Origin of the sequence: Amycolatopsis ponsaeliensis, from assembly GCF_030182635.1 — a bacterium.
GTDB lineage: Bacteria > Actinomycetota > Actinomycetes > Mycobacteriales > Pseudonocardiaceae > Amycolatopsis > Amycolatopsis ponsaeliensis.
On the sequence record NZ_JAPZLD010000028.1, the window covers coordinates 53,831 to 109,362 of the forward strand.

Here is a 55,532-nt window from a genome sequence, read left to right on the forward strand (position 1 = left end):
CCAGGAACGTGAGCGGGAAGATCGCCACGCTCGCGACGTTGTTGAACACCTCGGGCTTGCGCACGGCCAGGCCGAGCGTCCCCATCACCCACGACAGCGCGTAGGCGAAGGCCAGCAGCAGGAGCACGCCGCCCAGCACCTCGAACACGCCGGTGTGGACGCGCCAGCCGACCAGCAGGCCGACGATGCCCATGATGAGCAGGCTCGTCACGTTGAGGATGAGGTCGGCGGTGGTCCGCCCGATCAGCACCGCGGCGGGTGACATCGGCAGCGAGCGGAAGCGGTCGATGATGCCCTTCTGCAGGTCGTCGGTCAGCCCGTAGCCGGTGACGATGCTGCCCATCGCCACCGCGAGCGTGAAGATCCCCGGCAGCATGAACTCACGGTAGGAGATCCCGGGGATGTCGATCACGCTGCCGAACACGTACCCGAACAGCAGCACGAACATCACCGGCATGAACACGATCGACCCGAGCAGGTCCATCGACCGGAGGATCTTGATCGAGTTGCGCTTGGCGACGGTCACCCCGTCGGTGACGGCCATCTGCACCGCGTTCATCACACGGCCTCCTTCGCGGTTTCGGCGGTGTCGGCCACGTCGTGGCCGGTGAGAGTGAGAAAAACGTCGTCCAGGGTGGGGCGGCGGACGCCGACGTCGCGGACTTCGACGCCGTCGACCGCGAGCAGCGCCAGCGCTTCGGTAAGCGCTTTCGCGCCGTGGGTCACGGGCACGGTGAGCCGGAATCCTTCGGCCTGCGGCTCCCCGCTGGCGAGCCGGGCCAGCGCTCGCTGCGCGACGGCGACGTCGTCGTGCGTGCCGACGGTCAGCTCGATCCGCTCGCCGCCGACGAGGTCCTTGAGCTCGTCGGCGGTGCCGCGGGCGATCACGCGCCCGTGGTCGACGACGGCGATGCTGTCGGCCAGCCGGTCGGCTTCTTCGAGGTACTGGGTGGTCAGCAGCAGCGTGGTGCCGCCGGCGACCAGCTCGGTGATGACGTCCCAGAGCTCGGTGCGGGCCCGCGGGTCGAGCCCGGTCGTGGGCTCGTCGAGGAACAGCACCGGCGGGTTCGCGACCAGCGCGCCGGCCAGGTCGAGCCGCCGGCGCATGCCGCCGGAGTAGCCCTTGACCGGGCGGTCGGCGGCGTCGCCCAGGCTGAACCGGGCCAGCAGTTCGCGGCCGCGCGCCTTGGCCCGCTTGGTGCCCAGGTGGTAGAGCCTGCCGACCATCTCGAGGTTTTCGGCCCCGGTCAGCTCGAGGTCGACGGCGGCGTACTGCCCCGACGCGCCGATGTGCGAACGCAGCTCGTGCGCGTCCTTCACGACGTCGAACCCGGCGACCGTCGCGTGGCCCGCGTCCGGCTGCTGCAGGGTCGTGAGGATCTGGACGGTGGTGGTCTTCCCGGCGCCGTTCGGCCCGAGCACGCCGAGCACCGTGCCTTCCGGTACCGCCAACGACATCTCGTCGAGTGCGGTGACCTTCCCGTATTTCTTGACCAGTCCCTCGGCCACGATGGCGTCCGACATGGATTTCCCCTTTGTGTGTGGAGTTTCAGGCGCGGCGGATGACGATGTCGCCGGTGTAGGTGTGGGCCTTGACCTCGACGGTCTCGGTGTTGCCGGTGGGGCCGTCGGTGGCGCTGAGCGTGTTGCGCACGGAGCCGGTCAGGGAGTTGAGCTCGAGCCACGCGGCGCTGCCTTCGCGGATGCCGACCTCGATCTCGCCGACGGCGGTTTCGAGCACGACCCGGTCGCGCATGACCTCGCCGATCCGGATGTCGCCGGACGCGGTCTTGGCGTGCACGCCCGCGTGGGCGACGTCGACGAGGATGTCGCCGTTGGCGACGCTGACGCGCAGGTCACCGGTCACCTCGCCGACGCGGGTCTCGCCGTTGGAGTTCTTCAGCACGGCGGTGCCGTCGATCTCGCGGATCCGCAGCTCGCCGGAGCCGGTGCCGAACTCGGCGTGCCCGGTGGCGCGGGCGACGGTGACGTCGCCGGTGGCGGTGCTCGCCTCGACGGCCGCGGCTTCGTCGAGGTCGATGTCGCCGACGGAGGTCTTGAACCGGCTGTTCCCGATGCGGCCGCCGACGCGGAAGTCACCCATCGCGGCGGTGCCCTGGATGCGCGAGCCGGCCGGCAGCTCGACCGTGATGTGCAGGGCACCGGCCTTGCCCCAGAGCTTGGTGACGTACTTCGGGCCCTTGACCAGCAGCTCGCCGTGGGCGAACTCGACGCGGGTCCGGGCCGCGGCCTTGACGTCCTCGTTGTCGCCCGGGTCGGCTGGGGTGACCTCGACGGTGGTCTCCGCGCGCTCCCCGGCGACGATCCGGACGTCCGCGACGCTCACGTCGATCGTGGCCGTGATCGGCTCGGGAGTGGGGAAAACAGGCATGGCTGCGCCCTCCTGGGGTGCTCGGGTGGCGTCTCCGCAGGTCGGAGACGTGCAGGAAAAGAGAGGGGGAGTTACTGAACCCAGCCGGTGTACTTCTCGCCGAAGGCCGAGCGGCGCTGGGACGACTGGGACTTGCCGGGGCCGAGCGCGCTGTTCGCGGCCCGGACGAGCCAGGCGTTGATGGAGACCCGGTCCCGGCCGGCGGCTTCTTCGACGCGCTGCTTGAGCTGCTCGGGCAGGCGCAGGTTGATCCGCGCGACCGCGCCGTCGTCGGGCTCGGGCGGAGGCGGCGCTTCGGCGGGCGCCGGTTCGGGTGTGGTGGGCAAGGAAACGGCGAACTCGGCCTCACGGCGGCGAAGGCGTACTTCGACGGAGCCGGGCGCGAGGTCGCGGGTGATCTCGTCGGCCGCGGCCGAAAGCGCGTCGAGCAGGGTGAGCCGGATCGCCGATTCGAGCGGCGCGGTGAGCCGCTCGGCGAGGGCGACGGCTTCCTCGCCCGCCGCTTCGGCGGCGACCGCGAGCTCCCGGCGGAGTTCGTCCACGAAGGGCGTCAGGTCCATGGCACTACTGTGGCACCGCCGTGGCACCACGACAACCCTGAATTGGCACCCTTAAGGGTCGAAAGTGGTGCCACAGGTGACAAAGCCGCAGTTCAGGAGCGTTCGACGCGCTCCAGGAGCTCGTCCAGGAACCCGCAGGCCTCGGCGGCGGCCCGGTCGGGATCACGCTCGGCGATCGCCTCGGCCAGGCCTTCGTGGCCGATCTCCGGCACGTGGTCCACGCCCGGCGTGATGCTCGACGTCGCCGCGACGCTCGCCGTGATCACCTCGGTCAGCCCGCGGTGCAGCTCGGTGAGCAGGCCGTTGTGCCCGGCGCGCACCACCGCCGTGTGGAACTCGGCATCGGTGTGCGCGAAGTCCTCCCAGCGTCGCTCGCGCAGCTCCGTCTCGCGGCGGGCCAGCAGCGACCACAGCTCCGCGACCTCCTCCTCGGTGCGCGACAACGCGGCGAGCCGGGCGCCTTCGGCTTCGAGGGTGCGCCGGACCTGCAGGACCTCGCGCAGCTCCGAGCCGCAGAGCCGGCGGATCGCGCCGGACACCTCGCTGGTGGCGCGCACGTAGGTGCCGTCGCCCTGGCGGACTTCGAGCAGGCCCGTGTGCGCCAGCGCGCGTACGGCCTCGCGGATGGTGTTGCGTCCGACGCCAAGCTGTTCGCCGAGCTCGACCTCGGTGGGGATGCGTTCGCCGAGGGGCCATTCGCCCTGCGTGACCGCGGCCCGCAGCTGCTCGATGACCTGGTCGACCAGGCCGGTCCGCCGGGTGGTGGCCAGTGGCACAGGAATTATCCCTTCATCCAATCATCCTACGTATGCGATAGTAGCGGTCATGCGCGTCGAACACCGTGAATCCGCCCTGGAACCCGAGCTGGACGGCGCCGTGGAGATCCGGACGCCCGGCGTGGTCACCGCCGGCGCACTGCTCGCGGTCGCGGTGGTGCTCACCGCCCTCAACCTCCGCCCGGCCATCACCGGGGTCGGGCCCATGCTCGCCGAAATGCGCGCCGACCTGGGGACCTCCGTGGTCTGGGCGGGCGTGCTCACGACGTTGCCGACGCTCTGCTTCGCCGGCGCCGGGCTGGCCGCGCCGCTGCTGGCCCGCCGGGCCGGGGTCGGCGCCGCCATCGCGATCGCGCTCTCCGCGCTCGCGGCCGGGCTCGTGCTGCGCGTGCTCGACGGCCCGGCCGTGGTGCTCGGCGGGACGCTCGTCGCGACCGCCGGGATCGCCCTGATCAACGTGCTCATCCCGGTGGTCATCAAGGACTCCTTCCCGGCCCGCATCGGCGTCATGACCGGCGTCTACACCGCGGCCCTGCAGGGCGGCGGCGCCCTCGGGTCGGCGGTGACCCCGCAGCTCGGCGACGCGTTCGGCGGCTGGCGCCCGGCTCTGGGCGCCTGGGCCGTGGTGGCCGTCGTCGCGCTGCTGGCGTGGATTCTCGCAGCCCGCGGCACCGGCCGGGCACCGCGTCACGCCGACGCCGCCGACGCCGGCCGCTCGCTGCTGCGCAACCGGCTCGCCTGGATCGTCACGATCTTCTTCGGCCTGCAGGCCTTCTACGCCTACGCCGCGATGGGCTGGTTCCCGCAGGTGCTGATGGACGCCGGGGTGCCGCGCGACCAGGCCGGCCTGCTGTTCGGCCTGGTCTCGCTGATCGCCGTGCCGATCAGCCTGGTCGTCGCGCCGATGGCCGCCCGCCAGCGCGGCCAAGGCTTGTGGATCATCACCCTCGGCGTGTTCGGCTTCGCCGGGACGACCGGGCTGATGCTCGCGCCGTCGTGGTCGCCGCTGGTGTGGAGCCTGCTGGTCGGGCTCGGGATGAGCGTCTTCTCCCTCGCCCTGACGGTGATCGCGCTGCGGGCCCGGACCGGTGCCGACACCGCCCGGCTGTCCGGCATGGCGCAGGGCTTCGGCTACCTCTTCGCCGCGCTCGGGCCGTTCCTGTTCGGCCTGCTGCACGACGTCGCGGGTGGCTGGCAGGTTCCCCTGGCGATGCTCCTGGGCCTGCTGCTCGTCCAGATGGTGTTCGGCGCGCTCGCCGGCCGCCGGCGGTTCGTCTGATTCTTAACAGTTAACGGGCGTTCGTCCGGTCCGCGCCGCTTAAGATCACCGGATGGCCGTGCCGTCGCCGGACCTCGGGACGTTGCTGCGCGTGGGCCCGTTCGACGCGGCCCTGCGCGCGGCGATCCGTGTCCGCGGCCTGAGCCTCGATCGCCTGCGCGAACACCTGCACGCCCGCGGCGTCTCGGTCACGACGGCGACGCTGAGCTACTGGCAGTCCGGGCGCAGCCGGCCGCAGCGGCGGGACTCGGTGCGCGGCGTGCGACAGCTCGAAGTCGTCCTCGACGTGCCGCCGGGTTCGCTCGTCGCGCTGCTCGGCTCGGCGCGGCCGCGGCGGTCCACTGCCGCCGAGATCGGCCGGTTCTGGCCGGACGGCGGGCGCATCGACGCCGCGGTGTCCGATGTGGACACCCGATGGGACGAGCGGCTGACGCGGATCAGCCAGCACGACGTCGTCACGGTCGGGCCGGACCGGGAAGAGCTGGAATTCCATTCGCGGCAGGTGCTGCGGGCCGAAGCGGACGGCCCGGACCGGTGGGTGGTCATCCTGCACCTCGACGAGCACGACCGGCCGCTGCCCGAGGTGCGGTCGCTGCGGGGCTGCCGGGCCGGGCGCAGCGTGCACAAACCGGAAGACGGCCTCCTCGTCGTCGAACTGCTCTTCGGCCGGCCGCTCGTGCGCGGCGAAACGGTGATCACCGAGCACACGCTCGTGAACCGCGCGCCGCACCCGCTGGCCACGAACTACGAACGGAAGTTCCGGCTCCCGGTCCGCGAATACGTGGTCGAAATCCGGTTCGACCCGGCCGCCGTTCCCGCGGTGTGCCGCCGGTTCGCCGAGCACGACGGACGGCCGGGTGAATACACCGACGTCATCCCGGACTCCGGTGCGGTGCACGGCGTCGCGCTCAACTTCGGGCCCGGCCGGTACGGCTTCGAATGGGAATGGCCCGCCAGTTAACTGTTAAGGCCGTGCGGATCTTCAATTCGGTGTTTCCCGCGATCTACCGTTTGCGCATTCCACTCCCCGAGTCGAGGAGAAAAGCATGCGCAGGATCGTTTCCGTCGCGAGCGTGGCCGCGCTGGCCGCGCTCGGACTGGGCTTGGCGCCCGCCGAAGCGGCCACGCCGTCCCATCCCCAGGCCGAGGTCGACGGCGTGGCCGCGGCCTTCGGGCTGACCGCGGACCAGGCGCGAGCCCAGCTCACCGCCCAGGACGACGCGCACCGGCTGGCCGCGGCCCTGCCCGTCTCGGTGCGCGAACAGTCGGCTGGGCAGTGGTTCGACGCGGCCACGGGCAAGCTGACCGTCGCCGTCACCACGCAGGCCGCCGCCGGCCAGGCCCGCGCCGCCGGGGCCGCGGCTCAGGTGGTCGCTCGCGGTCAGGCCGACCTGGACCGCACCGACGCGGCCGTCCGCGCCCTGGTCGGGAAGGGCGTGCCCGGCGTCTACGGCTGGGGTGTCGACGTCCGCGGCAACGACGTCGGCGTGAACGTCGACCGGACGAAGAAGACCGCGGAAACCGACAGTTTCCTTTCCCGCGTCAGGGATCTCGGCGTCCGGATCACCGAGACGACGACGTCGCCGCGGCAGCAGTCGGGCACGATCCAGACCGGCAACCCGTGGTGGCCGGGCAGCGAGAGCAACTGTTCGGTCGGCTTCCCGGTGACGGATTCCGGTGGTGCCAAGCACTTCCTGACGGCGGGGCACTGCACGAACGACCGCGACCAGGCCGCGTACGGCGCTTCGGGTCAGCAGAACAAGCTCGGCACGTCGAACGTCGGCGGCACGCACAGCGTCAACGCCCGCGAAGGCGACATGGGCGTCGTCGCGGTGACGGAAGCGGGCTGGAACCTGTCGGCGTCGGTCAACACCTGGGGTCAGCCGGCGGTCACGCTGACCGGTGCGGCCGAGGCGATGGTCGGCGACCGCGTCTGCCACTCCGGCAACACTTCGCACTGGCAGTGCGGCGAGGTCAAGTACACGCACAAGTCCGTCGACTACGGCGGCGGCCTGGTCATCGACGACCTGACCTGGACGACGGCGTGCTCCCTCGGCGGCGACTCGGGCGGCGGCTGGCTGCTCGGCGACAAGGCCACCGGCCTGCACGACGGCGGCCCGTCGCAGTGCGTCGACAACCCGAGTGACGGCGACATGTCCCTGTTCCAGCCGGTCGTCGAGGCGCTGAACAAGTGGCAGCTCACCCTCGTCACGAGCGGCGGCACGGGGGACACGACGGCGCCGAGCGCGCCCGGCAACCCGCGTTCCACCGGCACGACGTCGAACAGCGTCTCGCTCGCGTGGGACGCCTCGACGGACAACGTCGGCGTCACCGGTTACGACGTCTACAACGGCTCCGCGCTCGCCACGAGCGTCGCGGGGACCAGCGCCACGGTCGGCGGCCTGAACCCGGACACGGCCTACACCTTCACGGTCAAGGCTCGTGATGCGGCCGGGAACGCGTCGCCGGCGAGCGCGGCGGTGTCCGCGCGCACCCAGGCGGGCGGCGGCGGCCGGACCTTGACCAACGACACCGACTACGCGATCCGTGACTACCAGCAGGTGTTCAGCCCGGTCACCTCGACGCTCACCGGCAGCGCGGCCGCCACGATCGGCATCTCGCTGACCATCCGGCACACGTGCGCCGAAGACCTCGGCGTCACGCTGCTCGACCCGAAGGGCAAGGCGTACGCGCTCAAGTACAGCGGCGGCAGCACCTGCACGCCGTGGAGCGGCGCGCGGACGTTCAGCGTCCCGGCCGTCGCCTCGCCCGCGTCCGGCAAGTGGCAGCTGCGCGTGACCGACTACGGGCCCGGCGACACCGGCACCCTCGACACCTGGTCGATCACCCTCTGAAAGTCATGAGGGGCACCTTCATGGACTTAAACGCCATGAAGGTGCCCCTCATGGAACGACTCAGTCCAGGGGCAGGTTGAGCAGGGCGTTCTCGATCAGCTCCGGCATCGCCGGGTGGATCCAGTACTGCCCGCGCGCCATCGAGTGCGCGTCGAGGCCGAAGCTCATCGCCTGGATCAGCGGCTGGATGACGCTCGACGCCTGCGGCCCGATGATGTGCGCGCCGAGCAGCTTGCCGGTCGCCGGGTCGGCCAGGAGCTTCGCGAAGCCCGTCGTGTCCTCCATCGCCCAGCCGTACGCGATCCCGGCGTAGTCCTGCTTCGAGGTCACGTAGGAGACGCCCTTGTCGCGCGCCTTCTGCTCGGTGAGCCCGACCGACGCGACCTGCGGGTGGGTGAACACGGCGTGCGGCACGAACCGGTGGTCGGCGGTGATCCGCTCGTCCGGGTGCAGCAGGTTGTGCTGCACCACGCGGGCTTCGTGGTTCGCGACGTGCTTCAGCTCGTGCGGCGAGGAAAGGTCGCCGAGCGCGTAGATGCCTTCGACCGCGGTCTCCTGGTAGTCGTCCACGACGACGTGCCCACTGTCCATTGTGGTCACTCCGGTGGCGGCGACGTCGAGGAGGTCGGAGTTCGGCTTCCGGCCGGTGGCGATCAGCAGCAGGTCGGCCTCGACCGTCTCGGCGCCCTGCGGGCCTTCGAGGTCGAGCGCGACGCCGTTGCCGGTCTTGCGCGCGCGGACGGTCTTGCGCTCCAGGCGGACGTCGAAGCGTTCCGAAGCCAGCTCGGTGAAGCGCGCGCTGACGTCCTCGTCCTCCGAGCGCAGCAGCCGCGCCGAGCGGTTGACGAGCGTGACCTGCACGCCGAAGGACGCGAAGACGTGCGCGAACTCGGCCGCGATGTACCCGCCGCCGAGGATGACGATCCGCTCGGGCAGCTCGTCGAGCCGCATCACCGTGTCGGAGGTGTGGTAGTCGACTGTGTCCAGACCGGCGATGTCCGGGATGACCGGGCGCCCGCCGGCGGCGAGCACGAACTTGTCGGCGGTCAGCACCTCGTCGGGGCGGCCGTCGGGGAAGCTGACGCGCAGTTCCTTGTGCCCGGTGAAGCGGCCGGTGCCCTCGTAGACATCGACGTTCGCGTTGTCCTCGTGGCTGCGGCGGTATTCCGCGCCGCCGGCGGCGATGGGGTCGATGCGGCCGAAGATGCGGTCGCGGATGTCGCGCCAGCGGACGCCCTTCAGCTCTTCGTCGACTCCGTACTTCGCGCTGTGCGAAGGCGTGTACGCGACGTCGGCGGCGTAGACGAACATCTTCGTCGGGATGCAGCCGACGTTCAGGCAGGTGCCACCGAAGGTGCCCTTCTCCACGATCGCCGTCTTCTTGCCGGCGAAACCGGGCCCGAGGATGGAGTTCCCCGATCCCGTCCCGACGATCACCAGGTCGTAGTGGGGCACTGCATCCTCCGCGGGGTCGGTTCCGGTCGATTCACCCTAGCCAACCGCCTGCGAAGAGCGGGTGTTCCCGCCTGTGCTCAACGTCGTATTACGTGCTCAGTGGCCGTTGCCGGTGAAGTGCATCCGGTCCTTCGGGCTGGTCCACGCGCCGCCCCAGCTCCAGCCGATCGCGGCGAACGCGCGCACGGTCGCGTCGCCCGCCAGGACCATGCCCGGCCGGCGGTTCGACCGGTCGAGGTAGGCCGAAGCCAGCTCGGGCAGCACGAGCTTGCCCTGGGTGTAGGGGTTGCAGAACGGGTTGACGTCCACCGCGAGCCCGTACGCGTGCGCCGACCAGGACGTCTGCCCGCGCGCCGGGCGGCAGACGAACGCGCTGGTGCTGTTGCCGTCGCCGGTCGGCGGCGCGGTCAGCTCGGCCGGGCCGGTCACTCGCATCTCTTCCAGGGGGAAGCCCGCGGCGAAGAGCTGCCCGAAGACCTGGGTGATCCCGGCGGCGCCCTTCGCGTTGACCAGCATTTCGCCGGTGTGCGCGCGGCCGTCGAAGCCCCGGAAGGACATCGTCAGGTAGCGCAGGTCGGCGGCCTTGACCGGGCAGGCGGGCTGCCAGGTGCTGCGGGCGAGGACGTCTGCGGGCACCGCGCTGACGGTCGCGTGGTACCGGCCGTCGGCCGGTGGCGGGAGGACGTCTTTTGTCGGAAGTGCCCGGTTCACCAGTTCGGGTGGCGTCGGCTCGATCTCTCCGAAGCCGCCGGGGCCGACGGGGAGGGGGTGGGCACCCACCTGCCAGGTGACGGTGGGCGCGCTCGACGTCGCCGGCGGCGCCGACGTCACCGGGGCGGGGGGTTTGGCCACCGCGGTCGGGGCGGGCGTCGCGGCCACCGGACGCGGGGCCGGCGGGACTTCCGACGTGCAGGCGCCCAGCGTGAGGGCCAGAGCCGTCCCGCACACCGCCGTCGCCGTCCGTCGCATTCCTCCAGCCTGACAGAAGCGTTCGGTGAGCGCGGAGTCCACCCGTTTCAGTGACACCGTTTCGGGCCCACTCCGATTAGGGTATTCAGCGCCGCTCGTTCACGCACCGGAGTCATCCGGGTGCCGAGCGCTTTGACTTTTGCTGTTCGAAGAGGGGAACGACCCATGTCCGTGAAGTCCCGCCGATCCCTGCTGCTCGCGAGCGGCGCGTTCCTCGCGGTCGCCGCGGTGGCCATCCCGGTCGTGGTCGGCACGGCGTCGGCGGACCCGGCGTCCGCCAACCAGCCGCGGATCGTGGGCGGCGACAAGGCGTCCCTTTCGGACCACCCGTACGCGGTGTACCTGACCGACTCGGGCGGAAACCAGTTCTGCGGCGCGGTGATCGTCAGCTCGACGGCGGTCGCGACGGCGGCGCACTGCGCCAAGGCGGTCGACAAGCAGAGCGTCCGCGTCGTGGCCGGCCGGGAGGACAAGCGCACCGACGAGGGTGACGTGCTGAGCGTCTCGAAGGTCTGGATCAGCAAGGGCTACAACGACCCGACCCAGGGCGACGACATCGCGGTCCTGACCGTCCGCGGCCAGCTCGACTACCGGCCCGCGAAGCTGCCCGGCACCGATGACGCGGCTTCGTACCGCGAAGGCACCAAGGCGACGGTGCTCGGCTGGGGCCGCGTCGCCGACGGCGGCGACCGGTCCGACTACCTGCGCAGCGCCCAGGTCCCGCTGGTGTCCGACAGCTCCTGCCGCTCCGACTACTCCGTGTACGACCAGAAGACCATGGTCTGCGCGGGGTACGCGGAAGGCGGTATCGACGCGTGCCAGGGCGACTCCGGCGGCCCGCTCGTCGTGGGCGACACGCTGATCGGGATCGTGTCCTTCGGCGACGGCTGCGGCAAGGCGGGCAAGCCGGGCGTCTACACGCGCGTTTCGGCGTACACGGACGACATCGAGGCCCAGGCCAAGCCGCGCATCTTCGGCTGAGCGTGATAGGCAGGGGGCATGCCGACCCTGCACGACGCGACCGGACCCGAGCTGACCGCCGCCCAGCTGCACGACATCCTCCGCCTGCGCGTGGACGTGTTCGTGGTGGAGCAGAAGGCGGCGTACCCCGAGCTCGACGGCCGTGACCTGCAGCCGGACACCCGCCACCTGTGGTTCTCGGACCCCGGTGGTGTGCTGTCCTACCTGCGGGTGCTCGCCGACCCGGGTGGCGTCCGCCGCATCGGCCGGGTGGCGACGGCGGCCTCGGCCCGCGGCCGCGGCTTGGCCGCGCGCTTGATGGACGCGGCCCTCACCACCCCCGGCGAGTACGTCCTGGACGCGCAAACGTACGTCCAGGGCTTCTACGCGCGCTACGGCTTCATCGCGGAAGGCACGGAATACACCGACGAAGACGGAATCCCGCACATCCGCATGCGCCGCCTCCCGCAGTAACGTGTCGACCCCCCAATCACGCGTGATGCCCCTCCAATCACGCGAGATGCCTCCCTGATCACACGAGAAACCCGCCCAATCACGCGAGTCCCGCCTTCAATCACGCGAGTCCCGCCCAGAATCACGCGAGACCGGCCCCCGATCACGCGAACCGACCGTCCGGGTGCGGCTCAGGCGGTCGCACCCCGGGGTGCCGTCGCCGTGATCACCTTCACCGCGCGATCCACATCGGACTCGGTGAGGTCGGCCCGCGCGGTCAGCCGCAGCCGCGAAATGCCGTCCGGCACCGACGGCGGCCGGAAGCACCCGACGCGGATGCCCTGCTCCGCGCACGCCGCCGCCCACGCGACGGCCGCCTCCGCGGACGGCGCCTGAACCGAGATCACGGCCGCGTCCGGCAGGCTCACCGTCAGCCCGGCCGCCTTCAACGACATCGCCAGGTTGCCCGCGTTCTCGAGCACCTTCTCCGCCAGCCCCGGCTCCTCCTTCAGCGCGTGCAGCGCGGCCAACGCGGCCGCGGCACTCGCGGGCGCCAGAGCGGTGTCGAAGATGAAGCTGCGCGCCGTGTCGATGAGGTGCTTGATCACGCGACGCGGCCCCAGCACCGCCCCGCCCTGGGCGCCGAGGGACTTCGACAGCGTCAACGTCGTGACGACGTCGGGTGCGCCCGCCAGCCCGGCCGCGTGGACCGCGCCGCGACCGCCGTCGCCGAGGATGCCGAAGCCGTGCGCGTCGTCGACCACCATCGCTGCACCATGCGAACGGCAGATCCCGGCCAGCTCGGCGAGCGGGGCGAGGTCGCCGTCGACCGAGAACACCGAATCCGTCACCACCAGCGCCCGCGGCTTGCGGCGGGTCGCCAGCGCGTTCTTGATCGCCGACGGCGTCGCGTGCGCGACCGCGGCGACGTCGGCCCGCGAGAGCCGGCAGCCCTCGATCAGCGACGCGTGGATGTACTTGTCGGTGACGATCGCGGACTCGGACCCCGACAGCGCCGTCACCGCGCCGAGGTTCGCGGTGAAGCCGGACGAGAACACCAGCGCCGCCTGCACGCCGCAGAACCGGGCGAGCTCCAGCTCCAGCTCGGTGTGCAGCTCGGTCGACCCGGTGACCAGCCGTGACCCGGTCGACCCGGCGCCCCAGCGCAACGCGGCGGCGGCGGAGGCCCCGGCGACGCGCTTGTCGCGGGCCAGCCCGAGGTAGTCGTTGCCGGCCAGGTCCAGCTCGTCCGCCTTGGCGGGACGCGGCCGCAGCTGCCGCACGAGCCCCGCGTTCGCCCGCTTCTCCGCCTCGGTGTCGAGCCAGTCGAAAACCTCGTCGGGCGGGAGTGTCGGCGGCGTAGTCACATCCCGCAGTCTCGCATCCGAGCCTGGCACAACCGGGAAGCGGGCCCGGAAACGCCGGAAGCCCCGGACCGAAGTCCGGGGCTTCCGAAAACGAGATCAGCTGTCGTAGCCGCGACGCGGGCCACGGCTCGGGCGGCCGTAGCCACCACCGTTGCCCGAGCGGGGCTGACGGCCACGGCCGCCGAAGCCGCCGGGACGACCCTCGCCGGAGCGCTGGCCGTAACCGCCGCGGTCGCCACCACGGTCGCCGCCGCCGTAGCTGCCGCTGCCGCCGCGCTCGCCGCTCTGGCTGCTGCTGCTGCCACCGCGGTAACCACCGCGGCTCGAGCCGCCGAAGCCGCGGTCGCCGCGGAAGCCACCGCCGCCGCCACGACGCGGGGTCTCGCGCCGACGCTCGATGACCGGCTCGCCGCTGGGCTCGCGGGCACCGGTGATGCGGGTCAGTGCTTCGTCACCCGGGCGGACCATCGTGGACTCGGCGCGGACGCCGGCCCGGTCGGTCATCCGCTTGACCATGCGGCGCTGGTCGTTGGTGACCACCGTGACGACGACCCCGGACGCCCCGGCGCGGGCCGTGCGGCCGGCGCGGTGCAGGTAGTCCTTGTGGTCGGCCGCCGGGTCGACGTGCAGCACCAGCGAGATGTCGTCGACGTGGATGCCGCGCGCGGCGACGTCCGTGGCGACCAGCACCGGGGTGTGGCCTTCCTTGAAGTCGGCGAGGACGCGGTTGCGCTGTCCCTGCGTCTTGCCGCCGTGCAGCGCCGCCGCGTTCACGCCCTGCTCGCGCAGCCGCTCGGCGAGGCGGTCGACGTGGTGCTTGGTGCGCACGAACATGATCGTGCGGCCCTCGCGGGCGCCGATCTGCGTGATGACGTCCTGCTTGTCCTGGTGCGACACCTGGAGCACGTGGTGGTCCATGGTCGTCACGCTCGCGGTCGACGGCGCGACCGAGTGCGTGACCGGGTCGCTCAGGTACTGCCGCACGAGGCGGTTGACGTCACCGTCGAGCGTCGCCGAGAACAGCAGGCGCTGCCCACCCGGCGGGGTGAGGTCCATGATCTCGCGGACCTGCGGCATGAAGCCCATGTCGGCCATCTGGTCGGCCTCGTCGAGCGCGATGAAGTTGCAGTCGCCCAGGTGCGCGGTGCCCTGCCGGACGTGGTCCGACAGCCGCCCCGGGGTGGCGATCAGCAGGTCGACGCCACGGGAAAGGGCGTCGGCCTGACGGGCGAAGGCCATGCCGCCGACGGCCGTGCGGCACCACAGGCCGAGCGACTTGGCCAGCGGGGTCAGCGAGTCGGCCACCTGCATGGCCAGCTCGCGGGTCGGGACGAGGATCAGCGCGCGGGGGCGCTTCGGGCGGGCCTTGCCGTCGGCGAGCCGGGCCAGCATGGCCAGGCCGAAGGCGAGGGTCTTGCCGGAACCGGTCTGGGCGCGGCCCAGCACGTCGCGGCCGGCCAGGGCGTCCGGGATGGTCGCGGACTGGATCGGGAAGGGGCTGGTGATGCCGGCCTCGGCCAGCGCGCGGAGCAGCGGCTCCGGCAGGCCCAGCTCGGCGAAGGTCCTGGTCGCCACGGTCTCGACAGCGTCATCACGCAGCGTGTCGCCACCGGCGGGGCGCTGACGCGGCCGACGGTCGGGACGGCCCGCGTGCGCGGACGTCGAGGAGGGACCAGAGTTGAACGTGACTGTCACAAATGCCTCTCGGACGTGGTTCGTCACAAGGAGGCCCGGGCTCCCTGCGCGCAGGCAGGGCAAGATGGTGTGCGTGGGCGTTCACAGGGACGGACCCGGCACACTGTGTCTTGCGCTATTCCGACACTGCGCGCCGCTTGGGGGGTTGCGGATCACCGCGAGCCATTCGGTGGCTCTGGAGGCGACGGACACCAACTCATCCACGCCGCCGGTTGCGGTCTGAATCGATAGTACCTGAGGGGGGCCTGGTCCTCCGCATGGAGGTAACCGGTTGTGGGCGGCGTCGCAGACGTGTTCCGTGCCACATCCGCGACGCCGCCGCGCGCTCACCCGATCCCGGCGGCGGAAACGAGTTCCGCCAGCAGCTCATCGGTGTTCGTGACGTGCTCCCCGAGGCCGCGGCCGTGGAACCAGCCGGCGAGGTTGCGCACGTCCCGCGCGAGGAACTCGACGCCGCCGGGGTTGGCGACGACGTCGACCACCTGCGGCAGGTCGATCACCACGAGCCGGCCGCGGTGCACGAGCAGGTTGTACGCCGAGAGGTCGCCGTGCGCGAGCCCCTCCGACGCGAGCAGCTCGAGCGCCGCGGTGGCCTGGAACCACAGGTCCTTGAGCTCGTCCGGCTCCGGGCGCACCTGGGCCAGCCGGGGTGCGGCCGTCCCGTCGTCCTCTCCGAGGAACTCGAGGAGCAGCTCGGTGCCGTTGCGCTGCACCGGGTACGGCACGGGCGCGCCGAGCGTCCACAAGCGACTCAACGCGGCGAACTCCGCGACGGCCCACTGTTCGGCGATCAGGTTGCGGCCGAACGCGCTGCGCTGCGCCATCGCCCGGGTCTCCCGGGAGCGGCGCATCCGCCGTCCTTCGAGGTAGCCCGCGTCGCGGTGGAACAGCTTGTGTTCGTCGCTGCGGTAGCGCTTCGCGGCCAGCAGCGTGCCGGGGGTGCCGGGCAGGCCACGCCGCAGCAGGTGGACGTCGGCCTCCTTGCCGGTTTTGAGGACGCCGAGGTCGGTGTCGACGGCGGCGAGCTCGGTGACGACCCAGCCGGGCCGGGGGAGCGGGCCGTGTTCGGCGTCGTCCCAGGTGGACCAGCGGTCGGCGCCGTCCGGCAGCTGGTTTTCGGTGTAGGCGTCGTCGCGGAGCTTGGCGAGCCGGACGCGTTCGCCTTCGGTGAGCCGCCCGCGGCGGGCGGGTGCGGGTTCGTCGTCGAACCGGGTGGTCCGGCGAGCCCGCGGGGTGTCGTCCTCGGACCGCGTGCGGCGGTGGGACGGGCGTTCGTCGAAGAGATCGAAGTCGTCGAAATCGTGCTGGCGCACTGGTGGGTTTCTCCTTGGTCAGGGATGCCCCACCGGGCGCGTGGTCAGCCTCGGGGGGCGGGTGGGTGAGGGCGCGAGAAGGCCCGGACATCCATCACGACAGGCACCTCCCGCTCTCTCCGCACCGGCTCCCTGCCGGTTGTGCTTCAGCTTGCCGGACCGATCCGGCGCCGCGCAACCGAATAGCGCGAAAGGACCGTTCGTGCGCTTTCCTTGAATTCGGCCCGCCCGCGTGGTCACGATGAAGAGGCAGGCTCACCGAGGAGGGGTGGATGGATTCCTACGACGTCGTGGTCGTCGGTGGCGGTCACAACGGACTGGTGGCGGCCGCGTACCTGGCACGGGCGGGCCGGTCGGTGCTCGTGCTCGAACGGCGCGGGGAGACCGGTGGCGCCGCCGTGTCGTTCCGCGCGTTCGACGGCGTTGACGTCCGGCTGTCGCGCTACTCCTACCTGGTCAGCCTGCTGCCGAAGAAGATCGTGGCCGACCTCGGCCTCGACGTGCGGCTGAAGCGGCGCCGGATGTCGTCCTACACGCCCACGGGCGGCTCGGGTCTCCTTGTCGACACGGGCGACGACGGCCGGACGGCGGCGTCCTTCCGCGCGGTCACCGGGGCCACATCGGACTTCGCGGCGTGGCAGCGCTTCTACGAGCTGACCGAGCGCGTCGCCGAACGCTCCTTCGGCACGCTCACCGAGCCGCTGCTGTCCGAAGTGGACTTCCGCGACCGGCTCGGCGACGGCGAAGCGTGGTCGCTGCTGTTCGAGCGGCCGATCGGCGAGACGCTCACGTCGCGGTTCGGCGACGACCTGGTCCGCGGGGTGGTGCTCACCGACGCCCTGATCGGCACGTTCGCCGCGGCGGGCGACGAGGACCTGCGGCAGAACCGCTGCCTGCTCTACCACGTGATCGGCAACGGAACCGGCGACTGGGACGTCCCGGTCGGCGGCATGGGCGCGGTCACCGGCTCGCTCGCGGCGGTCGCCGCCGCGGCGGGCGCGCGGCTCGTGACCGGGGCGGAGGTGCTGTCGATCGACCCCGGCGGCGAGGTGCGCTACCGCCGTGACGACGCCGAGCACGTCGTGCGCGGCGGGCACGTGCTGGCGAACGTCGCGCCGTCGACGGTGGCGCGGCTGCTGGGCGAGGAACCACCGGAGCGGCCGGAAGGCGCACAGTTGAAGGTGAACATGGTGCTGTCGCGGCTGCCGAAGCTGCGCGACCCGCACGTCGACCCGGCGGAGGCGTTCGGCGGCACGTTCCACGTCAACGAGACGTTCACCCAGCTGGAAACGGCCTACCGCGAGGCGGCGGCGGGGAAGATCCCCACGCTGCCGCCCTGCGAGATCTACTGCCATTCGCTGACGGACCCGTCGATCCTCGGCCCGGCCGAACGCGCGGCGGGCGTGCAGACCCTGACGTTGTTCGGCCTGCACATGCCGGCGCGCCTCTTCGAAGGACACAACGAAGAGGCGCGGGAGGCGGCGTTGCGCGCGACGCTGGCTTCGCTGAACAGCGTGCTGGCCGAGCCGATCGAGGACTGCCTGCTGACCGGGCCGGACGGAAAGCCCTGCGTGGAGGCGAAGACCCCGCTCGACCTGGAGGCCGAGCTGGGCCTGCCGGCGGGGCACATCTTCCACCGCGACCTGGCCTGGCCGTTCGCCACGGACCCGGCTCAGGCGGGCAAGTGGGGAGTGGAGACGGCGCACGAACGCGTGCTGCTGTGCGGCGCTGGAGCGGTGCGAGGAGGTGGTGTCAGCGGCATCCCCGGCCACAACGCGGCGATGGCGGTACTGGGAGCGGACTGAGGGCCGGACCGGCGAACCCGGCTGCCGCAGCGAGCCACCTGCGGCAGCGCGACCCGCCCGGCTGCCCAGGCGGTTCCTCGGTCAGGCGGGCGCGGCGTCGTGCTCAGCGCACAGGCACCCGACCCCCGGCTCGATCCACTCCTGCCCGGCCCACTCCGGGTGGCGCCCGACCAGCACCTCCCGGACCTCGGCGGCGATCTCGCTCACCCCGAGACCCGAGTCCCGCCTGCGCCACGTCTCGTCCCGCAGCTCGCGCAGGTAGTCGCGGACGTCGGTGAGCACCGAAACGCCACCGACCTCTCCGTGCCCGGGCACCACCACCCGGGGCGCGTCGAGCGCCAGCCGGTCCAGCACCTCGAGCCACCCCACGCCGGTCACGTCCGTGTCGTGCGGCGGGAACCACGGGAGGATCGCGAACTGCCCCGTCTCGGCCAGGTCGCCGGTGAACAGCACGCCCGCGTCCGGCACCTCGACGACCTGGTCACCGGTGGTGTGGCCGCGGCCGGTGGGCCGGAGCCGGACCGTCCGGCCGCCCAGGTCGAGGTCGTGGGAACCGTCGTAGACCACGTCGGGCGTGGGCACCCGGACGCCCTCGAGCCGGCGCGCGACCACCTCGCCGAGGCCGCGGAACATCTCGAGGTAGCCCGCGCCCTTCGTGCTCAGGTCGTCCGCCTGGCCGCGGTTGACCAGGTAGGTCGCAGAGCCGGCGAACACCTGCGCGCCGTAGGCGTGTTCGGGGTGGAAGTGCGTCGTCGTCAGGAAGAGGCGGCGGCCGGCGGCCACCGACGTCGCGAACGCGAGCACCTCCGACGCGTTCGCGGTGCCCAGGCCCGTGTCGACGACGAGGACGGCCTCCGTGCCGCCGATGACGCCGATGTTGGGCACGAGGTCGACGCGGTCGTTCGGGATCACCAGCAGGTCCGGGGCGAGCTCCCGGGCGCCGGCCACCCGCACGGCGGGATCGGTCAGATCGGTCATGTCCTGATTCCACCGCCGGGACACCGGCGCCGTCCAAGACCGGTTGCGTGGCGCCGATACCCGGCGGACATCGTCGCAGGCCGGGGTTACTGTTCGGCCATGGCAGTGGATCAGGAACTCGTGGACGCGGCGATCGAGCTGGCGCGCAACCGGTTCGGGAGCACGCCGTGGTCCGGGGCGGCGGCGCTGCGCCTCGACGACGGCACGATGCTCACGAGCACCGCGCCGGACTTCCCGAACCAGGCCGTCAGCCTGTGCCACGAAACCGGCGCGATCTGCGAAGCCTTCAAGCTGGGGCGGAGCGTGACCGGCTCGGTCTGCGTGACCGCCGCGGACGAAGACCGCGGCTACTGGGTCCTCGCGCCCTGCGGCGTCTGCCAGGAACGGCTCTTCGCCCACGGCCCGGACGTCGAGGTCGCCGTGCCCGAGCCCGCGGACCCGCGGCGGTGGCGGGCCCTGCGGCTGCGGGACGTCCAGCCGCACTGGTTCGCGCGCGTCTTCCCCGACGACGTCTGGCCCTTCGATGCCGCCGAGCAGGCCGGGCAGCAGGGCTGAGATGGAGCTGCGCACGCTGCGGTACTTCGTGGCCGTCGCCGAAGAGCTCCACTTCGGCCGGGCCGCCGCGCGGCTGCACATGAGCCAGCCGCCGCTGAGCCGGGCGATCAAGCAGCTGGAGGCCGACGTCGGCGCCGTCCTGATGGTGCGCTCGGCGGCGGGCGTCACGCTCACCGCGTCCGGCGTGGCCCTGCTCGAGGAGGCGCGTGCCCTGCTGGCGCAAGCCGAACGGGCGAGGGCGCGCGTGGCCGGCACCGCGACGATCACCGTCGGCCTCCTCGCCGACAGCGCCGACCCGGACGCGACGCGGCTCGCCGACGCCTACCGCCGGCAGCACCCGGGCGTCGAGGTCCGCGTCCGCGACACGGACCTGACCGACCCGACGTGCGGGTTGCGCGCCGGGCTCGTCGACGTCGCGCTGACCCGCGGGCCGTTCGACGAGACCGGCCTGACGGTGCACCGGCTGCGCGAAGACCCGGTCGGCGCGGTGCTGCGCGCCGACGACCCGCTGGCCCGCCGCGACCACCTGGAGCTGGCCGACCTGGCCGGCCGGCGCTGGTTCCGGTTCCCGGACGGCACCGACCCGGTCTGGCAGTCGTACTGGCACGGCGGCGAGCCGCGCGAAGGGCCGGTGGTGCGCGCCGTCCAGGAGTGCCTGCAGGCCGTGCTCTGGAACGGGACCGTCGGGCTGATGCCGCTCGGCCACCGCCCGCCCGGCGACCTGACCGTGGTCCCGCTCGCCGGCCTGGCGCCGAACCCGGTGGTCGTCGCGTGGACGGACGCGAGCCCGCTTGTCCGGTCGTTCGTGCGGCTCGCGACGGCGGCGTATCAGACGACCGGCGGGCGCCGGACGTCGTAGAGGTCCCAGTCCAGCTGCCAGAACGCGTCGATGCCGTGCTCACGGATGTACTTCCGCTCGATGTCGTGCACCGGGAAGCAGCCGGCGATGCTGATCGGTGCGCCCCCGATGTCGATCAGCGTGTACTGGTCCGCGTCGAGGCCGGCGGGCGCGGACACGGCGAACGCGGTCATGGCGGACTCGGGCGCGATCGGCTCGCCGAAGTCGATGGTGTCGCCGTAGACGAACGGGCACGTGCCCCGCAGCTGCTCGGCGAGGTAGCCGATGGCCAGCGCCCACACCGGGTCGTCGGACCGGACGCTGATCCACAGCTCCGGTTTCACGCCGTGCCATTCGGCGTGGTCGGCCAGCGACAGGCCGTAGGTCACCCCGGTCAGATATCTCGGCTCCGGTTCGTCGGTGTAGACGAACGCGATGACGTCGTCGAGCCCGGTGTGGGTCGACGGGATCGGCTGCAACCGGGGCTCGGTGCTCCCGGTCAGGGTGTCGAGATGGGCGACATACCGCTCGGCACGGCTCGGCATGGCGCGCAGCATACGACCGGCCGGTCGAGGGTGCGGGGCAATCCCGGTGGCCCGGGCGCGGCACGATCGGGCAGGGTGGGGGACATGCGAGTGCTCGTGATCGGCAGCGGAATCGGCGGCGCGGCAACGGCCTGGCACCTGGCGGGCCGGGGCGCGGAGGTGGTCGTGGCGGACGCGGCCCGGCCGGGGACGGCCACCGAAGCCGGCGCCGGGATCGTCAGCCCGTGGACGTCGCGCTGGGAAGACGCGCTGTACCCGCTCGCGTCGGCCGCCGGCCGGTACTACCGCGAGTTCACCGCCGAGCTCGAGGATTCGTCGTTCGAGGTCGTCGGCGGGATGGTCGTGTCGGCCGAGGAAAGCGAGCTGGCCGAGGTACACGAACGGCTGACCGCGCGGGCGGCGGACGCGCCCGAAATCGGCGAAATCCGGCGGCTCGACCCGGATCAGGCGCGCGAACTGTTCCCGGCGCTGGCGCCCGGGCTGGGCGCGGTGCACCTGGCGGGCGCGGGCCGCGTCGACGGCCACCGGCTGCGCGGGGCCCTGCTGGCGGCGGCCGAGCGCCGGGGCGCGAAGTTCGTCGAAGGCGAGGTCGCGTTCCGGGCCGACGGGACGGTCGTGAGCGCGTCGGGCCCTCTGGAGGCCGACAGCGTCGTGGTCGCGGCCGGCGCGTGGAGCCGGGAACTGCTGGCGCCGCTGGGGATCGACCTGCCGGTGACGCCGCACCGCGGCCAGATCAGCCACTTCGACCTACCGGGCACGGACACGTCGGCGTGGCCGGTGGTGCTGCCCCGCACGAGCCACTACCTGCTGGCGTTCGGCGGCGGCCGGGTGGTGGCGGGCGCGACGCGCGAGGCGGAGGCCGGCTTCGACTACCGCGTGACGGCGGCGGGCCAGCGCGAGGTGCTGGACAACGCGCTGACGGTGGCCCCGGGCCTGGCGGACGCGACGCTGGCGGAGACGCGGGTGGGTTTCCGCCCGGGCACCCCGGACGGCCTGCCGATCCTGGGGTCGCTCCGGCCGGGATTGGCGGTGTCGACGGGCTTCGGCGCGGGCGGGCTGACGAACGCGCCGTTCGCGGGGAAGCTGGTCGCGGCGATCGCACTGAGGGAGGACCCGGGGTTCGACCTGACGCCGTTCGCCCCGGACCGCTTCTGAACGGGAGCCCTCAGCCCTCCGTGACCAGCTCCAGCGCGTGCTCGCCCGTGCGCTCCACCACCAGGCCGGCCTTCCTGATCACCTTCACCAGCTGGTCCACAGTGGACGGTTCGGCCCGCGTGGTCACCAGCTCGCGTGCCAGGCGGCCCTTGTACGCCTTGTTGAAGTGGCTGACCGTCACGCGCTCGCCGTGGGCGTTCTCCGTCACCACGCGGACCGTCACCGCGTCCGGGCGCAGCTTCGCGAACGCCGAGTACGTGCCCGAGCGCAGGTCCACCACCAGGCCCTCCACCTGCTGCAACACCGGTTCGAGCACCGGCTTCCAGTGCCCGCGGACCGTCCCCAGCGACGGCAGCGAGTTCCCACCCGAAAGCCGGTACGCGGGAATCGGGTCGGTCGCCGACACGACGCCGAACAGGGACGACGTCACCGCCAGCCGCCGGTGCGCCTTCTCCAGGCCCGCCTTCGTGAGGCTCTTCACGTCGAGCGCGTCGTACAGCACACCGGTGTAGCGGCGCAGCGCCGGCATCGTCGGCGACGCGAACAGCTCCGCGTTGCGTGCCACCTCGCCGGACTGGCGCTCGGTGAGACCCAGCGCCGCGACGCTGCCGGGGACGTCCCGGGCCAGCTCGACGAGCGCGTCGAGGAGCTTCGCGCGCGCCGGGTTCAGCTCGGGGAACGACAGCGCGTCGAGGTCGAGCGGGCCGCCGCGGCCGCCGTCGGCCTTGGTCTCGGAAGGAGGAAGGAGCACCAGCACGCATCGAGACTACTGTGGCGACTTTTGCCGATCCGGCCACAGCCACGGCCGAAGGTTTCCGCATCAACGGTCACGTGCCGAGTGAGGGGCGGCCTGCTTCCGGCCGGATCGGCAAAACGGGGTGCGCGGACGCCGCCGTCCGGCCTAGCCTCCCGGCATGGACCTGACCTGGCGCCCGTTGACCCTCGACGACGTCCCGGCGCTCACCCGGCTGTACGCCGCGGCCGAGGAAGTCGACCGGACCGGTGACCACTTCAGCGACGGAGACCTCCGCGAGGAGCTCGAAGGGCCCAACATCGACCTGGCCCGGGCCACCATCGGCGCGTGGGCGGGCCGGACGCTCGCCGGCTACGGCCTGATCCGCCGCCGCGACGCCGCGAACCCGGTGCACATGATCCGGCTGCAGTCGGTGGTGCACCCGATGTACCGGACGGCCGCCGTCGGCGCTCACCTGGTCGAGTGGTTCACGCGCACGAGCCGCGAAGTCAACGAGCGCACCTTCCCCGGCGCGCCGTTCGAACTGCACCACGGCCAGCACCAGAACGAGCGCTGGATCACCGGTGTGCTCGCCGGCGCGGGCTTCACGCACCAGCGGACGATGGTGAACATGCGCGTCGGCCTCGCCGACCTGCCGCCGCAGCCGCCGCTGCCCGACGGCGTCACCGCGGTGCCGTTCGACTTCAAGTACGACCTCGCCGCGCTCGACGCCCGCAACGACACCTTCGCCGGGCACTGGGGCAGCACCGCCTACGAGCCGGAGGCCTGGCACCACCTGGTCACCGGCTCCAAGGACTTCCGCCCGGAGGTGTCGTTCCTCGTCCTCGACGGCGACAAGGTCCTGGCGTTCGTCCTCAGCCACTTCTACGAGTCCGAAGCCGCGGCGACGGGCATCCGCGAGCACTACGCCACCTGGGTGGGAACGCGGGCGGTGCTGCGCGGCCGCGGCGTCGCGTCGGGGTTGCTGGGACACACGCTACTGGCGGCGAAAGCGGCGGGGTTCGACCGGTCGGCGCTGAACGTCGACGTCGACAACGCGCACCGGGCCCTGGGTGTTTACGAGCGGTGCGGATATCGCGTCGACGACGAATGGCACGTGTACGTCCGGTCCTGAAACCGGGCCGCCGCCGTCACGGCTCCACGAGGTTGAGCAGCTCCTCACCCTTCGCGTACCTCCGCAGCTGCTCCGCCGCCAGCTTCTTCGCGCGCGGGTAGAACGACGCCGATCCGCCGGCGATGTGCGGGGTGATGACCACCCCCGGAACCGTCCACAGTGGATGGTCGGCGGGCAGCGGCTCCGGGTCCACGACGTCGAGGCCCGCGCGCAGGCGTCCGGTGCGCGCCTCGGCCAGGAGAGCGTCCGTGTCGATCGCCGTGCCGCGGCCGACGTTCACCACCAGGGCGTCGTCGGGGAGGGCGGCGAGGGCCTTCGCGTCGAGCAGGCCGCGCGTCGCGGGGGTGTCCGGGAGGATCAGCACCACGATGTCGGCCCCGGGCAGCAGCGCCGGCAGCTCGTCGACGCCGTGGACGCCGTCGTCCGGCCGCGCGCGGCTCGCCACCCGCGTGACCACCGCTTCCGCGGCGAGGAGCTGGCGCTCGATCGCCTGCCCGATCGAGCCGTAGCCGACCAGGAGCACGCGGCTGTCGGCGAGCGACCGCGTGTGCTCGCGAGTCCACTCCCCGCGCGCCTGCTGCGCGAACCACCGCGGCAGGTCGCGCTGCGCCGCGTGGATCAGCGCGAGGGCGTGCTCGGCGACGCTCAGGTCGTGCAACCCCCGCCCGTTCGCCAGCCGCACCCCCTCCGGCAGCAGCGGCACCAGCGTCTCGACGCCGGCCGACAGCGACTGCACCACCCGCAGCGACGGCAGCTCCTCGATGAGCTTCGGCGGCTCCGGCCCGCGGTCGTAGGGCAGCACGTAGACCTCGACGTCGTCCAGCTCGGCCGGGGGAGGCGCGACGCCGTCGTAGTAGGCGGCTTCGACCCCTTCCGGCACCTCGATGTCGGTCCACGGCAGCAGTACGCGAGCGCTCATGCCGCCTTTCTACCCGTTGCCGCGCGTCGCGACCCGCTAGTGCTCACCTCCCGAGATGCAGAACTCGTTGCCCTCCGGATCGGTCAGCACGGTCCACGCCAAACCCGGTACCGAATGCTCGGCCACCTCCTTCGCACCCAGCTCCACCAGCCGTTTCACCTCCGCTCCGCGATCATCCCCGCCGAAGTCGACGTGGACCCGATTCTTGCCCGCGCGAGGCTCCGGCACCCGCTGCAGGCCCAGTGGCAGCCCGCCCTCCGGGGGTGCCAGCACGAGGAACTCGCCGCCGTAGTCCTGTGCCACCGTCGTGCCCAGCGCCGCCGTCCAGAACGCCGCCAGACCGCGTGGATCGGCGCAGTCGATCGTGATCATGCCCAGGTGGATCGCCATGTCCCGAAGCTAGCGGCGACCACCGACAAAAACGGGCCGTCGAGTAACCCGTTGGAGTCACTGCCGGGGGAGTGACTACCCTGAGCGGGACTTTCACACCCGCCCGGAGCAGGGAGCCCCGCAGTGATCACCAGGACTTCGTCGTTGTTCCTTCGCACCTTGCGCGAGGATCCGGCGGACGCCGAGGTACCGAGCCACCGGCTCCTGGTACGCGCCGGCTACGTCCGCCGGGTCGCCCCGGGCGGGTATTCGTGGCTGCCGCTCGGCCTGCGCGTGCTGCGCCGCATCGAGGCCGTGGTGCGCGACGAGATGAACGCCATCGGCGCGCAGGAGATCCAGTTCCCCGCGCTGCTGCCGAAGGAGCCCTACGAGGCGACCGGCCGCTGGACCGAGTACGGCGACAGCCTGTTCCGCCTGAAGGACCGCAAGGGCGCCGACTACCTCCTCGGCCCGACGCACGAAGAGCTGTTCACGCTGACGGTCAAGGGGGAGTTCAACTCCTACCGCGACTACCCCGTCACGCTCTACCAGATCCAGACGAAGTACCGCGACGAAGCGCGCCCCCGCGCCGGCATCCTGCGCGGCCGCGAGTTCGTCATGAAGGACTCGTACTCGTTCGACCTCGACGACGAGGGCCTGGAGCGCTCCTACCAGGCCCACCGCGCCGCCTACACGAAGCTGTTCGACCGCCTCGGCCTCGAATACGTCGTGGTCAAGGCGACGTCGGGGGCCATGGGCGGCTCGGCGTCCGAGGAGTTCCTCGCGGTCGCCGAGACGGGCGAAGACACCTACGTCCGCAGCACGGAGTCGGGTTACGCGGCGAACGTCGAAGCCGTCGTGACGCCCGCGCCGGCCGCGCAGCCGGTCGAAGGCCGGCCCGAGGCGCAGGTGCACCACACGCCGAACACGCCGACCATCGAGTCGCTGGTGAACTTCCTCAACGCGGCCGGGCTCGGCCGCGAGTTCACCGCCGCGGACACGCTGAAGAACGTCATGCTCAAGGCGCGTCAGCCCGGTGCGAAGGAGTGGGAGCTGGTCTGCGTCGCGCTCCCCGGTGACCGCGAAGTGGACATGAAGCGCCTCGAAGCGTCGCTCGAGCCCGCCGAGGTCGTGCTGCTCGACGAGGCCGACTTCGCCAAGAACCCGTTCCTGGTCAAGGGCTACATCGGCCCGAAGGCCCTGCAGGACAACGGCGTGCGCTACCTCGCCGACCCCCGGATCGTGCCCGGCACCGCCTGGGTCACCGGGGCCGACAAGGTCGACCACCACGTCGTCGACCTGCTGGCCGGCCGCGACTTCACCCCGGACGGCACCATCGAGGCCGCCGAGGTCCGCGAGGGCGACGCGTCGCCGGACGGCCACGGCACCCTGGTCGCCGCGCGCGGCATCGAGATCGGGCACATCTTCCAGCTCGGCCGCAAGTACGCGGACGCGTTCGAGCTCGACGCGCTCGGCCCCGACTCCAAGCCGATCCGGATCACGATGGGGTCCTACGGCGTCGGCGTCTCGCGGCTGGTCGGCGTCCTCGCCGAGCAGAGCCACGACGACCTCGGCATCATCTGGCCGCGCGAGGTGTCGCCGTTCGACGTGCACATCGTCATCGCGGGCAAGGACGACGCGGTGCGTGCCGGCGCCGAGAAGATCGCCGCCGAGCTGGACACGGCCGGTCTCGAGATCATCCTCGACGACCGCAAGGCCACGCCGGGCGTCAAGTTCGCCGACGCCGAGCTGGTCGGCGTGCCGACCATCCTGGTGGTCGGGCGCGGCCTGGCCAACGGCGTCGTCGAGGTCAAGGACCGGCGGACGGGCGAGCGCGAGGAGATCGCGGTCGACGCCGTCGTCGAGCACCTGGTCAAGCTCGTCCGGTCCTGATGGGCCTGTTCTCCCGGCGCTCGGACGACACGACGCCGGGGTACGAGGACAACGCGGCGCTCCGCGGGTTCGGCGGCTACGAACCCGCGGACGCGCCGCCGCCGTCGCCCTCACTTTCGCCCGAACCGCCGAGGGCGCGGCCGAAGCGGATCCGCCCGGCGCCGAAGCCGCTGAAGTGGCGGCGGGCGCCGTGGCTCGGGCTCGTGCTCATCGCGCTGATCGCGGGCGTGCTGAACGCGCTGGGCGTGGGCAAGACGCACCACACGTCGTCGACGCCGACGTCGCGTCCGCCGCGGGTGGAGACACCGGCGCCGCGGACGGTCGTCCCCGCGGTGACGAGCGGCTGGCAGTCGGTCGCGGCCCGGGACGGCTCGTACGCCTACGACGTCCCGCCGGCGTGGAAGCCCGAGCCCGGCACGCTGCACGGCTGGGAGAAGACCGCCGCGGTACCGGGGATCCGCCTCATCACGAGCGCGTTCCTGGGCGAGAACTTCTGCGAGCACGCGGACCTCGGCGGCGCGGGCGTCACGACGGAGCCGCTCGCCGACCCGGACGCGGCGGCCCACAAGGCGGTGACGGACCTCGGGGTGAGCGCGTTCAGCCCGGACAACGGTCCGCTCGCCGCGGTGACCGCGGACGCGGGCACGGACGCCCAGCTCACGAAGGCCGACGGCTCGAAGGCGCCGGCGCGGATCGTCGTCGCCGAGGTGGTCCCGACGGACCAGGACCAGTGCGTGGCGAAGCACGCGCTGGTGGCGGCGATGGGCTTCGGGAACGGCTCGGGCGCGTCGGGCGTGGTGGTGGCGTACGCCGATGCCGACCGCGCGGGGCCGACGATCCGGGAGGACCTGGTGGGGATACTGAAGAGCTACCGGTTCGTGCCGGCGGCGGACCGGAGCACGACCACTCCGCCGCCGACCACCTACCGCTGATTCAGCGCTTCCGGGCCAGCTTCGCCAGCTCGCGCAGCCGGACGTCCGGCAGATAGGCCCGGCTCAGCGCCAGCCCGATCCGCGGCAGGTCCGCCTCGTCGCGGTAAGCCAGGTACAGCGGCACGTGCCGGGGCTGGAACTTCGCCTTGAACGCGTGCAGGGAACGGAATCCGTAGTACGGCTCCATGACCCGGCCCAGGGACTCCAGCGCGCGGTCGACCGTGCGCGCCGGGCCTTCGTCGCTCGTGCGGGCCAGGGGTGCTCCCGACAGCGAGACGAACCGCGCTCCCTCGGCGCGGAACTGGACGCATGCCGACGCGATCAGGAACTCCATCACCGGGCGGAAACCGTGCGGGCTGCGGCGCATCACGTCCAGCGTCCAGCCGCCCACCTTGCCCGCGCCCGTGTGGACCGGGAGCCACGAGGTCACGCCGTGGACCGTGCCCTCCGCGTCCACCGCCAGGCCGACGCGCGTCGCCGGGTCCATCGCCTCGTCGAGGCCGCCGAGGGTGAAGCCCATCTCCGGCATTCCCTTGCCGGACATCCACTCCTCCGACAGCGCCCGGACCTGGGCGAGGATGGGCTCCGGCTGGTCGGCCAAGCGGACCAGCCGGAAGTCGATGTCCTGCTTGGCGGCCTTGTTCAGCGCCGACCGGACGTCCTGCCACGCCTTGCCGCGGAACTCCAGCCCCTCCAGGTCGAGCACGTTGTCCTCGGCGACCTGGACGTGCTGCCAGCCCTGCTCGGCCGTCGCCGCGACCGTCTCCTCCGTCGCCGAGAACACGCACGGCACCAGGCCGGTGTTCTCGCACATCGCGGTGAACTCGGTGACCGTGGCCGCCGCCGTGCCGTCCGGCGCGATCGGGTCGCCCAGCGCGACGGCCACCCCCGCGTGCCGGCGGTAGGCGAGGTAGGACCGGCCGTCCTCGCGGACGAAGTACGTGTTGCGCGGCCAGGTCGTCATCCACGACAGCGTGCTGCCGCCGTGGTGCCCGAGCAGCGTGCGGGCCAGCGCGGCCCCGGGACCCTGCGCGTGGCGCCGCAGCCGTCGCCGCGACGGGACGCGGAACGCGTGCTGCGCGGCGATGAGGACGCCCAGCTCGACCGTCCACAAGAGATTGTCCACGAAGAACAGCGGCAGGCCCGTGGTGTCGTAGTCCGCGCCGAACGCGTCGGCCAGTCCGTAGACCGTGGCCGCGGCGAGGGCTTGCAGGGTGACGAAAGCCGACAGCGCGATGGCCCAGCGCCACGCGACGCGCCTGCCCTTGCGCAGCCCGTTGATCATCGGCACCACGATCAGCACGAGCACCGCCAGCTCCGGCGCCGACAGCGAAACCCCTTCGGTGGAGCCGAACGGGCCCTCGCCGGGCACCAGGAACATCACGATCTCGGCGATGGTGAGCAGCAGCAGGCCGGCGACGGTCAGCAGCCGCCACTCCCGCAGGTTCGGCCCCGCCGAAGGGATCCGCCGCGAGCCGACGAGCCGGTTGCCGAGCGGGATCGCCGCCAGCAGCGCGAAGAAGTGCACGAGGTCGGCCAGCGTGCCGACGTAGATGATCGCGACCGCGGCGTACACGCAGAGCCCGGCCCGCAGCCGCAGCGCCCACGGCGGCCGCAGCGTCGCGCTGGCGACGGCGACCGCGGCGAGCGCGCCGCCGGAGAACCCGACGTCGAGGCTGCCCGCCATGCGCTCGGCCCACAGCCAGCCGGAGTTGCCGCACAGCGCCAGGAACTGCGTCGCCACGAGCACCGAGACGAACTGGCCGCCGATGGTCACGGCCATCGCGCGCCGCGTCCCCAGCTGCCATTCGGCGAAGCCGGCGAAGAGCGCGAAGCTGCCGACCATCGGCAGGTAGTACCAGGGAATGACGGCGAAGAACGGCCCGGTGAGCATGGTCCACCACCGGCCCGCCTCCAGCGACGGCAGTCCGTACGCGATGAACGGGTAGGCCGCGCGGTCTTCGGCGGCGTTCCAGAGCGCCCCCGTCGCGACGGCCAGCACGAGCATCGCGAGCACGACGGTGCTCGTGAACGGCAGGCGCTGCCTGAGCACCGCGACCGTGGCGCGGATGCGTCCCCCTCCGGCGAGCTCTGCCGCCGACGCTGCTTCAGTCATGCCCGGAAGTGTGGCGAACCACCGTCTCCGGCCACATCAGGCGAAGGAAGGAGATTGACCCCTAAGGGGTCGTCCCTTCGGATGAGGGTTGACACCCTCCCGAGGACGACGAAGACGACTTTCAGCTGAACACGGCGGTCCGCACGGCATCGGTGTCGGCGAGGTCCGGCAGCACGATGTGCGCGCCGGTCGCTCGCAGCTCGTCGGCATCGTAGAGCCCGGTCGTCACCGCGATCGCGAGCGCGCCGTGGGCCAGCGCGGCCTTGACGTCGTTGGGCGTGTCCCCGATGACGACCACCGTGCCGGCCTCGAACGGCGTGCCGTGCTTGGCCGCCGCCAGCGTCACCGCGTGCGGGACCAGGTCGGGGCGGTGCACCGAGAGCGCGCCGTAGCCGCCGATGTCCAGGTCGAGGTGCTCGTCCAGGCCGAACGCCGCGAGCTTGTGCCGCGAGATCTCCGGCAGGTTGCCGGTGACGAGCGTCTGGACGACGCCGTCGTCCCCGGCGAACGCCGTCAGCGCTTCGGCCGCGCCCGGCAGCGCGTGGGCCTCGGTCGCGAAGCGGTGCGCGGCGCGTTCCGACTCCGCCACCAGGGCCTTGAACATCGCTTCGATCGTGTCCGGCGCGGGTTCGAAGCCGTTCGCGGTGAGCAGCTCGGTGGTGGTCGCCAGTTCGGTGCGCCCGCCGAACACCGGCTCGACGCGCAGGGTCGCCCCGGTCGCGGCGGTGAACGCCGTCGCGTACCAGGCCGCGCCCAGGCGGGCGAAGTCCACCAGCGTGTGGTCGATGTCCCAGAGCACCAGCCGCTTCTTCGTCACGGGATCGAGGTTACCGGGGGCACTATTCAACACGCGTTGACTTCTTGGTGGAGCCGTCGTACCTTGGCGAGTAATTCAACAAGCGACGAATAACTGGAGGCTGTCATGACCAGACCTGTCCGGCGCCCCGCCGGGGCGCTCGCCCTGGTCGCCGCCGTGGCCGGTGCGCTGGTGGCCGTGGTGCTCGGGTTCCTCACCTTCGGCGCGCAGGCCACGGCCGCGCCGGACGGCGTCCCGGTCGCGGTCGCGGCGCCGCCGGAGATCGCCCAGCGCATCGCGGCGCACGGCGGCGGTCAGCTCGAATGGACCGTCGCGTCCCCGGCCGACGCGCGGAAGCTGCTGGAGGACAAGAAGGTCTACGGCGTGCTCGAGCTCGGGCCGGGGCCGTCCGCGACCGTCGTGACGTCGGGGGCGGTCAACCCGTCGGGTACCCAGGTCGCGCAGCAGGCACTGACCGGCGCGGCGTCGGCGCTGGGCGGCGCACCGAAACAAGAGGTGCTGCACCCGGTGAGCGCCGCCGGGAGGACCGCGCCGCTGGCCGCGTCCGCGCTGGCCTGGATCGGCGCGCTCGTCGCGGGTCTCGCGTTGACGCAGCTGGCCAAGCGCACCGGCCGCACGGTCGGAGCCGGCGCGCGGTTCCTGCAGGTCGTCGGCGCCGGAGTGCTCGTGACGGCGGCTGTGGCGGGGTTCTTCGCGCTGTGGGACGCCGCGCTGCCGCTGAACTTCGACGTCCTGGGGATCGTCTTCCTCGCCGCGACGGCCTTCGCGGCCCTGCAGGCGGGTCTGCTGCGGCTGCTCGGGCTGCGCGCGATGGCCGTCCTCGGCCCGCTCTACCTGGTCGCGCCCGCGGTCGCCGGGCAGGTGCCCGAGCTGCTCAACCCGGCCTACCGCACGCTGCTGTGGTCGTGGACGCCGTTCCGCTTCTCGACCGAAGGCCTGCGAAGCCTGCTTCAGGGCGTGCCGGGCGCGCCCGACGTCACGACCGGCGTCTGGGTGCTCGGTGCGCTGCTGGCCGCGGGTCTCCTACTGGCGCTCTGGCCCGGCCGGTCAGCCCGCGAGGAGGCTGAACCGCACCTTCCGGACCGGGTTGTCGAGGTTGGTGTCCACTAGGCAGATCGACTGCCAGGTCCCCAGCGCGAGGACCCCGCCGAGCACCGGGATCGTCGCGTAGGGCGGCACCAGCCCCGGGAGCACGTGGTCACGGCCGTGACCCGGGCTCCCGTGCCGGTGCCGCCAGCGGTCGTCGCGGGGGAGCAGCCGGTCGAGCGCGGCCAGCAGGTCCTCGTCGCTGCCCGCCCCGGTCTCGAGGACCGCCAGCCCGGCGGTGGCGTGCGGGACCCAGACGTGCAGCAGCCCGTCGGTCGCGTCGGCGTCGCGCAGGAACGACTCGGCCTCGTGGGTGAGGTCGTGGACGACGGCCTCGGCGCCGGTGCGGACCTCGATCTCGGTGGAGTACATGGGTTCCAGCCTAGGCTCAGGTTTCCAGGTAGCGCAGCACCGCCAGCACCCGGCGATTGTCCCCTTCGGACGGTGGCAGGCCGAGCTTGCCGAAGATCGACGTCACGTACTTTTCGACCGATCCGGCCGAGAGGAACAGCTTCGCGGCGATCGCGGAGTTCGACCGGCCCTCCGCCATCAGGCCCAGGACTTCGCGCTCTCGCGGGGTGAGCCCGCTGAGCGCGTCGGTCTGGCGCGTCGCCGAGAAGAGCTGGCTGACGACCTCGGGGTCGAGCACTGTCTCGCCGTCGGAGACCCGGCGCAGCGCGTCGAGGAAGTCCGACACCTCGGCGACGCGGTCCTTGAGCAGGTAGCCGACGCCGCCCGCGCGGTCGGCCAGCAGCTGGGCCGCGTACTTCGTCTCGACGTACTGGGAGAACAGCAGGATCGCGCGGCCCGGGGATTCGCGGCGCAGCGAGATCGCCGCCCGCAGGCCTTCGTCGGTGTGCGTCGGCGGCATCCGGATGTCCACAATGGACACGTCGGGGGAGTTCTCCTCGACGGCGGCCCGCAGCGCGTCGGCGTCCTTCACCGCGGCGACGACCTCGTGGCCGCGGAAGGTCAGCAGCTCGACGAGGCCCTGGCGCAGGATGGTCGAGTCCTCCGCGATGACGATCCGCATGCCGCGACCCTAGCGGGGCAGCGGCACCCGCGCGGTCACTTCGGTCGGACCGCCCGCCGGGCTCGCGAGGGTCAGCTCGCCGTCGACGGTCCGCAGCCGCTCGGCGACCCCGGCCAGCCCGCCGCCCGGCACGAGCCGGGCACCGCCCCGGCCGCGGTCACGCACCCGCAGCCACAGGACGTCCCGTTCTTCGGTGACTTCGACGTACGTCGTCGTCCCGCCGTGCTTCGCGGCGTTCGTGAGCAGTTCGGCGGCGCTGAAGTAGACGATGGTCTCGAGCGACGGCGGCGGGCGGCGCGGCAGGTCGACGGCGACCCGCGCGTCCATCCCGGACGTCGCGACGAGGGTGGCCAGCGCGACGTCGAGCCCGGCGTCGAGGGCCGCGGGGTGGATGCCGCGGGCGAGGTCGCGCAGCTCGATCAGGGCCTGCTTCGCGTTGGTGTGTGCGTCGGTGACCAGCTGCTTGACCTGGGGAAGGTCGACGTCTTCGAGCTCGTCCTTGGCCAGCCCGAGCTTCATGGCGAGTGCGACGAGCTGGGCCTGCGCACCGTCGTGCAGGTCGCGTTCGATGCGCCTGAGCCGCAGCGCGGCGTCCTCGACCGCCGTCGCGCGGCTCGCCTCGAGGTCCCGGACGCGTTCGGAGAGCTCACGCGCGCCGAGCAGGCCGACGACGAGCAGCCGGTCGAGGGAGACGAAGGCGTGCGTCACCCACGGGAGCGCCACGAGCACCAGCAGCCCCGACGCCGACCAGGCGAGCGCACCGGCCCAGTTGTCGGCGTAGATGTCGAAGACCGGCAGGTGCTGTTCGCCGAGCGGGAACCAGAAGAAGGCGAAGGGGGTCGCGGCCAGCGCGTAGAGCGTCGCGGCGGTCATCGTGAGCAGCGCGGCGAAGGTCAGCGGGAGACGCAGTAGCAGGTAGCCGCCGGTGCGCCAGCCGGCGGGGTCGCCGACGCGGGCCCGGACCCATGCCCACAGCCCGGGCTTGAGCTCGGGCCGGCGCGGGGCGGGCACGCTGACGCCGAGCAGCGTTCTGGCGAGCCCGCGGTGCAGGGCGCCGAGGCCGCGGACGTAGGAGATGGCGCCGGCGAGGACGAGGAACCCGAACAGGACGGGGGTCAGCCCGAGGCCGACGGCGAGCACGAAGAGGAAGCTGAACAGGGAGAAGAGGGTCAGCGGACCGGAGAGCCACAGCCAGGCGTATTCGGCCCAGAAGTCGCGCGCGGCGAGCGGCCCGAAGACGCGGCGCAGCGGGTGGGGGCGGGGGACGTCGAGGCTGGTCACGGATCCAGTCTCACCCGCTTCGGTGGGCGCGCCCACCCGGTTTTCCCCCAGGCCCCGCTCGGGGTGTCCCGCCTTCGACGCGGCGGGCCGGCAAGGCGATGGGAAGGTCGGCTCGCGTGACTGAAGGGTCGGCTCGCGTGATTGGGGAGTCGACTCGCGTGATTGGAGGGTCGACACGGTACGAACCCGGGTCGGCGCCGTGTCGGCTGCCCAATCACGGGTGTCGGCTCGGTAATCACGTGTGATGCCCCTTCAATCACGCGAGAAGCCCCGCCAGACACGCGTGATGCCCCTTCAATCACACGTGATGCCCGGCTCGGCTCAGCGGCGGCCGCAGGGGCGCCCCCCGTCTTTCACGCTACCGGCCGGCACCGACAGTTTCGGTGCCGAAAACACAGCGGCGGCCCGGTTGTCCCCATACCGAAGGCGGCCCCGGGCGCGCCAAACGCACCCGAGGCCGCCCATGGAAGAGGGGCTAAACGTTGTCCGGGTCGTCGTCCCGGGCCTTCTGCGCGGCTTCGCGCATCTCGATCACGTCCGTCAGCCAGTCGCCCGTCTCGCGGGCGATGTCGCGGATCGCGCCCGTGATGATCGAGGCTATGTTGCCCACGTGCGTCGCGGCCGATTCGGTGATCACCTGCAGGGTGTCCTTGTCGCGTTCGAACTGGCCCACCATGTCACCCTCACGCTGCTCGGAGCTGCCGGTCGGGTTCCACGGTAACCGGCGACGGCGAACTCTGCGGGAGGGCCAGCTTCACGATCTTCTTCGCCACCGACCAGAGCTGCTTGTGCAGCGGGCCCGTGTGGTACGGCAGCCCGTACTTCTCGCAGATCGCGCGCACCTCGCCGGCGATCTCCGGGTAGCGGCGCGCCGGGATGTCCGGGAACAGGTGGTGCTCGATCTGGTGCGACAGGTTGCCGCTCATGATGTGGAACAGCGGGCTGCCGGAGATGTTCGCCGAGCCCAGGATCTGACGCAGGTACCACTGCCCGCGCGACTCGTTCTCGGTCTCCTCCTCGCTGAAGCTCTCGACGTCGGCGGGGAAGTGGCCGCAGAAGATGATCGCGAACGCCCACAGGTTGCGGGTCAGGTTCGCGGTCGCGTTGCCGAGGAACGTCAGCGGCGCCAGCGGGCCGGTCAGCAGCGGGAACAGCACGTAGTCCTTGCCGACCTGCCGCCCCGCCTTCCGCAGGATGCGCCGGAGCACCGGCACGTTCTCGGCCCAGGTGCGCTCGCCCTTCACGACCTTCTCGACCTCGAGGTCGTGCAGCATCACGCCCCACTGGAAGAACAGCGCCAGCAGCGTCGCGTACACCGGGTTGCCCAGGTAGTACGGGTGCCACTTCTGGGCGGTGTCCATCCGCAGGATCCCGTAGCCGACGTCCCGGTCCTTGTCGACGATGTTCGTGTACGTGTGGTGGATGTAGTTGTGCGAGTGCCGCCAGTTCTCGGCCGGCGCCACGGTGTCCCACTCGAACCGCTGCGAGCTCAGCGCCGGGTCGCGCGTCCAGTCGTACTGGCCGTGCATGACGTTGTGGCCGATCTCCATGTTGTCGAGGATCTTCGCCACCGACAGCGCGCCGACGCCGGCGAGCCACGCGGGCGGGAAGAACCCGGCGAACAGCAACGCTCGCCCCGCGACCTCCAGGCCTCGCTGCGTCTTGATGACGGAGTGGATGTAGTCGACGTCTTCCTGGCCCAGGGAGTCGACGGTCCGCTGCCGCAGCGCGTCGAGCTCGCGGCCGAACTCCTCGACCTGTTCCGGGGTCAGGCGGTCCTGCAGACCGGTCATGGCAGTCTCCCTACGCGTCGATCTCGACGTCCCCGACCGGGACGGAGATGCAGAGCTGGATTTCTTCGTCTTCTTCGCCGGAGATCTCGCCCGTCTTGGCGTTGCGGACGCGGCCGGCGGTCTTGAGCTGGGTGCAGGAGAAGCAGATGCCCATCCGGCAGCCGTGCTCCGGGGACAGGCCCGCTTCTTCGGCCTGCTCCAGCAACGGCTTCCCCGAGTTGGCGCACTCCCGCCCGCTGCGCTTGAACCGGACCTGGCCCTCGGCGTTCGCCGTGTCGAAGGTCAGCGCCGGCGGCGTGAACTCTTCGGCGTGCACGCGTTCACCCAAATGATCACGCACGGCGTCCATCAGCGGCTTCGGGCCGCAGACGAACGCTTCCGCGTCGCGGTGCCACGGTGCGACGCGCTCGAGGTGCTCCGGCGAGAAGAACCCGCGCAGGTCCCCGCCCTGGGTGTGGGTGTAGGCGTGCACGATCTTCAGCCCGGGGTGCCGGGCGGCGAGCTCGGCGAGTTCGGTGCGGTAGAACGCGTCGGCCGGGCCGTTCGAGTAGTGCAGGAACACGATCTCGCCGGCGTGGCCTTCGTCGACCAGGGTCCGGGCCATGGCGAGCACCGGGGTGACCCCGCTGCCGCCGCTGATCAGCAGCACGCGCTCCGGCCGGGTGGCCGGCAGCGTGAACGTGCCGTCCGGAATGGACAGACCGACCACCGAGCCGGCGCCGAGCGTGCGGTTCAGGTGCCCGGAGACCAGGCCCTGTTCCTTGACGGTGAACTCGAGTTCGCCGTCGTACTGCGAACCGCACGGCGAATAGCAGCGCGTGCGCCGGACGCCGTCGATCTCCACCTGCAGGCGGACGTACTGCCCGGCGGTGAAGCCGGGCCACGCGCGGCTGGGCTTGACGGTGAGGGTGACGCTGTCCGGGGTCTGCTTGCGCACCGCCGTGACCAGGCCGCGGATCTCGCGGCGCACCAGCATCGGGTCGACGAGCTCCAGGTAGCGGTCCATCCCGTGCGGCGTCAGCAGTGCCTCGGCCAGCGAAGCGAGGCTGCGCACCCGCCGGGGGATGAGCGCCGTCATCGGAGACCTCCTCGATTACAGTGAACGACTGTACACTCAACAGTGCACTGCAGGAGTGGAGTGCCTGTCAACGAAGAACGCGGAGGATGTGACGTGGGCAACGCGGTGGACATCCGTACGCTGGACCCTGTGTCCGAAGACCAGCTGACGCCGGTGAGCCGGCAAGAGCGCAAGCAGCGCACGCGTCAAGCGCTGCTGGACACCGCCCTGGACCTGCTGGCCGACCGTCCGTTCGCGACGCTGTCCCTGCGCGAGGTCGCGAAGGGTGCCGGTCTGGTGCCGACGGCCTTCTACCGGCACTTCGCCTCGATGGAGGAACTCGGCGTCGTGCTCGTCGAAGAAGCGACGAGCACGCTGCGCGGGATGATGCGGTCGGCGCGCACCGATCCCGACACCTACCAGGGGATGATCAGCGCCTCGGTGGCCACGGTCCACCAATTCGTCCGGGCGAACGAGGACCATTTCCGGTTCCTGACCCGCGAGCGCTACGGCGGCGGCCCGCTCGCCCGCGCCATCGCCGTCGAACTGCGGATGTTCTCCGGTGACCTCGCGATCGACCTCGCGCGGTTCGCCCCGCTGCGCGCGTGGAGCACCGAAGACCTGCACATGCTGGCCGACTTGATCGTTTCCGTGATGATCACGACCACCGTCGACCTGCTGGAAGCCCGGCCGGGTGAAGACGCGAAAATCACCGGAACGGCTGAGAAACGGCTGCGCCTGATCCTGCTCGGCATCCCCCGTTGGAAAACGAGCTGAACGCTCCCCCTACGGCGCTCGTATCTTCTGGCACAACCCCCGGACTTGCGACCCAGGTCACTGGGGAGTGTCGGTCCGGCGTGGTACAACCCTCGGATCGTGCCTCGCCGATGAGGAGGTCGTGTGGCCGACAGCGAACAGCATCAGCAGCTCACCGTGGGTGTGGTGACCGAGTCACGCCCCGGGGAGCGCCGGGTGGCCATGGTGCCCAAACTGGTCGGGAGGCTCGCGCAGCGCGGATTGCGGGTCCTGGTCGAACCGGGCGCCGGGTCCCGCGCGCACCTGAGTGACGACGCGTACACCCAGGCGGGCGCCGAGCTCGGCGACGCGTGGGGCGCCGACATCGTCGTGAAGGTGAACCCGCCCGCGCCGGAAGAGGTCTCGAAGCTGAGCCGGGGCAGCGTCCTCGTCGGCTTCCTCGATCCGCGCGGCAACCCGGACGGGCTCGCGAAGCTCGAAGAAGCGGGCTTGCGGGCGTTCGCGATGGAGGCGGTTCCGCGGATCTCCCGGGCGCAGGCGATGGACGCGCTGTCGTCGCAGGCCAGCATCGGCGGCTACCGCGCCGTGCTGCTCGCGGCGCAGAAGCTGCCCCGCTTCTTCCCGATGCTCACCACCGCGGCCGGCACCGTGCCGCCGGCGAAGGTGCTGGTGCTCGGCGCCGGTGTCGCCGGCCTGCAGGCGCTGGCCACGGCGAAGCGGCTCGGCGCGCAGACCACCGGCTACGACGTCCGGCCCGAGGTGGCCGAGCAGGTCAAGTCGCTCGGCGCGCAGTTCCTGGACCTCGGCATCGAGGCGGTCGGCGAAGGCGGGTACGCCCGCGAGCTGACCGCGGAGGAGCGCGAGGAGCAGCAGCGGCGGCTCACCGAGGCGATCACGAGGTTCGACGTCGTGATCACCACGGCGCTGGTGCCGGGCCGCAAGGCGCCGACGCTGGTCACCGCGGACGCCGTCAAGGGCATGCCGGCCGGGTCGGTCGTCGTCGACCTCGCCGGTGAGACCGGCGGCAACTGCGAGCTGACCAAGCCGGGCGAGGACGTCGTGGAGCACGACGTCACCATCACTTCCCCGCTGAACCTGCCCGCCGAAATGCCTTCGCACGCCAGCGAGCTGTACGCGCGCAACGTCACCGAGCTACTGGAACTGCTCGTGACGAAGGAAGGCGCGCTGGAGCTGAACTTCGAAGACGAGATCGTCGCCGGTGCCTGCGTGGCCGGGCGCGAAGGGAGCACTTCGTGAGCCCACTTGTGCAGAACTTGGCGGTGCTGGTGCTCGCCGGGTTCGTCGGCTTCGCCGTCATCTCCAAGGTGCCCAACACCCTGCACACGCCGCTGATGTCCGGCACCAACGCCATCCACGGCATCGTGCTGCTGGGCGGCCTGGTCGTGCTCGGCCTCGGCGTCGACGGCGTGTTCAACAAGATCCTGCTGGTGATCGCGATCGCCTTCGGCACGATCAACGTCGTCGGCGGCTTCCTGGTCACCGACCGGATGCTGTCGATGTTCAAGGCCAAGAAACCCGCTCCCGGTGAGGAGGACGACAAGTGACCGACTTCGTCGCGATCCTCTACATCGTCGCGTTCGCCCTCTTCATCTACGGCCTGATGGGCCTGACCGGCCCGCGCACCGCGGTCCGCGGCAACTGGATCGCCGCGGTCGGCATGGGCATCGCGGTGATCGCCACCCTGCTCACCCCGGGCATGGGCAACTGGCTGCTGATCGTCCTCGGCGTCGCGATCGGCGCGGTGATCGGCGTCCCGTCGGCGCGCAAGGTCAAGATGACCGCGATGCCGCAGATGGTGGCCCTGTTCAACGGCGTCGGCGGCGGCGCGGTCGCGCTCATCGCGTGGGTCGAGTTCAACTCCACCGACGGTTACGCGCACGAGCCGGCGTACATCGCCATCGCTTCGCTGTTCGCCGCGATCATCGGGTCGATCTCCTTCTGGGGCTCGAACGTCGCGTTCGGCAAGCTGCAGGAGCTGATCAGCGGCCGCCCGATTTCGATGGGCAAGCTGCAGCAGCCGATCAACGCGCTGCTCCTGCTGATCGCGCTCGCGTGCGCGGTGATCATCGTCGCCGGCGGCGACTCCGGCTTCCTGATCGTCGGGCTGCTCGTCGCGGCGGGCATCCTCGGTCTCACCGTCGTGCTGCCGATCGGCGGCGCGGACATGCCGGTGGTCATCTCGCTGCTCAACGCGTTCACCGGGCTGTCGGCCGCGGCGATGGGCCTCGCGCTGGACAACACGGCGCTGATCGTCGCCGGCATGATTGTCGGCGCGTCCGGCTCGATCCTGACCAACCTGATGGCCAAGGCGATGAACCGGTCCATCCCGGCGATCATCGCGGGCGGCTTCGGCGGCGGTCCGGCGGTCTCGGCCGGCGGGGGCGCGAAGGAGGAGCGCCCGGTGCGCTCGACCAGCGCCGCCGACACCGCGATCCAGATGGCCTACGCCAGCAAGGTCGTCGTCGTGCCGGGCTACGGCATGGCCGTGGCGCAGGCGCAGCACACCGTCCGCGAGATGGCGAAGCTGCTGGAGAAGAAGGGCATCACGGTCGAGTACGCCATCCACCCGGTGGCCGGCCGGATGCCCGGGCACATGAACGTGCTGCTCGCCGAGGCCGACGTGCCGTACGAGCAGCTCAAGGAGATGGACGAGATCAACTCCGAGTTCGCCCAGACCGACGTCGCGCTGGTGATCGGCGCGAACGACGTCACGAACCCGGCCGCGCAGACCGACCCGACCTCGCCGATCTACGGGATGCCGATCCTCAAGGTCAACGAGAGCCGGTCCGTGATCGTGTTGAAACGCGGGATGGCCTCCGGCTTCGCCGGGATCGACAACGACCTGTTCTACGATCCGAAGACCAGCATGCTCTTCGGCGACGCCAAGACGTCGGTGGGCGAGATCGTGGAGGAACTCAAGGCGCTATGACGACCGGGTCGGACGTGCGCGCGGCATTCACGGATCCGGCCGACAACCTGGCGTTCGACGAAGCGCTCCTCCGGGTTGCGCCCGAGTCACCCGTGCTGTGGCTCTGGCGCAACCCGGTTTGCGTCGTGGTGGGCCGTGGCCAGCGGATCGCCCGCGAAGTGCGGGTCGAGGAGTGCGCGCGGGACGGCGTCCCGGTGCTGCGGCGGGCCAGCGGCGGCGGGACCGTGTTCCACGATCCGGGCAACCTGAACGTGACGCTGGTCCTGCCCGGCCCCACCGATCGGCCCCTGGAGACGCTCGGCAAGGTGATGAGCGCCGCGGTCGACCAGCTCGGGCTGGTGCCGCGGATCGGCGACCGCGGCCTGTTCATCGACGACGCGAAGCTCTGCGGGTTCGCCGTGTTCCGCACCAAGACCGGGCTGCTGGCGCACTCGACGCTGCTGGTCGAGACCTCGGCCGCGCTGGTCGGCCGCTACCTGACGAGCGCGCCGGCGGACCCGCGGCCGCTCGACTCCCACCGCAGCCCGGTGGCGTCGCTGGCCGAGCACGGGCTGCGTCCCGGGTTCCCGTCGGTCGAGGCGGCGGTGCGGGCGGCGGCGTCGCAGATCCTCGGGACGCTGGTGCCGCGCCCGCCGTCCGCGGCCGAGCTGACGCGGCAGCGGGCGCTGCTGCACACGCGGTACCGGTACCCGTCCTGGCACGCGGACGGCTCCCAGCGCGCGGCCTGACCAAACGCCATGAGGGGCACCCTCATGGCGTTCAAAGCCATCAAGGTGCCCCTCATGGCACGTCTGTCTACTGTGGAGCTACTTCTCGGCCGCCGAGAACGTGACGCCCGGCACCTTCCGCGCGGTCGCCCGGGTCGTCTTCTTCGGCTCCGCCGCCTTGCGGGTGCGCGTCGTCTTCGCCGGCTCGGCCTTCGCGCGGGTCGCGGTGGCCTTGGGCTCGGCCTTCGCGGTGGTCTTCGCGGTCTTGGCGGCCGCCGCGCGGCGGCCCGCGACCGGCTTCGCCGCCTTCGTCGTCTTCGGGGTTGCCTTCGCTCGGGGCCGCTTCGCGCCCGGGACGATCCGCGGCCGGCGCTTGCGGCCGCCGGTGCGGCGACCCGCGTCGGCGTAGCGCTGCAGCAGCTCACGCAGGGCGTCGGCGTTGGCGAAGGAGAGGTCGATGTCGTAGTCGATACCGTCCAGCCCGAACCCGACGGTCTCGGCGGCGGCTTCGCCGGTGAGATCATCCAGGACCCGCACAGCCGTGTTCTTGGCCACGACAAACCTCCCGTGCTCGAACGTGGTATTCGCGCGCACCGGGGCCGACGGCACCGGGCCGCCGATGACTTGCAGCTTCGGAGACGAGGATAGCCGCTGGCTTGCGTGATCCCGCGTGGTGGTGTGCGCTGAACCCATGTCTGCACAGACTTTTGACGTAGTGGTGATCGGCGCGGGTCCGGTGGGGGAGGTGGCCGCCGAACGAGCGGCCCGCGGAGGCCTCAAGGTCGCCCTCGTCGAGCACGAGCGCTTCGGCGGCGAGTGCTCCTACTGGGCGTGCATCCCGAGCAAGGCGTTGCTGCGGCCGGGAAACCTGCTCGCCGCGGCGAAGCGGATCCCCGGCGTGCCGGTCGGCGACCGGCTCGACCCCGCGGCGGTGTTCGCCCGGCGTGACTGGTTCACCGGCAAGGGCGACGACTCGGGGCAGGTCGAGTGGGCCCGCGGCGCCGGCATCGAGCCGATCCGCGGCCACGGCCGGATCACCGGTGAGCGGGAAGTCACGCTCGACGGCGACCGCGTGCTGACCGCGCGGCACGCGGTGATCGTGTGCACCGGGAGCGTGCCGAGCACGCCGTCGATCCCGGGCCTCGACACGATCCGGCCGTGGGGTTCGCGGGAGGCGACGTCGGCGGAGTCGGTGCCCGCCCGCCTCGGTGTCCTCGGTGGCGGGGTGGTCGGCGTCGAGATGGCGCAGGCGTTCGCGTCGCTGGGCTCGGAGGTGCACCTGGTGATCACCGGCGAGCGGCCGCTGCCGCGCAACGCCGCGATCGCCGGCGACCTCGTGCTGCACGGGCTGCGCGAAGCCGGGGTTTACGTGCACACGAAGTCCGGGATCATCGGGGTGTCCGACACCGGGAACGGGACCGAGGTGGTGCTCAAGGACGGCGAGCGGTTGGTCGTCGACGAGTTCCTGGTGGCGACCGGGCGCCGGCCCGCGACCGCCGGGCTCGGCCTCGAGGCGTTCGGGGTCGAGGCCGGGCACCCGCTGACGGTCGACGACACCGGCCGGGCGTCCGCAGTGGACGGTGGCTGGCTGTACGCGGCGGGCGACGTCACCGGTCGGGCCCCGCTGACCCACCAGGGCAAGTACGGCGCCCGCGCGGCGGGCGACACGGTCGCGGCGCTGGCCGCGGGAAAGCCGGTGTCGACGGAGGCGTGGAGCCCCTTCACCGCGACGGCGGACCACAGCGCGGTGCCGCAGGTGGTGTTCACCGACCCGGAGGTCGCGGCCGTCGGCCTGGCGGACGCGCGGCCCGGTTCGGCCGACCGCGTCGTCGATATCGACATCGCGGTGGCGGGCTCGTCACTGCACGCGGACGGCTACACCGGCAAGGCCCGGATGGTCGTCGACACCGAGCGGAACGTCCTGCTCGGCGTGACGTTCGTCGGCCAGGACGTCTCGGAGCTGCTGCACTCGGCGACGATCGCGATCGTCGGCGAGGTGCCGCTCGACCGGCTGTGGCACGCGGTGCCGTCGTTCCCGACGATCAGCGAGGTGTGGCTGCGGCTGCTGGAGGCCTACGGGCTCTGATCACTGCGCGGGCAGGTCCAGGGCGGCTTTCGCGGCCCGGGCCAGGCCGGGATCGTCCGGAGTGGACGGTCCCGGCGCCCAGACCGCCTGCACGACCCGCACGGACGTGCCTTCGACCCGCGAGGTGTAGGCGGCGTTCTCGAACCGCGGCGCCGGGGTGGCGCCCCACTTGCCGGTCTCGGAGGCGAGGTCGAGGATCCCGCCCCCGCCGGGAGTGTCGGCGACGGCCTTGAACGCGGCGGCCTGCGCGGCATCGGGGAACTCGACGATCCCGACGGTGACGGCGGCCTCGCGTCCGTCGACGGTGGCGGCGTAGGACGCGCGCCGGACGCCGGAGCAGCTGGTCTGCTGCAGGCTGGCCTGGGCGTCCCCGAAGGCGTGGGAGGCACACCGCTGATCGCGATCGGCGGCGCGCAGGGCGAACTGCAGGCTTTGCGCGGGAGCGGTGGTGCTCTGCGGAGGCGGCTGGGTCGCGGGAGTGGGAGGCCCGGTGGGCGCGGCGGCGGTGTCATCCCCGGAGGTGGCAACGGCGATGGCCGCGACGACCAGGGCAACGAGAAGCCCGATGGCGGCGAGGGGCAGCCAGCGGACGGTCTTCGAGGTCGGGGCGGCTTCGCGAGGGGCCGGTCGCGGGGTGGGGAAGGGACGCGGTTCGGGGTGCAGGTTGATCTGGCCGAGGGTGACGGCTTGGGGTGCGCTTCGCCCGGGCGCGGCTCGGCCGGGTGCGGTGGGGGAGCTGAGGTTTTCGGTTCGTTCGGTGTCGTCCGCGAACGAGGAGTGAACGTCCGGCTGGGTGGACCCCGGAAACCGCGGTGGTGCGGTGGCGCCGGGCAACAACGGGAGGGCTGGGGCGTCTTCTCGTGCGGGGGCGGGGAGTACTTCGGTGCGCTCGGACTCCGCGGGGAAGGCCGGTGCTTCGTCGCCGGAGTGCGGTGAGGAGGTGGCGAGTTCCGCTTCGGGTGCGGGCTCGGCGGCGGGTTCCGTGTCTTCGGCTTGGGCGAGTTCGGCGGGCTCCGGGTGTGCCGTGGAGACGGTCGCGGGTTCGGCGGGCTCCGGGTCTTCGGTGGAGGTGGCCGTGAATTCGGCGGATTCCGGGTGTGCGGTGGAGATGGTCGCGAGTTCGGCGGATTCCGGGTCTTCGGTGGAGAGGGCCGCGGATTCCGTGTCTTCGGCCGCGGCGGACACCGGCTCCTCGGCGGGCGCGGGCTCGGGCTCGGCCGAAACCGGAGTTTTGCTCTGCCACCCGGCTCCGCTCGCCGCAGTCGAAGCCGCGGTGGGAGAACTCAACTCGGCCGCGCCGGAACTGGGCGTGGGTGAACCGGCTGCCGGCGAATTCGTCCCGGCCGAGCCGGTCGCCGGCGAGCCTGCTGCAGCCGAACCCGCTTCAGGCGGGCGTGAATCCGCGCTGTCCGAAGTGGGCCCGGCCGAGCCCGCCGCAGCAACCGCGCCGGCCGCAGCACCGGTCGCACGGGCTGCCGGCGTTCCCATCTGGCTCGGCACCGATGGCACACTGTCCCAAGATGGCACACTGTCCCAAAGGGACTCCGGGGGCGAATCGTCCGTGAAGCGGCTGAATCCTTCCCCCAACAGCACCTCGTCCGAAAATTCCGGTGCCTCCGGTGCCAACCCGCGGATGAGCGCCCGGACCTGGTCCACCGACCGCGGCCGGTGGGCCGTCGCCAATGAGACCGTTGCCGCCAGCATCGTCGTCGGCGTCGGGTGCAATACCCGGACCGGGCCCGCCAAGTCGCTCGCCGGCTGGTCGACCGTCTCCACGTACGGTCCTACCGCGACGATCGTCCCCACCGGGCCCGTACCCGGCACCAGCGCGGCGATCCGGCGCTCGCACGCCTGGGAGACGTCCAGTGCCTCCGTCGCCGGGTTGACCGCGTCGTCGTCGGCGATCAGGGGCCAGCCGTCCGCTTTCCACTCGGCTCCCAGCGGGGCTTCCAGCCGCAGCGCCGGGTCCGGGAGGTCCACGCCGATCACGATGATCACGCCGTGGGGCAGCAGGACCACCGCCTCGATCGGGCGCTCGGTCACCGTCCCCACGCCGACCAGCGCGATCCCGCCGATGACGGTGCTGCCACGGCCGAGGGACGCCAGTGCCGCCCGGATGTCGTCGGCCACCCGGGACTGCTGCCGCTCGAGGCGCACCAGTCGCACCGAAACCCCTCCCTGCTCGTCGTTCCGGGTCATCACGCTAGCGCGCGTGGTGGTAACCATCGTGCGACACGGGGACGACGCGGCCGTGAGCCCACCGAAAGTGGGGCCCTGGGTGACTTGTGGTGTTCATGTGGCCAAACAGCACGGTTGGGGTGCAGAATGTGCTACAACGCATCGGAGGCGGTATTCGGGAGCCGCACTGAGGCCACGCTGTAGCTCGAAGTCAGGGCGTAGGGGAAGACGTCCCTCGTCGAGCAACAAGCGGAGGTAGCAGTGAGCACCCGTGGCAGCACCCGAGGTGTGGTGTACGTCCACTCGTCGCCGTCTGCGGTGTGTCCGCACGTCGAGTGGGCCATTTCGGGCACCCTGGGTGCCCGCGTTGACCTGAAGTGGACGGCGCAGCCGGCCAGTCCGGGTCAGCTTCGCGCCGAGTGCGGCTGGCGCGCGCCCGCGGGCAGCGGCGCCAGATTGGCGTCCGCCCTCAAGGCGTGGCCGATGATTCGGTTCGAAGTCACCGAAGAGCCCAGCGCGGGCGTCGACGGCGAACGGTTCTGCTTCGCGCCCGGCCTCGGCCTCTGGCACGGGCGGACCAGCGCCAACGGCGACATCGTGGTGGGCGAAGACCAGCTGCGCGCCCTCGTCGCCATGACCCGCGGTGGTGAGTCCCTTGCGCACAAGCTGGACGAACTCCTCGCCGCGAGCTGGGACGAGGCGCTCGAGCCCTACCGTCACGCCGGCGATGGCGCGCCGGTGACCTGGCTGCACCAGGTCGGCTAGCCGCGGGACGGGGGCCGGTACGCTCTTCGGCGTGACCACCCCCGCCCCCAGCTCCCGCCAGCGCTGGCTGGTGCCCGTCGTGGCCGTGGTGCTTTCCGTGACCGTGGGCGGTGGGCTGCTCGCGCGCGAGATCTACCGCCGGCCCGACCAGCCCGCCGACGAGACCACCGCTTCGAGCACCCCGCCGTCGTCGGCCAGCAGCGGGGCACCGGCGGGCGTCGTGCAGATGACCGACGACGCGAAGGCGCACCCGCAGTCCGGCGCCGTGCGCGAGCTCCTCGAGACCTACTTCTCGGCCATCAACGACAAGAACTACCAGCGGTGGCTGACGACTGTGAGCGGCGATCGAGCCGCGCAGCAGCCGTTCGGCACGTGGAATCTCGGCGTCCAGTCCACAACGGACTCCGACGCGCTGGTCTACCGGATCGAGCGCGGCGCCAGCACGTCGCTGCGGGTCCTGGTCGGCTTCACCAGCAGGCAGGACCTCGAAGACGCTCCGAAAGACCTTCGGGAGAAGTGCATCAAGTGGCGGCTCGTCCTGCCGGTGATCGTCGAGAAGTCCGCCTTGAAGATCGACACCGTCGGCCCCGGGCCGGGGCCCGAGCACGAAAAATGCTGAAAAAGGGGCCCGGCCGAAGCCGGGCCCCTTTTTCAGCGGTACTGAATCAAGCAGCCGGGGTGAACAGCAGCGCGGTGTTGTGCCCGCCGAAGCCGAACGAGTTGCTGATCGCCGCGGTCAGCTCGACCTTGCGGGCTTCGCCGGACACGACGTCCAGCTGCACCCGCGGGTCCAGGTCGGTCAGGTTCATCGTGGCCGGCACGATGCCGTGGTACAGCGACAGGATCGTGATGATCCCCTCGACCGCGCCGGCACCCCCGACCAGGTGACCCATCGAACCCTTCGGCGCCGTCACGATCGCGTGGTCGCCGACCGCCTTGCGGATGGCCGCCGCCTCGCCGATGTCACCGACCACAGTGGACGTCGCGTGGGCGTTCACGTGCCCGACGTCGGCGGGGGTCACGCCGGCCATCTTCATCGCCGCGCGCATCGCGGCGATCTGGCCGATGCCCTCGGGGTGGTTGCCCGTGATGTGGTAGGCGTCCGAGGTGATGCCGTGCCCGGCGATCGTCGCGTAGATGCGTGCCCCGCGGGCCTTCGCCTGGTCCGCGCGCTCCAGGATGACCACGCCGGCGCCCTCGCCGAGGACGAAGCCGTCGCGGCTCGCGTCGAACGGCCGTGACGCGCTGCCGGGGTCGTCGTTGCGCGTGGACACCGTGCGGGCCTGGGCGAACCCGGCCAGCGTGATCGGGTGGATGCACGCTTCGGCACCACCGGCGACCACGACGTCGGCGCGGCCGGAGCGGATCATCTCCACCCCGTTCGCGATGCCCTCGGCGCCGGAAGCGCAGGCCGAGGCCGGGGAGTGCACCCCGGCCCGCGCCTTCAGGTCGATGCCGACGTGCGCGGCCGGGCCGTTCGGCATCAGCATCGGCACGGTCAGCGGCGACACCTTGCGGAGACCCTGCTGGTGCAACAGATCGTTCTGGGTGAGCAGGGTGACCGGGCCGCCGACGCCGGTGCCGATCGACACGCCGAGGCGGTCGGGGTCGACGTCGGTGTGCTCGTCCGTCGGTTCCGCGTACCCGGCGTCGGCCCACGCCTGGCGGGCGGCGATCAGTGCGACCTGCTCGCAGCGGTCCAGCCGGCGGGCCTGCACCCGCGGAAGGACTTCCGACGGATCGACGGCCAGCATGCCGCCGATCTTGACGGGCAGCTGCAGCTCCTCGACCCAGTCGGCCTCGATCGCCCGGATCCCGCTCCGCCCGGCCAGCAGACCGTCCCAGGTGGACGTCACGTCCCCGCCGAGCGGTGTGGTGGCGCCGAGACCGGTGATCACGACGTCGATGTTGCTCATGGGAGTCTCCTCAAGGAGGGAACAGACTTACTTGGAGTTGGCCGACACGTAGTTCACGGCGTCGCCCACGGTCTTCAGGTTGGCGAGCTCGTCGTCCGGGATCTTGACGCCGAACTTGTCCTCGGCCTGCACGGCGATCTCGACCATCGACAGCGAGTCGATGTCCAGGTCGTCCACGAACGACTTCTCGGCGGTGACGTCGTCCTGAGCCACACCGGCCACCTCTTCGACGATCTCGGCGAGGCCGGCGAGGATCTCAGCGTTGTCAGCCATGGGGTAGTTCCCTTCTCGGTCTTACTTGGGGTTCTTGTCCGGTGGGCGAGTGCCCGCCGGGAGCGTAACGGTCAGGGGCAGACGAACGCCTGCCCGGCGTAGGACAGGCCCGCGCCGAACCCGACCGCCAGCACCACGTCGCCGGACTTCGCCGTCCCGGCCTTGCGCATGTGGTCCAGCGCGAGGGGGATGGACGCCGACGAGGTGTTGCCGGAGTACTTGATGTCGTCGGCGACGACCATGTCGTCACGGGCGCCGTTGGCCCGCAGCTTCTTCGCGATCGCCTCGACGATGCGCAGGTTCGCCTGGTGCGGGATCAGCACGTCCACATCGGACGGCTTGAGCCCGGCCACCTCCAGCGCGCGCATGGCGATCGGCGCGATCTGGGTCGTGGCCCACCGGAAGACCGACTGGCCCTCCTGGTAGATGAACTTGTCCTCGGTCATGCCGATCAGGTCGACGAGGTCGCCGGCGCTGCCCCAGGAGACGGGGCCGATCAGCGGCTCGTCGGACGCGCCGACGACCGCGGCACCCGCGCCGTCGGCGAAGATGATCGCGTTCGCCCGGTCGACCGGGTTGACCGAGTCGGTGAGCTTCTCCGCGCCGATGACGAGGACCTTCTTCGCCGAGCCGGCCCGGATCAGGTCGGAGGCGACGCCGAGGCCGTAGCAGAACCCGGCGCACGCGGCGTTGAGGTCGAACGCGCCGGGGCTGGGGATGCCGATCCGCGCGGCCACCTGGGCGGCGGCGTTCGGGATCAGCGTCGGCATGGTGCAGTTCGGCAGGATCACCGTGTCCACTTCGGACGGGTCGACGCCCGCGTCGGCCAGCGCGGCGGTGCCGGCGGCGACGGCGAAGTCGGTGAGCGTCTCGTCCTTCTCCGCGAACCGGCGCTCGATGATCCCGACGCGGTCGCGGATCCACTGGTCGTTGGTGTCCATGATCTGCGACAGGTCGTCGTTGGTGACGATCTTGTCCGGCTGCGCGCTGCCGATGCCCAGCACGCGGCTGCCGCGGGAGCCGGGGTTGAGGCTCAGGGCGGGTCGGTCGGTCACGAGGCGTCCTCCTGGCGCAGCGCCGCCAGCTCGGCCGGCGTCTTCAGCGCGGTGGTAGTGGTCACGACGCCCTTGAGCTGCCGCTTGACCAGGCCGGTCAGCGTGCCCGCGGGCGCGAGTTCGACGGTGCGGGTGACGCCGAGGGAGACCAGGCCGTCCATCGTCAGGTCCCAGCGGACGGACCGGGTGACCTGGGCGACCAGGCGGTCCAGGTACTCGGCCCCGCTGGTGACGACCGCGCCGTCCGCATTGGACAGCAGCGGGCGGACCGGGTCGGCCGGGGTCAGCTCGGCGGCGTGGGCGCGCAGCGCCTCCTCGGCGGGCGCCATGTACTGCGTGTGGAACGCGCCGGCGACCTTGAGGGCGCGGATCTTCGTGCCTTCCAGGGGCTCGGCGACGATCTTCGCGATGGCCTCGGCGGCACCGGAGGCGACGATCTGCCCCGCTCCGTTGCGGTTCGCCGCGGTCAGGCCCTGTCCTTCGAGCCACGCGACGACCTGCTCGGGGTCCCCGAGCATGACCGCGGCCATCGACGTCGGTTCCAGCGCGCACGCCTTCGCCATCTCGGCGCCCCGGACGGCGGCGAGAGCGACGGCGTCTTCGGGCTTGAGCACCCCGGCGATCGCGGCGGCCGCGAGCTCGCCGACGGAGTGCCCGGCGACGGGCGCGTCCGCGGGGACCGGCGCGGTGGCCTGGAGGTGTTCGAAGGTGAGCAGCGACAGCGCGACGATCAACGGCTGCGCGACGGCGGTGTCCTGGATCTCGTCGGCGTCCGCCTCGGTGCCGAGGCGGAGCAGGTCGAGGCCCGCGCGCTCGGACCAGAAGGCGACGCGCTCGCGGGCGCCGTCGAGGTCGAGCCAGGGCGTGAACATACCGGGGGCCTGGGACCCCTGACCGGGAGCGAGAACTGCTGCTGTCACCCTCTAAGACAACACGTTCGCGGTGCTTCGGCGTGATGCCGACGCTCACAGTGTCTGTGCGGCGTCTTTGTCGGAACCCTCCAAAGACGCGCCGGAGAAGCTCGCGCGTAACCCGGAAGCCTTGTCGGGTTCAATCACCTTTCGCTGTTAAGTCCATCACGTGACGCCCGTCTCGGGAAGGGTGCCGGACGGCCCGTTCACCAGAGGCCGCGGGCCCTCGCCAGCCGGCCCACGGTCAAGGCGATCCGCAGCACCAGTGCGTCCCGCGGGTCCGTCGGCTGGTGGCCGGTCAGGTCCGCCGCCTTGCGCAGCCGGTACCGGACCGTGTTCGGGTGGACGAACAGCGTCTTCGCGCACGTCTCCAGCACCCCGCCGCTCTCGAGGTAGGCCTCCACCGTGCGCTGCAGCGTCGGGCCCGCCTCCTCCAGCGGCCGCGCGATCGTGTCCACCAGCAGGCGCTCCGCCTCCGCGTCGCCCGACAGCGCGCGCTCCGGCAGCAGGTCCGCCGAGCGGACCGGGCGCGGTGCCCCCGGCCAGCCGACCACCGCCCGCAGCCCCGACAACGCCTCCGTCGCGCTGTGGTGCGCCTCCGCCAGCGACGGCACCGTCGGACCCGCCACCACCGGGCCCTCGGCGAACGCCACCGACATCCGGGCGAGGATCTCGCGTTCCTTCACGCCGCCCTCGGTAGGGCCGCCGACCACGACGACCAGGCGGGAGCCCTGGACCGACAGCAGCACCGGGCGGCCGACGCGGGCCGCGCGGCTGCGGACTTCGAAAACCACCGTCGGCGGGTCCTCCGACGGCGGATTGCCCACCAGCACCGTCGCGGCCGCCGACGGTTCCCAGCCCAGCGCCGTCGCGCGCGAAAGCACCGACTCCTCCGCGTCGCCACGGACGATCCCGTCGACGACCAGCGCTTCCAGCCGGGCGTCCCACGCGCCGCGGGCCTCCGCCGCCGCCGCGTACGAGTTCGCCGCCGCGAAAGCGATTTCCCTGCCGTAGCGCAGGATTCCCTCGATCAGCGCCGCCCGCTCCGCCTCGTTGGCGGCGAACTCCGGCAGCTGCTCCTCGAACACCTCGATGGCCAGGCGCACCATGCCGACCGCCTGCCGCAGGCTGACCCACCGCGACAGCTCGGCCGGCGCGTCGCGGAACGCCTCGGTCGTCAGCTGCAGGGCTTCCTTCGAGTCCCGCAGCCAGTCGACGAAGCCCGCGGCGCCCGCCTGCGTGATCAGCAGGACGCTCGCGCGCTGGTCGGCGGGCAGCCGGGGGAACCACGTCAGCCGCCGCTCCATCACCGCGATGCTCGCGCTCGCCAGGCTGCCGGACGCGTGCTCCAGCCGCCGAAGCGTCTTCGCGGAAAGTCCGTGGTGCTTCGGCACCCGGCGCGGGGAGGTGGTTCCATCCATGGCGTCCGCGATCCTACGTGCCCGCAACTTTGGTAGCCCCCGGCGGCAACGCGCGGCGCTATGCGGTGCGTGTACGAACTGCCTAGGATCGCGAACGGGGGCAGCCAGTGATGAACGGGGGAACCGGAATGACCGGTTTAGAGATCGACAAGGTCTCCAAACGCTTCGGCGACGTGGTCGCTTTGCACGAAATGACGTTCGACGTCCGGCCGGGCGAGCTTTTCGGGTTCGTCGGCAGCAACGGCGCCGGCAAGACCACGACGATGCGGATCGCGCTCGGCGTGCTTTCCGCCGACGGCGGCGAAGTCCGCTACGACGGCGAGCCGGTGACGCACGAAACGCGCCGGCACATCGGGTACATGCCGGAGGAACGCGGCCTCTATCCGAAGATGAAGGTGGCCGAACAGCTCACCTACCTCGCGCGGCTGCACGGCATGCCGGCCGCCGACGCGCGGGCGTCGGCGGACAAGTGGACCGAGCGGCTCGGTGTCGCCGGGCGCCGTGACGACGAGGTGCAGAAGCTCAGCCTCGGCAACCAGCAGCGCGTCCAGCTGGCCGCGGCGCTGGTGCACGAGCCGCGGATCCTGGTGCTCGACGAGCCTTTCTCCGGCCTCGACCCGGTCGCGGTCGACGTGATGAGCCAGGTGCTCAAGGAGAAGGCCGCCGACGGCGTTCCCGTGGTGTTCTCCAGCCACCAGCTCGACCTGGTGGAGCGGCTCTGCGACCGGGTCGGGATCGTCCGGAGTGGACAGATGGTCGCCAAGGGCACCGTGGAGGAACTGCGCGCGGGCGGTGCCGTCCGCCTGCGCGTCGACGTGCCGGACGCCGCGGACGGCTGGGCCGACGGCCTGACCGCGGTGAAGGTGCTCGGCCGGACGGGCTCGGTGACCGAGCTCGAGCTGGGCGAGGGCGCCGACGACCAGGCCGTCCTCAAGGCGGCGCTGGCCACCGGGCGGGTGCACGAGTTCGCGCGTGAGCAACCGTCCCTGACCGAGCTGTTCCGTTCCGTCGTGACCGAGGAGGTCCCCGCGTGAGTACCCCGGTCCAGGACGTCCGGATGAGCCCGGTCGCGGCGGTGGGGCTGGTCGCCTCCCGCGAGATCTCCACCCGCGTCAAGTCGAAGGCGTTCCGCGTCGCCACCGTCGTCATGCTGCTGCTGATCGTGATCGGCATCGTGCTGCTGAAGCTGATCTCGGGCGGCAGCGGCGCCGACTCGACCGTCGGCTACACCTCGGCGACCGCCCCGCTCTCGGCGCCGCTGCAAGCCGGCGGGCAGACGGTCGGCGAGAAGATCGACGTCACCCAGGTCGCCGACGAGGCCGCCGGCCGCGCCAAGCTGGAGGACGGCTCGATCGACGCGCTGCTCACCGGCGACGGCAAGACCGTGCACGTCCAGGTCAAGAAGGACCTCGACGGCAAGCTGGCCAACGTCCTGCAGCTGCTGTCCCAGCAGGTCGCGATCGACCAGCAGATCACGGCGCTCGGCGGCGACCCGGCGCGGTTCAAGGCTGCGATCGCCTCCGCGAAGTTCATCGAGGACGCGCCGCTGGAGCAGCCGTACGACTACAACGGCGCGCAGCTGGGGCTCGGCATCGCCGCCGGCATCCTGATCTACCTGTCGCTGATGATCAACGGCCAGACCGTCGCGCAGGGCGTCGTCGAGGAGAAGACGTCACGGGTCGTCGAGCTGCTGCTGTCGACGATCAAGCCGTGGCAGCTGATGGCGGGCAAGGTGCTCGGCATCGGCGTCGTGGGACTGATCCAGATGGTGGTCATCGGCGTCGGTGGTCTCGTCACCGTCGCCGCGACCGGAGCGCTCCCGGATCTCTCGCTTTCGTCGGCGATCGGCACCGTCGTCTGGCTGATCGTCTGGTACCTGCTCGGGTTCTTCATGTACTCGATCGTGTTCGCCGCGCTGGGCGCGCTGGTGTCGCGCCAGGAGGACGTCGGCGGCGCGACGATGCCGGCGCTGATGTTCGTGATCGCCGGGTACGTGATCGGCATTTCGGTGCTGCCGTCGAACCCGGGCAGCACGTTCGTCGAGGTGCTTTCCGTGATTCCGGTGTTCTCGCCGACGCTGATGCCGATCCGGCTGGCGATGGGCGGGGTCCCGGTGTGGGAAGCCGCGTTGTCGGTGGTGCTGGTGGTGCTGATGATTCCGGGGCTGATCTGGCTGGCCGCGCGGATCTACCGGAATGCGGTCATGCGCACCGGGGCGAAGGTGAAACTCCGCGACGCCTTGCGCGCTGCCTGAAGTTCACCGGTTCTTCACCCCGGCCCTCGGACGCCTCAGGTGTCCGGGGGCCGGTTCTTTTTGTGGATGGAACAGCGCATTCCCCCAAATGCTCGAGGCCGCCCGGCGCTTGCGGTTTACGCTGCGCCGGACGGCCTCGTCTCCCCGGTCCCCACCGGTAGAACCAGTATGGCCACCAGTGATCTTTCCGCGCCAGTCGTCTCACTCGATCGTGGGGCGCACGAGTTGCCGCCGCTGGGTACCTGATCAACGATCCGGTGCACAACAGCGCGCACCACCCGAATCGCGGCGCGATTCGGTGCGAAACACCAAGAGGGAGTCGGTATGGGCCAGCAACTGAAGGACGGGCTCGGGCAGGCGTGGAACCTGGTCGCCACGTTCGTCCCGAAACTCGTCGGATTCCTGATCATCCTGCTGATCGGCTGGCTGATCGCGAAGGCCGTCGCGAAAGGGCTGAGTCTCGTCCTCGGAAAGGTCGGGTTCGGCAAGCTGATCGAGAAGACCGGGCTTTCCGGCAGCATCGGCCAGCAGAAGATCGACGCGACCGGAATCCTCGTGAAACTGGTCTACTACTTCATCCTGCTGATCGCGCTGCAGCTGGCGTTCGGCGTGTTCGGGCCGACCAACCCGGTGAGCCAGCTGCTCAACGACATCATCGCGTTCCTGCCGCGGATCGTGGTCGCGCTGGTGCTGGTCGTGGTCGCCGCGGCCATCGCGAAGGTCGTGCGTGACGTCGTCACGTCGGCGATGTCGGGCCGCCCGGCCGGCCGCTACCTGGCCACCGGCGCCTACTGGCTGATCATGGCGTTCGGCATCATCGCCGCGCTCGGCCAGGTGAACATCGCGACGACGATCACCGGCCCGGTGCTGATCGCGGTGCTGGCGACGATCGGCGGCGTCATCGTCGTCGGCTTCGGCGGCGGCCTGATCAAGCCGGCGCAGGACCGCTGGCGCGGCTGGATCGCGAACATGCAGCAGCAGATGGCGGAGACGCCGGCGCAGCGGACCGGCGAGATGGGCACGAGCGCGCCGCCGCGCGCGACGGTCGGCGCCGACAACACCCCGACGCCGCCGGCGGGCATGCCGCGCGCGCAGGGCTGAGCACGATAGGTACGGGACGGGCCCGGCGGACGGGGAAGCCGCCGG

At 71.7% G+C, this 55,532-nt stretch carries 54 protein-coding genes (1 of these 54 cut by a window edge); 24 read left to right on the forward strand and 30 right to left on the reverse strand.

The genetic code is table 11. The features are described from left to right. The 5 genes from QQ657_RS34480 to QQ657_RS34500 form a co-directional block, all read right to left on the reverse strand. Positions 1-559, reverse strand: partial view of an ABC transporter permease gene (locus tag QQ657_RS34480; protein ID WP_284746492.1) — the 5' portion only. It extends 245 nt beyond the left edge of the window; only the first 559 of its 804 coding nucleotides appear in the window; the start codon lies at positions 557-559; its stop codon lies beyond the left edge, outside the window. Next, positions 559-1,524, reverse strand: coding sequence for an ATP-binding cassette domain-containing protein (locus QQ657_RS34485; RefSeq protein WP_284746493.1), 966 nt, complete (start codon positions 1,522-1,524; stop codon positions 559-561). Before QQ657_RS34485 ends, QQ657_RS34480 begins: the two co-directional genes overlap by 1 nt. Before the next feature lie 25 nt (positions 1,525-1,549). Further along, the gene (locus QQ657_RS34490) at positions 1,550-2,392 is read right to left on the reverse strand and encodes a DUF4097 family beta strand repeat-containing protein (RefSeq protein WP_284746494.1); all 843 of its coding nucleotides are present in this window, start codon (positions 2,390-2,392) and stop codon (positions 1,550-1,552) included. A 71-nt stretch (positions 2,393-2,463) separates the two neighbouring features. Next, positions 2,464-2,952, reverse strand: coding sequence for a toxin-antitoxin system HicB family antitoxin (locus QQ657_RS34495; protein WP_284746495.1), 489 nt, complete (start codon positions 2,950-2,952; stop codon positions 2,464-2,466). Positions 2,953-3,044: 92 nt separating this feature from the next. Next, entirely contained in the window at positions 3,045-3,728 is a 684-nt protein-coding gene (locus QQ657_RS34500) for a FadR/GntR family transcriptional regulator (RefSeq protein WP_284746496.1), read from the reverse strand. Between the two features lie 49 nt (positions 3,729-3,777). Between QQ657_RS34500 and QQ657_RS34505 the strand changes: the two genes are divergently transcribed. The 3 genes from QQ657_RS34505 to QQ657_RS34515 all read left to right on the forward strand — a co-directional run bounded on the left by QQ657_RS34505 (position 3,778) and on the right by QQ657_RS34515 (position 7,862). Continuing rightward, entirely contained in the window at positions 3,778-5,007 is a 1,230-nt protein-coding gene (locus tag QQ657_RS34505; RefSeq protein WP_284746497.1) for a CynX/NimT family MFS transporter, read from the forward strand. 52 nt (positions 5,008-5,059) lie between these two features. After that, complete coding sequence (locus QQ657_RS34510) at positions 5,060-5,968, forward strand: helix-turn-helix domain-containing protein (RefSeq protein WP_284746498.1); 909 nt, start codon at positions 5,060-5,062, stop codon at positions 5,966-5,968. An 85-nt stretch (positions 5,969-6,053) separates the two neighbouring features. Then, on the forward strand, positions 6,054-7,862 hold the full coding sequence (locus QQ657_RS34515; RefSeq protein WP_284746499.1) for a proprotein convertase P-domain-containing protein: 1,809 nt from the start codon (positions 6,054-6,056) through the stop codon (positions 7,860-7,862). A gap of 60 nt (positions 7,863-7,922) precedes the next feature. Here QQ657_RS34515 and QQ657_RS34520 read toward each other — a convergent pair whose 3' ends face one another. Together QQ657_RS34520 and QQ657_RS34525 are read right to left on the reverse strand one after the other, a co-directional pair. Further along, positions 7,923-9,317, reverse strand: coding sequence for a mycothione reductase (locus QQ657_RS34520; RefSeq protein ID WP_284746500.1), 1,395 nt, complete (start codon positions 9,315-9,317; stop codon positions 7,923-7,925). A gap of 96 nt (positions 9,318-9,413) precedes the next feature. Next, positions 9,414-10,286: a M15 family metallopeptidase gene (locus QQ657_RS34525; RefSeq protein ID WP_284746501.1), complete on the reverse strand. Its 873-nt coding sequence runs from the start codon at positions 10,284-10,286 to the stop codon at positions 9,414-9,416. A 165-nt stretch (positions 10,287-10,451) separates the two neighbouring features. Here QQ657_RS34525 and QQ657_RS34530 point away from each other — a divergent pair, with 165 nt between their 5' ends. Then, a complete protein-coding gene (locus QQ657_RS34530) occupies positions 10,452-11,267 on the forward strand; it encodes a S1 family peptidase (RefSeq protein WP_284746502.1) in 816 nt (271 codons plus the stop codon). Between the two features lie 18 nt (positions 11,268-11,285). Beyond that, on the forward strand, positions 11,286-11,720 hold the full coding sequence (locus tag QQ657_RS34535) for a GNAT family N-acetyltransferase (protein WP_284746503.1): 435 nt from the start codon (positions 11,286-11,288) through the stop codon (positions 11,718-11,720). Between the two features lie 170 nt (positions 11,721-11,890). On the opposite strand, the gene QQ657_RS34540 is transcribed toward QQ657_RS34535, so the two are convergent. The 3 genes from QQ657_RS34540 to QQ657_RS34550 form a co-directional block, all read right to left on the reverse strand. Beyond that, positions 11,891-13,066, reverse strand: a complete 1,176-nt coding sequence (locus tag QQ657_RS34540; protein WP_284746504.1) for an 8-amino-7-oxononanoate synthase — start codon at positions 13,064-13,066, stop codon at positions 11,891-11,893. Between the two features lie 96 nt (positions 13,067-13,162). Continuing rightward, positions 13,163-14,761: a DEAD/DEAH box helicase gene (locus QQ657_RS34545; RefSeq protein WP_284746505.1), complete on the reverse strand. Its 1,599-nt coding sequence runs from the start codon at positions 14,759-14,761 to the stop codon at positions 13,163-13,165. A 326-nt stretch (positions 14,762-15,087) separates the two neighbouring features. Next, positions 15,088-16,074, reverse strand: a complete 987-nt coding sequence (locus tag QQ657_RS34550; protein WP_284746506.1) for a serine protein kinase RIO — start codon at positions 16,072-16,074, stop codon at positions 15,088-15,090. 272 nt (positions 16,075-16,346) lie between these two features. Between QQ657_RS34550 and QQ657_RS34555 the strand changes: the two genes are divergently transcribed. Beyond that, complete coding sequence (locus QQ657_RS34555; protein WP_284746507.1) at positions 16,347-17,879, forward strand: phytoene desaturase family protein; 1,533 nt, start codon at positions 16,347-16,349, stop codon at positions 17,877-17,879. 81 nt (positions 17,880-17,960) lie between these two features. On the opposite strand, the gene QQ657_RS34560 is transcribed toward QQ657_RS34555, so the two are convergent. Further along, entirely contained in the window at positions 17,961-18,857 is an 897-nt protein-coding gene (locus QQ657_RS34560) for an MBL fold metallo-hydrolase (protein WP_284746508.1), read from the reverse strand. A gap of 99 nt (positions 18,858-18,956) precedes the next feature. Here QQ657_RS34560 and QQ657_RS34565 point away from each other — a divergent pair, with 99 nt between their 5' ends. Together QQ657_RS34565 and QQ657_RS34570 are read left to right on the forward strand one after the other, a co-directional pair. Then, positions 18,957-19,412, forward strand: a complete 456-nt coding sequence (locus QQ657_RS34565) for a cytidine deaminase (RefSeq protein ID WP_284746509.1) — start codon at positions 18,957-18,959, stop codon at positions 19,410-19,412. A 1-nt stretch (position 19,413) separates the two neighbouring features. Next, a complete protein-coding gene (locus QQ657_RS34570) occupies positions 19,414-20,271 on the forward strand; it encodes a LysR family transcriptional regulator (protein ID WP_284746510.1) in 858 nt (285 codons plus the stop codon). Here QQ657_RS34570 and QQ657_RS34575 read toward each other — a convergent pair. After that, positions 20,241-20,795 carry a suppressor of fused domain protein gene (locus QQ657_RS34575; protein WP_284746511.1) on the reverse strand — a complete coding sequence of 185 codons (555 nt, stop codon included), beginning with the start codon at positions 20,793-20,795 and terminating at the stop codon, positions 20,241-20,243. The genes QQ657_RS34570 and QQ657_RS34575 overlap by 31 nt on opposite strands. Before the next feature lie 84 nt (positions 20,796-20,879). On the opposite strand from QQ657_RS34575, the gene QQ657_RS34580 reads away from it, so the two are divergent. Beyond that, a complete protein-coding gene (locus QQ657_RS34580) occupies positions 20,880-21,950 on the forward strand; it encodes an NAD(P)/FAD-dependent oxidoreductase (RefSeq protein WP_284746512.1) in 1,071 nt (356 codons plus the stop codon). A gap of 10 nt (positions 21,951-21,960) precedes the next feature. Here QQ657_RS34580 and yaaA read toward each other — a convergent pair whose 3' ends face one another. Continuing rightward, on the reverse strand, positions 21,961-22,707 hold the full coding sequence (gene yaaA / locus QQ657_RS34585) for a peroxide stress protein YaaA (RefSeq protein ID WP_284746513.1): 747 nt from the start codon (positions 22,705-22,707) through the stop codon (positions 21,961-21,963). A gap of 157 nt (positions 22,708-22,864) precedes the next feature. On the opposite strand from yaaA, the gene QQ657_RS34590 reads away from it, so the two are divergent. Then, positions 22,865-23,818 (forward strand): GNAT family N-acetyltransferase, encoded by a 954-nt coding sequence (locus QQ657_RS34590; protein ID WP_284746514.1) that lies wholly within the window; start codon positions 22,865-22,867, stop codon positions 23,816-23,818. Between the two features lie 16 nt (positions 23,819-23,834). Here QQ657_RS34590 and QQ657_RS34595 read toward each other — a convergent pair whose 3' ends face one another. Further along, positions 23,835-24,737 (reverse strand): 2-hydroxyacid dehydrogenase, encoded by a 903-nt coding sequence (locus tag QQ657_RS34595; protein WP_284746515.1) that lies wholly within the window; start codon positions 24,735-24,737, stop codon positions 23,835-23,837. 36 nt (positions 24,738-24,773) lie between these two features. Then, a complete protein-coding gene (locus tag QQ657_RS34600) occupies positions 24,774-25,127 on the reverse strand; it encodes a VOC family protein (RefSeq protein ID WP_284746516.1) in 354 nt (117 codons plus the stop codon). A gap of 123 nt (positions 25,128-25,250) precedes the next feature. Here QQ657_RS34600 and QQ657_RS34605 point away from each other — a divergent pair, with 123 nt between their 5' ends. Both QQ657_RS34605 and QQ657_RS34610 read left to right on the forward strand, forming a co-directional pair. Beyond that, positions 25,251-26,999, forward strand: a complete 1,749-nt coding sequence (locus QQ657_RS34605; protein ID WP_284746517.1) for a proline--tRNA ligase — start codon at positions 25,251-25,253, stop codon at positions 26,997-26,999. Beyond that, the gene (locus tag QQ657_RS34610; RefSeq protein WP_284746518.1) at positions 26,999-27,931 is read left to right on the forward strand and encodes a DUF8017 domain-containing protein; all 933 of its coding nucleotides are present in this window, start codon (positions 26,999-27,001) and stop codon (positions 27,929-27,931) included. Before QQ657_RS34605 ends, QQ657_RS34610 begins: the two co-directional genes overlap by 1 nt. Position 27,932: 1 nt before the next feature. Here the strand turns inward: QQ657_RS34610 and QQ657_RS34615 are convergent, their stop codons facing one another. Continuing rightward, positions 27,933-30,047 (reverse strand): bifunctional lysylphosphatidylglycerol flippase/synthetase MprF, encoded by a 2,115-nt coding sequence (locus QQ657_RS34615; RefSeq protein ID WP_434056809.1) that lies wholly within the window; start codon positions 30,045-30,047, stop codon positions 27,933-27,935. 121 nt (positions 30,048-30,168) lie between these two features. Next, positions 30,169-30,864, reverse strand: a complete 696-nt coding sequence (locus QQ657_RS34620; RefSeq protein ID WP_284746519.1) for an HAD family hydrolase — start codon at positions 30,862-30,864, stop codon at positions 30,169-30,171. A 105-nt stretch (positions 30,865-30,969) separates the two neighbouring features. On the opposite strand from QQ657_RS34620, the gene QQ657_RS34625 reads away from it, so the two are divergent. After that, positions 30,970-31,974 carry a YhgE/Pip domain-containing protein gene (locus QQ657_RS34625; protein ID WP_284746520.1) on the forward strand — a complete coding sequence of 335 codons (1,005 nt, stop codon included), beginning with the start codon at positions 30,970-30,972 and terminating at the stop codon, positions 31,972-31,974. Here the strand turns inward: QQ657_RS34625 and QQ657_RS34630 are convergent. The 6 genes from QQ657_RS34630 to QQ657_RS34655 all read right to left on the reverse strand — a co-directional run bounded on the left by QQ657_RS34630 (position 31,912) and on the right by QQ657_RS34655 (position 37,135). Beyond that, complete coding sequence (locus tag QQ657_RS34630; RefSeq protein WP_284746521.1) at positions 31,912-32,322, reverse strand: YjbQ family protein; 411 nt, start codon at positions 32,320-32,322, stop codon at positions 31,912-31,914. The genes QQ657_RS34625 and QQ657_RS34630 overlap by 63 nt on opposite strands. 16 nt (positions 32,323-32,338) lie before the next feature. Continuing rightward, positions 32,339-32,983: a response regulator transcription factor gene (locus tag QQ657_RS34635; protein WP_284746522.1), complete on the reverse strand. Its 645-nt coding sequence runs from the start codon at positions 32,981-32,983 to the stop codon at positions 32,339-32,341. Positions 32,984-32,992: 9 nt separating this feature from the next. Next, positions 32,993-34,264 (reverse strand): sensor histidine kinase, encoded by a 1,272-nt coding sequence (locus QQ657_RS34640; protein ID WP_284746523.1) that lies wholly within the window; start codon positions 34,262-34,264, stop codon positions 32,993-32,995. 475 nt (positions 34,265-34,739) lie between these two features. After that, positions 34,740-34,940: a hypothetical protein gene (locus QQ657_RS34645; protein WP_284746524.1), complete on the reverse strand. Its 201-nt coding sequence runs from the start codon at positions 34,938-34,940 to the stop codon at positions 34,740-34,742. A 7-nt stretch (positions 34,941-34,947) separates the two neighbouring features. After that, on the reverse strand, positions 34,948-36,057 hold the full coding sequence (locus tag QQ657_RS34650; RefSeq protein WP_284746525.1) for a fatty acid desaturase family protein: 1,110 nt from the start codon (positions 36,055-36,057) through the stop codon (positions 34,948-34,950). A gap of 10 nt (positions 36,058-36,067) precedes the next feature. Further along, a complete protein-coding gene (locus QQ657_RS34655; RefSeq protein ID WP_284746526.1) occupies positions 36,068-37,135 on the reverse strand; it encodes a ferredoxin reductase in 1,068 nt (355 codons plus the stop codon). 93 nt (positions 37,136-37,228) lie between these two features. On the opposite strand from QQ657_RS34655, the gene QQ657_RS34660 reads away from it, so the two are divergent. From QQ657_RS34660 to QQ657_RS34680, 5 genes are all read left to right on the forward strand, one after another. Continuing rightward, a complete protein-coding gene (locus QQ657_RS34660) occupies positions 37,229-37,891 on the forward strand; it encodes a TetR family transcriptional regulator (RefSeq protein ID WP_284746527.1) in 663 nt (220 codons plus the stop codon). A gap of 123 nt (positions 37,892-38,014) precedes the next feature. Beyond that, complete coding sequence (locus QQ657_RS34665; RefSeq protein ID WP_284746528.1) at positions 38,015-39,127, forward strand: Re/Si-specific NAD(P)(+) transhydrogenase subunit alpha; 1,113 nt, start codon at positions 38,015-38,017, stop codon at positions 39,125-39,127. Continuing rightward, positions 39,124-39,435: an NAD(P) transhydrogenase subunit alpha part 2 gene (locus QQ657_RS34670; RefSeq protein ID WP_284746529.1), complete on the forward strand. Its 312-nt coding sequence runs from the start codon at positions 39,124-39,126 to the stop codon at positions 39,433-39,435. Before QQ657_RS34665 ends, QQ657_RS34670 begins: the two co-directional genes overlap by 4 nt. Then, positions 39,432-40,820: an NAD(P)(+) transhydrogenase (Re/Si-specific) subunit beta gene (locus QQ657_RS34675; RefSeq protein WP_284746530.1), complete on the forward strand. Its 1,389-nt coding sequence runs from the start codon at positions 39,432-39,434 to the stop codon at positions 40,818-40,820. The genes QQ657_RS34670 and QQ657_RS34675 overlap by 4 nt, the downstream gene beginning before the upstream one ends. After that, a complete protein-coding gene (locus QQ657_RS34680) occupies positions 40,817-41,548 on the forward strand; it encodes a lipoate--protein ligase family protein (RefSeq protein WP_284746531.1) in 732 nt (243 codons plus the stop codon). Before QQ657_RS34675 ends, QQ657_RS34680 begins: the two co-directional genes overlap by 4 nt. Positions 41,549-41,626: 78 nt before the next feature. On the opposite strand, the gene QQ657_RS34685 is transcribed toward QQ657_RS34680, so the two are convergent. After that, complete coding sequence (locus QQ657_RS34685; protein WP_284746532.1) at positions 41,627-42,082, reverse strand: Lsr2 dimerization domain-containing protein; 456 nt, start codon at positions 42,080-42,082, stop codon at positions 41,627-41,629. Positions 42,083-42,218: 136 nt separating this feature from the next. Here QQ657_RS34685 and QQ657_RS34690 point away from each other — a divergent pair, with 136 nt between their 5' ends. Beyond that, positions 42,219-43,613, forward strand: a complete 1,395-nt coding sequence (locus tag QQ657_RS34690) for a dihydrolipoyl dehydrogenase family protein (RefSeq protein ID WP_284746533.1) — start codon at positions 42,219-42,221, stop codon at positions 43,611-43,613. On the opposite strand, the gene QQ657_RS34695 is transcribed toward QQ657_RS34690, so the two are convergent. After that, positions 43,614-45,779 carry a hypothetical protein gene (locus QQ657_RS34695; RefSeq protein WP_284746534.1) on the reverse strand — a complete coding sequence of 722 codons (2,166 nt, stop codon included), beginning with the start codon at positions 45,777-45,779 and terminating at the stop codon, positions 43,614-43,616. Positions 45,780-46,052: 273 nt separating this feature from the next. Here QQ657_RS34695 and QQ657_RS34700 point away from each other — a divergent pair, with 273 nt between their 5' ends. Beyond that, complete coding sequence (locus QQ657_RS34700; RefSeq protein WP_284746535.1) at positions 46,053-46,556, forward strand: DUF3145 domain-containing protein; 504 nt, start codon at positions 46,053-46,055, stop codon at positions 46,554-46,556. 31 nt (positions 46,557-46,587) lie between these two features. Further along, a complete protein-coding gene (locus QQ657_RS34705; RefSeq protein ID WP_284746536.1) occupies positions 46,588-47,175 on the forward strand; it encodes a hypothetical protein in 588 nt (195 codons plus the stop codon). A 46-nt stretch (positions 47,176-47,221) separates the two neighbouring features. On the opposite strand, the gene QQ657_RS34710 is transcribed toward QQ657_RS34705, so the two are convergent. The 5 genes from QQ657_RS34710 to QQ657_RS34730 all read right to left on the reverse strand — a co-directional run bounded on the left by QQ657_RS34710 (position 47,222) and on the right by QQ657_RS34730 (position 52,132). Then, positions 47,222-48,472, reverse strand: a complete 1,251-nt coding sequence (locus QQ657_RS34710) for a beta-ketoacyl-[acyl-carrier-protein] synthase family protein (protein ID WP_284746537.1) — start codon at positions 48,470-48,472, stop codon at positions 47,222-47,224. Between the two features lie 27 nt (positions 48,473-48,499). Further along, positions 48,500-48,745 (reverse strand): acyl carrier protein, encoded by a 246-nt coding sequence (locus QQ657_RS34715; RefSeq protein WP_004559006.1) that lies wholly within the window; start codon positions 48,743-48,745, stop codon positions 48,500-48,502. A gap of 71 nt (positions 48,746-48,816) precedes the next feature. After that, on the reverse strand, positions 48,817-49,800 hold the full coding sequence (locus tag QQ657_RS34720) for a beta-ketoacyl-ACP synthase III (protein ID WP_284746538.1): 984 nt from the start codon (positions 49,798-49,800) through the stop codon (positions 48,817-48,819). After that, positions 49,797-50,720: an ACP S-malonyltransferase gene (locus tag QQ657_RS34725; RefSeq protein WP_284746539.1), complete on the reverse strand. Its 924-nt coding sequence runs from the start codon at positions 50,718-50,720 to the stop codon at positions 49,797-49,799. Before QQ657_RS34725 ends, QQ657_RS34720 begins: the two co-directional genes overlap by 4 nt. Before the next feature lie 197 nt (positions 50,721-50,917). Continuing rightward, complete coding sequence (locus QQ657_RS34730; RefSeq protein ID WP_284746540.1) at positions 50,918-52,132, reverse strand: PucR family transcriptional regulator; 1,215 nt, start codon at positions 52,130-52,132, stop codon at positions 50,918-50,920. A 128-nt stretch (positions 52,133-52,260) separates the two neighbouring features. On the opposite strand from QQ657_RS34730, the gene QQ657_RS34735 reads away from it, so the two are divergent. From QQ657_RS34735 to QQ657_RS34745, 3 genes are all read left to right on the forward strand, one after another. Then, the gene (locus QQ657_RS34735; RefSeq protein WP_284746541.1) at positions 52,261-53,166 is read left to right on the forward strand and encodes an ABC transporter ATP-binding protein; all 906 of its coding nucleotides are present in this window, start codon (positions 52,261-52,263) and stop codon (positions 53,164-53,166) included. 23 nt (positions 53,167-53,189) lie between these two features. Then, on the forward strand, positions 53,190-54,386 hold the full coding sequence (locus QQ657_RS34740; protein WP_284746572.1) for an ABC transporter permease: 1,197 nt from the start codon (positions 53,190-53,192) through the stop codon (positions 54,384-54,386). Positions 54,387-54,710: 324 nt separating this feature from the next. Then, a complete protein-coding gene (locus tag QQ657_RS34745; RefSeq protein ID WP_284746542.1) occupies positions 54,711-55,487 on the forward strand; it encodes a mechanosensitive ion channel family protein in 777 nt (258 codons plus the stop codon). The last annotated feature ends 45 nt before the right edge of the window (positions 55,488-55,532 follow it).

What these genes read in the sequence shown, in the direction of transcription:
- QQ657_RS34735 (WP_284746541.1), top strand. Translation starts at nt 52,261, where the DNA reads ATGACCGGTTTAGAGATCGACAAGGTCTCCAAACGCTTCGGCGACGTG.
- QQ657_RS34570 (WP_284746510.1), top strand. Translation starts at nt 19,414, where the DNA reads ATGGAGCTGCGCACGCTGCGGTACTTCGTGGCCGTCGCCGAAGAGCTC.
- QQ657_RS34580 (WP_284746512.1), top strand. Translation starts at nt 20,880, where the DNA reads ATGCGAGTGCTCGTGATCGGCAGCGGAATCGGCGGCGCGGCAACGGCC.
- QQ657_RS34555 (WP_284746507.1), top strand. Translation starts at nt 16,347, where the DNA reads ATGGATTCCTACGACGTCGTGGTCGTCGGTGGCGGTCACAACGGACTG.
- QQ657_RS34690 (WP_284746533.1), top strand. Translation starts at nt 42,219, where the DNA reads ATGTCTGCACAGACTTTTGACGTAGTGGTGATCGGCGCGGGTCCGGTG.
- QQ657_RS34525 (WP_284746501.1), bottom strand. Translation starts at nt 10,286, where the DNA reads ATGCGACGGACGGCGACGGCGGTGTGCGGGACGGCTCTGGCCCTCACG.
- QQ657_RS34655 (WP_284746526.1), bottom strand. Translation starts at nt 37,135, where the DNA reads ATGACGGCGCTCATCCCCCGGCGGGTGCGCAGCCTCGCTTCGCTGGCC.
- QQ657_RS34535 (WP_284746503.1), top strand. Translation starts at nt 11,286, where the DNA reads ATGCCGACCCTGCACGACGCGACCGGACCCGAGCTGACCGCCGCCCAG.
- QQ657_RS34740 (WP_284746572.1), top strand. Translation starts at nt 53,190, where the DNA reads ATGAGCCCGGTCGCGGCGGTGGGGCTGGTCGCCTCCCGCGAGATCTCC.
- QQ657_RS34615 (WP_434056809.1), bottom strand. Translation starts at nt 30,047, where the DNA reads ATGACTGAAGCAGCGTCGGCGGCAGAGCTCGCCGGAGGGGGACGCATC.
- QQ657_RS34730 (WP_284746540.1), bottom strand. Translation starts at nt 52,132, where the DNA reads ATGGATGGAACCACCTCCCCGCGCCGGGTGCCGAAGCACCACGGACTT.
- QQ657_RS34650 (WP_284746525.1), bottom strand. Translation starts at nt 36,057, where the DNA reads ATGACCGGTCTGCAGGACCGCCTGACCCCGGAACAGGTCGAGGAGTTC.
- QQ657_RS34575 (WP_284746511.1), bottom strand. Translation starts at nt 20,795, where the DNA reads ATGCCGAGCCGTGCCGAGCGGTATGTCGCCCATCTCGACACCCTGACC.
- QQ657_RS34565 (WP_284746509.1), top strand. Translation starts at nt 18,957, where the DNA reads ATGGCAGTGGATCAGGAACTCGTGGACGCGGCGATCGAGCTGGCGCGC.
- QQ657_RS34610 (WP_284746518.1), top strand. Translation starts at nt 26,999, where the DNA reads ATGGGCCTGTTCTCCCGGCGCTCGGACGACACGACGCCGGGGTACGAG.
- QQ657_RS34600 (WP_284746516.1), bottom strand. Translation starts at nt 25,127, where the DNA reads ATGGCGATCCACCTGGGCATGATCACGATCGACTGCGCCGATCCACGC.
- QQ657_RS34485 (WP_284746493.1), bottom strand. Translation starts at nt 1,524, where the DNA reads ATGTCGGACGCCATCGTGGCCGAGGGACTGGTCAAGAAATACGGGAAG.
- QQ657_RS34590 (WP_284746514.1), top strand. Translation starts at nt 22,865, where the DNA reads ATGGACCTGACCTGGCGCCCGTTGACCCTCGACGACGTCCCGGCGCTC.
- QQ657_RS34745 (WP_284746542.1), top strand. Translation starts at nt 54,711, where the DNA reads ATGGGCCAGCAACTGAAGGACGGGCTCGGGCAGGCGTGGAACCTGGTC.
- QQ657_RS34625 (WP_284746520.1), top strand. Translation starts at nt 30,970, where the DNA reads ATGACCAGACCTGTCCGGCGCCCCGCCGGGGCGCTCGCCCTGGTCGCC.
- QQ657_RS34560 (WP_284746508.1), bottom strand. Translation starts at nt 18,857, where the DNA reads ATGACCGATCTGACCGATCCCGCCGTGCGGGTGGCCGGCGCCCGGGAG.
- QQ657_RS34595 (WP_284746515.1), bottom strand. Translation starts at nt 24,737, where the DNA reads ATGAGCGCTCGCGTACTGCTGCCGTGGACCGACATCGAGGTGCCGGAA.
- QQ657_RS34710 (WP_284746537.1), bottom strand. Translation starts at nt 48,472, where the DNA reads ATGAGCAACATCGACGTCGTGATCACCGGTCTCGGCGCCACCACACCG.
- QQ657_RS34505 (WP_284746497.1), top strand. Translation starts at nt 3,778, where the DNA reads ATGCGCGTCGAACACCGTGAATCCGCCCTGGAACCCGAGCTGGACGGC.
- QQ657_RS34490 (WP_284746494.1), bottom strand. Translation starts at nt 2,392, where the DNA reads ATGCCTGTTTTCCCCACTCCCGAGCCGATCACGGCCACGATCGACGTG.
- QQ657_RS34715 (WP_004559006.1), bottom strand. Translation starts at nt 48,745, where the DNA reads ATGGCTGACAACGCTGAGATCCTCGCCGGCCTCGCCGAGATCGTCGAA.
- QQ657_RS34645 (WP_284746524.1), bottom strand. Translation starts at nt 34,940, where the DNA reads ATGGTGGGCCAGTTCGAACGCGACAAGGACACCCTGCAGGTGATCACC.
- QQ657_RS34495 (WP_284746495.1), bottom strand. Translation starts at nt 2,952, where the DNA reads ATGGACCTGACGCCCTTCGTGGACGAACTCCGCCGGGAGCTCGCGGTC.
- QQ657_RS34680 (WP_284746531.1), top strand. Translation starts at nt 40,817, where the DNA reads ATGACGACCGGGTCGGACGTGCGCGCGGCATTCACGGATCCGGCCGAC.
- QQ657_RS34630 (WP_284746521.1), bottom strand. Translation starts at nt 32,322, where the DNA reads ATGTACTCCACCGAGATCGAGGTCCGCACCGGCGCCGAGGCCGTCGTC.
- QQ657_RS34515 (WP_284746499.1), top strand. Translation starts at nt 6,054, where the DNA reads ATGCGCAGGATCGTTTCCGTCGCGAGCGTGGCCGCGCTGGCCGCGCTC.
- QQ657_RS34530 (WP_284746502.1), top strand. Translation starts at nt 10,452, where the DNA reads ATGTCCGTGAAGTCCCGCCGATCCCTGCTGCTCGCGAGCGGCGCGTTC.
- QQ657_RS34635 (WP_284746522.1), bottom strand. Translation starts at nt 32,983, where the DNA reads ATGCGGATCGTCATCGCGGAGGACTCGACCATCCTGCGCCAGGGCCTC.
- QQ657_RS34510 (WP_284746498.1), top strand. Translation starts at nt 5,060, where the DNA reads ATGGCCGTGCCGTCGCCGGACCTCGGGACGTTGCTGCGCGTGGGCCCG.